At 59.9% G+C, this 55,373-nt stretch carries 57 protein-coding genes, 2 tRNA genes and 3 pseudogenes; 33 read left to right on the forward strand and 29 right to left on the reverse strand.

All coding sequences use genetic code 11. The annotated features are described in order from the left end of the window. Positions 1-127 precede the first annotated feature (127 nt). The 7 genes from BT125_RS18470 to BT125_RS18500 all read right to left on the reverse strand — a co-directional run bounded on the left by BT125_RS18470 (position 128) and on the right by BT125_RS18500 (position 5,937). Positions 128-874 (reverse strand): substrate-binding periplasmic protein, encoded by a 747-nt coding sequence (locus tag BT125_RS18470; RefSeq protein WP_072409087.1) that lies wholly within the window; start codon positions 872-874, stop codon positions 128-130. 63 nt (positions 875-937) lie between these two features. Beyond that, the gene (hisF, locus tag BT125_RS18475) at positions 938-1,708 is read right to left on the reverse strand and encodes an imidazole glycerol phosphate synthase subunit HisF (RefSeq protein ID WP_072409089.1); all 771 of its coding nucleotides are present in this window, start codon (positions 1,706-1,708) and stop codon (positions 938-940) included. Between the two features lie 9 nt (positions 1,709-1,717). After that, positions 1,718-2,455 carry a 1-(5-phosphoribosyl)-5-[(5-phosphoribosylamino)methylideneamino]imidazole-4-carboxamide isomerase gene (hisA, locus tag BT125_RS18480; RefSeq protein ID WP_025211342.1) on the reverse strand — a complete coding sequence of 246 codons (738 nt, stop codon included), beginning with the start codon at positions 2,453-2,455 and terminating at the stop codon, positions 1,718-1,720. Positions 2,456-2,497: 42 nt separating this feature from the next. Beyond that, positions 2,498-2,752 (reverse strand): DUF2164 domain-containing protein, encoded by a 255-nt coding sequence (locus BT125_RS18485; RefSeq protein WP_003186749.1) that lies wholly within the window; start codon positions 2,750-2,752, stop codon positions 2,498-2,500. Next, the gene (hisH, locus tag BT125_RS18490) at positions 2,752-3,390 is read right to left on the reverse strand and encodes an imidazole glycerol phosphate synthase subunit HisH (RefSeq protein ID WP_024619262.1); all 639 of its coding nucleotides are present in this window, start codon (positions 3,388-3,390) and stop codon (positions 2,752-2,754) included. Before hisH ends, BT125_RS18485 begins: the two co-directional genes overlap by 1 nt. Then, the gene (hisB, locus tag BT125_RS18495; RefSeq protein WP_003186751.1) at positions 3,390-3,983 is read right to left on the reverse strand and encodes an imidazoleglycerol-phosphate dehydratase HisB; all 594 of its coding nucleotides are present in this window, start codon (positions 3,981-3,983) and stop codon (positions 3,390-3,392) included. The genes hisH and hisB overlap by 1 nt, the downstream gene beginning before the upstream one ends. Positions 3,984-4,275: 292 nt before the next feature. Then, complete coding sequence (locus BT125_RS18500) at positions 4,276-5,937, reverse strand: OFA family MFS transporter (protein WP_072409091.1); 1,662 nt, start codon at positions 5,935-5,937, stop codon at positions 4,276-4,278. 418 nt (positions 5,938-6,355) lie between these two features. On the opposite strand from BT125_RS18500, the gene BT125_RS18505 reads away from it, so the two are divergent. The 10 genes and pseudogenes from BT125_RS18505 to BT125_RS18550 all read left to right on the forward strand — a co-directional run bounded on the left by BT125_RS18505 (position 6,356) and on the right by BT125_RS18550 (position 14,957). Beyond that, positions 6,356-8,581: an AsmA family protein gene (locus BT125_RS18505; RefSeq protein WP_072409093.1), complete on the forward strand. Its 2,226-nt coding sequence runs from the start codon at positions 6,356-6,358 to the stop codon at positions 8,579-8,581. Then, positions 8,578-9,645, forward strand: coding sequence for an A/G-specific adenine glycosylase (gene mutY, locus BT125_RS18510; RefSeq protein ID WP_072409095.1), 1,068 nt, complete (start codon positions 8,578-8,580; stop codon positions 9,643-9,645). Before BT125_RS18505 ends, mutY begins: the two co-directional genes overlap by 4 nt. Further along, positions 9,642-9,914: an oxidative damage protection protein gene (locus BT125_RS18515; RefSeq protein ID WP_060739617.1), complete on the forward strand. Its 273-nt coding sequence runs from the start codon at positions 9,642-9,644 to the stop codon at positions 9,912-9,914. Before mutY ends, BT125_RS18515 begins: the two co-directional genes overlap by 4 nt. Before the next feature lie 102 nt (positions 9,915-10,016). Continuing rightward, positions 10,017-10,092 (forward strand) — tRNA-Phe (locus BT125_RS18520). A 116-nt stretch (positions 10,093-10,208) separates the two neighbouring features. Beyond that, entirely contained in the window at positions 10,209-10,538 is a 330-nt protein-coding gene (locus BT125_RS18525) for a DHCW motif cupin fold protein (protein ID WP_072409097.1), read from the forward strand. Between the two features lie 61 nt (positions 10,539-10,599). Beyond that, positions 10,600-11,007, forward strand: a complete 408-nt coding sequence (locus BT125_RS18530; protein WP_072409099.1) for a hypothetical protein — start codon at positions 10,600-10,602, stop codon at positions 11,005-11,007. A gap of 255 nt (positions 11,008-11,262) precedes the next feature. After that, positions 11,263-11,535 (forward strand): annotated as a pseudogene (locus tag BT125_RS18535) (PDDEXK nuclease domain-containing protein); the annotation flags it as partial. Positions 11,536-11,634: 99 nt separating this feature from the next. Next, positions 11,635-12,240: a biliverdin-producing heme oxygenase gene (locus BT125_RS18540; RefSeq protein WP_072409101.1), complete on the forward strand. Its 606-nt coding sequence runs from the start codon at positions 11,635-11,637 to the stop codon at positions 12,238-12,240. Next, a complete protein-coding gene (locus tag BT125_RS18545) occupies positions 12,237-14,471 on the forward strand; it encodes an ATP-binding protein (RefSeq protein ID WP_072409103.1) in 2,235 nt (744 codons plus the stop codon). The genes BT125_RS18540 and BT125_RS18545 overlap by 4 nt, the downstream gene beginning before the upstream one ends. Positions 14,472-14,510: 39 nt before the next feature. Further along, positions 14,511-14,957 (forward strand): hypothetical protein, encoded by a 447-nt coding sequence (locus tag BT125_RS18550; protein ID WP_072409105.1) that lies wholly within the window; start codon positions 14,511-14,513, stop codon positions 14,955-14,957. A gap of 8 nt (positions 14,958-14,965) precedes the next feature. On the opposite strand, the gene BT125_RS18555 is transcribed toward BT125_RS18550, so the two are convergent. Beyond that, positions 14,966-15,415: a hypothetical protein gene (locus BT125_RS18555; RefSeq protein ID WP_072409107.1), complete on the reverse strand. Its 450-nt coding sequence runs from the start codon at positions 15,413-15,415 to the stop codon at positions 14,966-14,968. A gap of 397 nt (positions 15,416-15,812) precedes the next feature. Between BT125_RS18555 and BT125_RS18560 the strand changes: the two genes are divergently transcribed. From BT125_RS18560 to BT125_RS18590, 7 genes are all read left to right on the forward strand, one after another. Beyond that, positions 15,813-16,586 carry an ABC transporter ATP-binding protein gene (locus BT125_RS18560; protein ID WP_072409109.1) on the forward strand — a complete coding sequence of 258 codons (774 nt, stop codon included), beginning with the start codon at positions 15,813-15,815 and terminating at the stop codon, positions 16,584-16,586. A 13-nt stretch (positions 16,587-16,599) separates the two neighbouring features. Next, positions 16,600-17,355, forward strand: a complete 756-nt coding sequence (locus BT125_RS18565) for an ABC transporter substrate-binding protein (protein WP_072409111.1) — start codon at positions 16,600-16,602, stop codon at positions 17,353-17,355. A 78-nt stretch (positions 17,356-17,433) separates the two neighbouring features. After that, on the forward strand, positions 17,434-18,129 hold the full coding sequence (locus tag BT125_RS18570; protein ID WP_072409113.1) for an ABC transporter permease: 696 nt from the start codon (positions 17,434-17,436) through the stop codon (positions 18,127-18,129). Continuing rightward, positions 18,126-18,815: an ABC transporter permease gene (locus tag BT125_RS18575; protein ID WP_072409115.1), complete on the forward strand. Its 690-nt coding sequence runs from the start codon at positions 18,126-18,128 to the stop codon at positions 18,813-18,815. Before BT125_RS18570 ends, BT125_RS18575 begins: the two co-directional genes overlap by 4 nt. Beyond that, on the forward strand, positions 18,796-20,028 hold the full coding sequence (locus BT125_RS18580) for a methyltransferase (protein WP_072409117.1): 1,233 nt from the start codon (positions 18,796-18,798) through the stop codon (positions 20,026-20,028). The genes BT125_RS18575 and BT125_RS18580 overlap by 20 nt, the downstream gene beginning before the upstream one ends. A 331-nt stretch (positions 20,029-20,359) precedes the next feature. Further along, on the forward strand, positions 20,360-21,184 hold the full coding sequence (locus BT125_RS18585; RefSeq protein ID WP_072409119.1) for an FkbM family methyltransferase: 825 nt from the start codon (positions 20,360-20,362) through the stop codon (positions 21,182-21,184). A 75-nt stretch (positions 21,185-21,259) separates the two neighbouring features. Then, positions 21,260-21,335 (forward strand) — tRNA-Thr (locus BT125_RS18590). 157 nt (positions 21,336-21,492) lie between these two features. Here the strand turns inward: BT125_RS18590 and BT125_RS29710 are convergent. After that, positions 21,493-21,603, reverse strand: a pseudogene (locus BT125_RS29710) (NAD-dependent DNA ligase); the annotation flags it as partial. Here BT125_RS29710 and BT125_RS18595 point away from each other — a divergent pair. Beyond that, complete coding sequence (locus BT125_RS18595) at positions 21,604-21,834, forward strand: hypothetical protein (RefSeq protein WP_170866851.1); 231 nt, start codon at positions 21,604-21,606, stop codon at positions 21,832-21,834. A 9-nt stretch (positions 21,835-21,843) separates the two neighbouring features. On the opposite strand, the gene BT125_RS18600 is transcribed toward BT125_RS18595, so the two are convergent. Next, positions 21,844-22,317, reverse strand: a complete 474-nt coding sequence (locus BT125_RS18600; protein WP_072409121.1) for a MaoC family dehydratase — start codon at positions 22,315-22,317, stop codon at positions 21,844-21,846. 30 nt (positions 22,318-22,347) lie between these two features. Next, positions 22,348-22,572, reverse strand: a pseudogene (locus BT125_RS18605) (3-methyl-2-oxobutanoate hydroxymethyltransferase); the annotation flags it as partial. Positions 22,573-22,944: 372 nt separating this feature from the next. On the opposite strand from BT125_RS18605, the gene BT125_RS18610 reads away from it, so the two are divergent. Continuing rightward, positions 22,945-24,051, forward strand: coding sequence for a hypothetical protein (locus tag BT125_RS18610; RefSeq protein WP_072409124.1), 1,107 nt, complete (start codon positions 22,945-22,947; stop codon positions 24,049-24,051). 125 nt (positions 24,052-24,176) lie between these two features. On the opposite strand, the gene BT125_RS18615 is transcribed toward BT125_RS18610, so the two are convergent. From BT125_RS18615 to BT125_RS18625, 3 genes are all read right to left on the reverse strand, one after another. Beyond that, positions 24,177-24,464 carry a type II toxin-antitoxin system RelE family toxin gene (locus BT125_RS18615; RefSeq protein WP_072409126.1) on the reverse strand — a complete coding sequence of 96 codons (288 nt, stop codon included), beginning with the start codon at positions 24,462-24,464 and terminating at the stop codon, positions 24,177-24,179. Then, complete coding sequence (locus BT125_RS18620; protein WP_072409128.1) at positions 24,454-24,693, reverse strand: type II toxin-antitoxin system RelB/DinJ family antitoxin; 240 nt, start codon at positions 24,691-24,693, stop codon at positions 24,454-24,456. The genes BT125_RS18615 and BT125_RS18620 overlap by 11 nt, the downstream gene beginning before the upstream one ends. A gap of 203 nt (positions 24,694-24,896) precedes the next feature. Beyond that, the gene (locus tag BT125_RS18625) at positions 24,897-25,901 is read right to left on the reverse strand and encodes an alpha/beta fold hydrolase (protein WP_256573796.1); all 1,005 of its coding nucleotides are present in this window, start codon (positions 25,899-25,901) and stop codon (positions 24,897-24,899) included. A 578-nt stretch (positions 25,902-26,479) separates the two neighbouring features. Here BT125_RS18625 and BT125_RS18630 point away from each other — a divergent pair. Next, complete coding sequence (locus BT125_RS18630) at positions 26,480-26,758, forward strand: DUF3077 domain-containing protein (RefSeq protein WP_060739638.1); 279 nt, start codon at positions 26,480-26,482, stop codon at positions 26,756-26,758. 200 nt (positions 26,759-26,958) lie between these two features. Here the strand turns inward: BT125_RS18630 and BT125_RS18635 are convergent, their stop codons facing one another. Both BT125_RS18635 and BT125_RS18640 read right to left on the reverse strand, forming a co-directional pair. Further along, positions 26,959-27,291 carry a type II toxin-antitoxin system HicB family antitoxin gene (locus tag BT125_RS18635; protein ID WP_072409130.1) on the reverse strand — a complete coding sequence of 111 codons (333 nt, stop codon included), beginning with the start codon at positions 27,289-27,291 and terminating at the stop codon, positions 26,959-26,961. Beyond that, a complete protein-coding gene (locus tag BT125_RS18640; RefSeq protein ID WP_072409133.1) occupies positions 27,288-27,542 on the reverse strand; it encodes a type II toxin-antitoxin system HicA family toxin in 255 nt (84 codons plus the stop codon). Before BT125_RS18640 ends, BT125_RS18635 begins: the two co-directional genes overlap by 4 nt. Before the next feature lie 392 nt (positions 27,543-27,934). Between BT125_RS18640 and BT125_RS18645 the strand changes: the two genes are divergently transcribed. Then, a complete protein-coding gene (locus BT125_RS18645; protein ID WP_072409134.1) occupies positions 27,935-29,542 on the forward strand; it encodes a methyl-accepting chemotaxis protein in 1,608 nt (535 codons plus the stop codon). A 56-nt stretch (positions 29,543-29,598) separates the two neighbouring features. Here BT125_RS18645 and BT125_RS18650 read toward each other — a convergent pair whose 3' ends face one another. After that, entirely contained in the window at positions 29,599-30,276 is a 678-nt protein-coding gene (locus BT125_RS18650; protein WP_072409136.1) for an RES family NAD+ phosphorylase, read from the reverse strand. Beyond that, complete coding sequence (locus tag BT125_RS18655; protein WP_072409138.1) at positions 30,276-30,686, reverse strand: MbcA/ParS/Xre antitoxin family protein; 411 nt, start codon at positions 30,684-30,686, stop codon at positions 30,276-30,278. The genes BT125_RS18650 and BT125_RS18655 overlap by 1 nt, the downstream gene beginning before the upstream one ends. A gap of 343 nt (positions 30,687-31,029) precedes the next feature. Between BT125_RS18655 and BT125_RS18660 the strand changes: the two genes are divergently transcribed. Then, positions 31,030-31,956 (forward strand): LysR family transcriptional regulator, encoded by a 927-nt coding sequence (locus BT125_RS18660; protein WP_072409140.1) that lies wholly within the window; start codon positions 31,030-31,032, stop codon positions 31,954-31,956. Here BT125_RS18660 and BT125_RS18665 read toward each other — a convergent pair. From BT125_RS18665 to BT125_RS18700, 8 genes are all read right to left on the reverse strand, one after another. After that, on the reverse strand, positions 31,873-32,190 hold the full coding sequence (locus BT125_RS18665; RefSeq protein ID WP_072409143.1) for an AzlD domain-containing protein: 318 nt from the start codon (positions 32,188-32,190) through the stop codon (positions 31,873-31,875). The two genes, BT125_RS18660 and BT125_RS18665, sit on opposite strands and share 84 nt — an antisense overlap. After that, positions 32,169-32,882: an AzlC family ABC transporter permease gene (locus BT125_RS18670; RefSeq protein ID WP_072409145.1), complete on the reverse strand. Its 714-nt coding sequence runs from the start codon at positions 32,880-32,882 to the stop codon at positions 32,169-32,171. The genes BT125_RS18665 and BT125_RS18670 overlap by 22 nt, the downstream gene beginning before the upstream one ends. Then, positions 32,879-33,316 carry a GNAT family N-acetyltransferase gene (locus BT125_RS18675; protein WP_170866852.1) on the reverse strand — a complete coding sequence of 146 codons (438 nt, stop codon included), beginning with the start codon at positions 33,314-33,316 and terminating at the stop codon, positions 32,879-32,881. Before BT125_RS18675 ends, BT125_RS18670 begins: the two co-directional genes overlap by 4 nt. Positions 33,317-33,329: 13 nt before the next feature. Next, the gene (locus BT125_RS18680; RefSeq protein WP_072409147.1) at positions 33,330-34,076 is read right to left on the reverse strand and encodes a 2OG-Fe dioxygenase family protein; all 747 of its coding nucleotides are present in this window, start codon (positions 34,074-34,076) and stop codon (positions 33,330-33,332) included. Positions 34,077-34,368: 292 nt separating this feature from the next. After that, positions 34,369-35,655 (reverse strand): OprD family porin, encoded by a 1,287-nt coding sequence (locus BT125_RS18685; protein WP_072409149.1) that lies wholly within the window; start codon positions 35,653-35,655, stop codon positions 34,369-34,371. 531 nt (positions 35,656-36,186) lie between these two features. After that, a complete protein-coding gene (locus BT125_RS18690) occupies positions 36,187-36,387 on the reverse strand; it encodes a hypothetical protein (RefSeq protein WP_057449186.1) in 201 nt (66 codons plus the stop codon). Between the two features lie 244 nt (positions 36,388-36,631). Further along, the gene (aguA, locus tag BT125_RS18695) at positions 36,632-37,738 is read right to left on the reverse strand and encodes an agmatine deiminase (RefSeq protein WP_072409151.1); all 1,107 of its coding nucleotides are present in this window, start codon (positions 37,736-37,738) and stop codon (positions 36,632-36,634) included. Between the two features lie 254 nt (positions 37,739-37,992). Further along, positions 37,993-40,905 (reverse strand): aminotransferase, encoded by a 2,913-nt coding sequence (locus tag BT125_RS18700; protein WP_072409153.1) that lies wholly within the window; start codon positions 40,903-40,905, stop codon positions 37,993-37,995. A 208-nt stretch (positions 40,906-41,113) separates the two neighbouring features. Here BT125_RS18700 and rfbB point away from each other — a divergent pair, with 208 nt between their 5' ends. The 7 genes from rfbB (at position 41,114) to BT125_RS18735 (ending at position 48,249) form a co-directional block, all read left to right on the forward strand. After that, positions 41,114-42,196, forward strand: a complete 1,083-nt coding sequence (gene rfbB, locus BT125_RS18705) for a dTDP-glucose 4,6-dehydratase (RefSeq protein WP_072409155.1) — start codon at positions 41,114-41,116, stop codon at positions 42,194-42,196. Beyond that, the gene (gene rfbA / locus BT125_RS18710) at positions 42,193-43,068 is read left to right on the forward strand and encodes a glucose-1-phosphate thymidylyltransferase RfbA (RefSeq protein WP_072409157.1); all 876 of its coding nucleotides are present in this window, start codon (positions 42,193-42,195) and stop codon (positions 43,066-43,068) included. Before rfbB ends, rfbA begins: the two co-directional genes overlap by 4 nt. Beyond that, positions 43,065-43,610, forward strand: a complete 546-nt coding sequence (gene rfbC, locus BT125_RS18715; protein ID WP_072409159.1) for a dTDP-4-dehydrorhamnose 3,5-epimerase — start codon at positions 43,065-43,067, stop codon at positions 43,608-43,610. The genes rfbA and rfbC overlap by 4 nt, the downstream gene beginning before the upstream one ends. After that, the gene (gene rfbD, locus BT125_RS18720) at positions 43,607-44,491 is read left to right on the forward strand and encodes a dTDP-4-dehydrorhamnose reductase (RefSeq protein WP_072409161.1); all 885 of its coding nucleotides are present in this window, start codon (positions 43,607-43,609) and stop codon (positions 44,489-44,491) included. The genes rfbC and rfbD overlap by 4 nt, the downstream gene beginning before the upstream one ends. Positions 44,492-44,559: 68 nt before the next feature. After that, entirely contained in the window at positions 44,560-46,368 is a 1,809-nt protein-coding gene (locus tag BT125_RS18725) for a sensor histidine kinase (protein ID WP_072409322.1), read from the forward strand. After that, positions 46,365-47,756, forward strand: coding sequence for a sigma-54-dependent transcriptional regulator (locus tag BT125_RS18730; RefSeq protein ID WP_072409163.1), 1,392 nt, complete (start codon positions 46,365-46,367; stop codon positions 47,754-47,756). The genes BT125_RS18725 and BT125_RS18730 overlap by 4 nt, the downstream gene beginning before the upstream one ends. Positions 47,757-47,793: 37 nt before the next feature. Continuing rightward, positions 47,794-48,249 (forward strand): YiiD C-terminal domain-containing protein, encoded by a 456-nt coding sequence (locus tag BT125_RS18735; RefSeq protein ID WP_072409165.1) that lies wholly within the window; start codon positions 47,794-47,796, stop codon positions 48,247-48,249. 61 nt (positions 48,250-48,310) lie between these two features. Here the strand turns inward: BT125_RS18735 and cysQ are convergent, their stop codons facing one another. Further along, on the reverse strand, positions 48,311-49,138 hold the full coding sequence (gene cysQ / locus BT125_RS18740; protein ID WP_072409167.1) for a 3'(2'),5'-bisphosphate nucleotidase CysQ: 828 nt from the start codon (positions 49,136-49,138) through the stop codon (positions 48,311-48,313). Continuing rightward, the gene (gene nudE / locus BT125_RS18745) at positions 49,135-49,701 is read right to left on the reverse strand and encodes an ADP compounds hydrolase NudE (protein WP_060739656.1); all 567 of its coding nucleotides are present in this window, start codon (positions 49,699-49,701) and stop codon (positions 49,135-49,137) included. The genes cysQ and nudE overlap by 4 nt, the downstream gene beginning before the upstream one ends. Before the next feature lie 88 nt (positions 49,702-49,789). On the opposite strand from nudE, the gene yrfG reads away from it, so the two are divergent. Then, the gene (gene yrfG / locus BT125_RS18750) at positions 49,790-50,452 is read left to right on the forward strand and encodes a GMP/IMP nucleotidase (protein WP_072409169.1); all 663 of its coding nucleotides are present in this window, start codon (positions 49,790-49,792) and stop codon (positions 50,450-50,452) included. A 146-nt stretch (positions 50,453-50,598) separates the two neighbouring features. Here the strand turns inward: yrfG and lysM are convergent, their stop codons facing one another. Further along, positions 50,599-51,039 (reverse strand): peptidoglycan-binding protein LysM, encoded by a 441-nt coding sequence (gene lysM, locus BT125_RS18755; RefSeq protein ID WP_072409171.1) that lies wholly within the window; start codon positions 51,037-51,039, stop codon positions 50,599-50,601. A 133-nt stretch (positions 51,040-51,172) separates the two neighbouring features. Here lysM and BT125_RS18760 point away from each other — a divergent pair, with 133 nt between their 5' ends. From BT125_RS18760 to BT125_RS18770, 3 genes are all read left to right on the forward strand, one after another. Beyond that, positions 51,173-52,060 carry a LysR family transcriptional regulator gene (locus BT125_RS18760; protein ID WP_072409173.1) on the forward strand — a complete coding sequence of 296 codons (888 nt, stop codon included), beginning with the start codon at positions 51,173-51,175 and terminating at the stop codon, positions 52,058-52,060. Between the two features lie 93 nt (positions 52,061-52,153). Beyond that, positions 52,154-52,993 (forward strand): formate dehydrogenase accessory sulfurtransferase FdhD, encoded by an 840-nt coding sequence (gene fdhD / locus BT125_RS18765; protein WP_072409175.1) that lies wholly within the window; start codon positions 52,154-52,156, stop codon positions 52,991-52,993. Next, complete coding sequence (locus BT125_RS18770) at positions 52,990-55,338, forward strand: FdhF/YdeP family oxidoreductase (protein WP_072409177.1); 2,349 nt, start codon at positions 52,990-52,992, stop codon at positions 55,336-55,338. The genes fdhD and BT125_RS18770 overlap by 4 nt, the downstream gene beginning before the upstream one ends. Positions 55,339-55,373 lie beyond the last annotated feature (35 nt).

Here is a 55,373-nt window from a genome sequence, read left to right on the forward strand (position 1 = left end):
ATTGGCGTTCGCAGCAGATCCCCTGTGGGAGCGAGCTTGCTCGCGATGACGGCGACACATTCAACATCTCTACAAGCTGACCCACCGCTTTCGCGAGCAGCTCGCTCCCACAGGTTTGTTCCAGCGGTCAGAGATACCGCGCCATGATCGCGTCCACCGCCCCTTCCTTGCGTAGCTCATCCAAGGCAGCCTGAAGCCGGGCGACCACGTCGTCGGGCACGTCCTTGTTCAAGGCCAGGTACAGCTCGGCACTGTTGAAGCGCAGCACGGTCTTGAGATCGGTCACCCCTTCCTGACGTGCCAGGTAACGCCCGGCCGGGTCCCCGGTGGCCCACAGATCGATCTGGCCGTTGACCAGTTTCCTGGCGTTGTCCTGGTCGCGCAACACGACAATTGGCTTCAATCCCTGCTTGGCCAACGTCTCGGCAATTGCGTCGCCCTTGTAGGCACCGATCTTGTACTGACGCGCCTGCTCCAGCGAGTCGAGCGCGATCTTGCTGTCGGCCTTGGCGAGCATGATCCAATCGTCCGGACCGATGGGGCCAACCCATTTGAAAAGCTTTTCACGCTCCGGCAACCGCGCCATGACAAACACACCGTAACCCGGATTTTCCAGGGCGAGTTTGTAGATGCGCTCCCAAGGGAAACGTAGCGTCAGGCTGTAGGAGATATCGGCGCGCTTGAATATCTCGCGGACGATGTCCACGGCAATGCCATGGATATTCTCGTCCTGGGCGAAGTTCTTGCCGTTCTTGGCCATGTTGTACGGAGGAAAGTTTTCCGTCAGCAACACCAGCGATGTATCAGCGGCGCGGACCGAGCCTGCGAGCAGCAACGTGGCACCGGCAAAGGCAAGAACGAGGCGTTTGAGCATGTCGGGCTACCGCAATCCATGGTGTGCCCAAGAGTGCCTTGGGCCCGCCATGGTGTCCAGCAGTCAGCGAATGCAGATCCCGCGATGAGCCATATAGGCCTTGGCTTCCGGCACGGTGTATTCGCCAAAGTGGAAAATGCTCGCCGCCAGCACCGCACTGGCATGGCCTTCCAGGATGCCGTCGGCCAGGTGCTGCAAGTTGCCGACACCGCCGGAAGCGATCACCGGAATGCCCAGGGCATCGCTGATGGCGCGGGTGACCCCGAGGTCGAAGCCATTTTTCATGCCGTCCTGGTCCATGCTGGTCAGCAGGATTTCACCGGCGCCCAGGCTTTCCATCTTCTTCGCCCACTCGACGGCGTCCAGGCCCGTGGGTTTGCGCCCACCGTGGGTGAAGATTTCCCAGCGCGGGGTTTCGCCCGGGCCGGAGACTTTCTTGGCATCGATGGCCACGACAATGCACTGCGAGCCGAAGTGCTGGGCCGCTTCGCCGACGAACTCCGGGTTGAACACTGCCGCGGTGTTGATGGAGACCTTGTCCGCACCGGCATTGAGCAGGTTGCGGATGTCCTGCACGGTGCGCACGCCACCGCCCACGGTCAGCGGGATGAACACTTGGCTGGCCATGCGCTCAACGGTATGTAACGTGGTATCGCGCCCGTCGACGCTGGCCGTGATGTCGAGGAAGGTGATCTCGTCCGCGCCCTGCTCGTCGTAGCGCCGGGCGATTTCCACCGGGTCGCCGGCGTCACGGATGTTCTCGAACTTCACGCCCTTGACCACCCGGCCGTTGTCCACGTCCAGGCAAGGGATGATGCGTTTGGCCAGCGCCATGGTGAGTCCTCAGCCTTTGTAGGAATCGCAGAAGGCCTGGGCCTCGGCGACGTCCAGGGTGCCTTCGTAGATCGCGCGACCGGTGATCGCACCAATGATGCCCGGCGCCTTGGCGTCGAGCAGTGCCTTGATGTCACCCAGGTTGTGGATGCCACCAGAGGCGATGACCGGAATCTTGGTGGCGGCGGCCAGGGCGGCGGTGAACGGGACGTTGCAGCCCTGCATCATGCCGTCCTTGGCGATGTCGGTGTAGACGATGGCAGACACGCCGTCGGCTTCGAAACGCTTGGCCAGGTCGATCACCTGCACGGTGCTGACTTCAGCCCAGCCGTCGGTGGCGACAAAGCCGTCCTTGGCATCGAGGCCAACGATGACTTTGCCCGGGAACGCGCGGCAGGCTTCGGCGACGAATCCAGGGTCCTTGACGGCCTTGGTGCCAATGATCACGTAGCTCACACCGGCCTTGACGTAGTGCTCGATGGTTTCCAGCGAGCGAATGCCGCCGCCGATCTGGATCGGTAGGTTCGGGTAGCGCTTGGCAATGGCCGTGACCACCTCGCCATTGACCGGCTGCCCTTCGAAGGCGCCATTGAGGTCGACCAGATGCAGGCGACGGCAGCCGCCCTCCACCCACTTGGCGGCCATGCTCACCGGGTCATCGGAAAACACCGTGGAGTCTTCCATGCGGCCCTGACGCAGACGTACGCAAGCGCCGTCCTTGAGATCGATAGCGGGGATAATCAGCATCTGGCAAACCTTCAAATACGAATATTCAGCTTGGCTCGAAAATCAATTTTTCTCGAGCGCCCACAAGTCGCTTTCAATGCTTTCGAACCTTTCTTTAAGGTGCGTCTGCACATCGAAAATCGCCCTGTTGTAATAGTGCGGCGCAATTTCGCGGGTAAACAGGTCAAGAATTTCCGCCGCTTCGAACGAACCCAGGTCCAGTTCGAAACGCTCCTCCATGAACCGCTGGATCTTGCGGTTCGCTTCACTCTCCTGCTCGGGCGTGAGTGTGAGGATCGGCGGTTTCTTGCGGGCCATTACCAGCGCCCGTCCCACGCCGCGAAGTTCTGCAACAGTTGCAGGCCGTGGGTATGGCTCTTCTCCGGGTGGAACTGCACGGCGAAGCGCGAACCATCGGCCAGGGCCGCGGCGAAATCGACGCCATAGTGACCGCTGCCCACCACCTGCCGCGCATTGCCGGCGGCGATGTAGTAGCTGTGCACGAAGTAGAAGCGCGCCAGATCCGGAATGTTGTGCCACAGCGGATGATCCACCGTCTGCTTCACTTCGTTCCAGCCCATGTGCGGGACCTTCAAGTGCTCGCCGTCTTCATGCAGGCCCTTGCCGAAGAACTTCACCTGGCCCGGGAACAGCGAGATGCAGTCGACACCGTCGTTCTCTTCGCTGCGATCGAGCAAGGCCTGCATGCCCACGCAAATGCCGAGGAACGGACGATCCTGGCTGACTTCGTGCACCAGTTTGTCGAAGCCCAGACGACGAATCTCGGCCATGCAATCACGAATCGCGCCGACGCCGGGGAACACCACCCGGTCGGCTTCGCGAATCACGTCGGCATCGCTGGTGATCAGCACCTTGCCGGCACCCACATGTTCGAGGGCCTTGGCCACCGAGTGCAGGTTGCCCATGCCGTAGTCGATAACCGCGACCGTCTGCATTACAGGACGCCCTTGGTGGAAGGCATCTGGCCGGCCATGCGGTCATCGAGCTCCACGGCCATGCGCAGCGCGCGGCCGAAAGCCTTGAACACGGTTTCGATCTGGTGATGGGTGTTGTGCCCGCGCAGGTTGTCGATGTGCAGGGTCACGTTGGCGTGGTTGACGAAGCCCTGGAAGAATTCCTGGAACAGGTCGACGTCGAAACCGCCGACGGTGGCACGGGTGTACGGCACGTGCATCTGCAGGCCCGGGCGGCCGGAGAAGTCGATGACCACCCGCGACAGCGCTTCATCGAGCGGCACGTAGGCATGGCCGTAGCGACGGATGCCCTTCTTGTCGCCGATGGCCTTGGTAAAGGCCTGGCCCAAGGTGATACCCACGTCTTCCACCGTATGGTGGTCGTCGATATGCAGGTCGCCCTTGCTGACGATGTCCAGGTCGATCAGCCCGTGACGGGCGATCTGGTCCAGCATGTGCTCAAGAAAAGGTACACCGATATCAAACCGGGCCTTTCCGGTGCCATCCAGGTTGATCGAGGCTTTGATCTGGGTTTCCAGAGTGTCGCGCTCGACAGACGCCTTACGTTCGGCCATCACCAGCTCCGCAAAATCATTGGGCGAAAAAGGCAGCCATTATAGGGGCGCGAGCGGCAAACAGAAACACAAGAGGTGACATCACTGACGGGCTGAAACCCGGGCTGTCGGCGATAGACATGTCCATACAAGTCATGGACGCAAATTTTGCCATCACCCAAAAACAAATGTGGAGCGGGCTTGCCCGCGAAAGCGGTGTATCAGCCAACATCATCGTTAACTGACAGACCGCCTTCGCGAGCAAGCCCGCTCCCACAAGGGTTGCCCTCGCCGATGGGTCAGGGCAACGGTCTTAGCGGAACAACACCGCCGTCTTCTGCAGGGTCACCCACACACCCCACGCCAACGGAATGCCCACCACCAGCCAGGCGGCGATCGCCAGGGGCTTGGTGCCCGGCGCGGCTTTCCACTCCAGCGACGTGGTGCTGTCGGCACCCTTGTCGTGGCCCAGCGCCTGTTCGGCGGCCAGTTCGGCGTCGGTCATGAAGTACTTGTCGGCAACCGGACGGACCATCAGATTGCACAGGAAGCCCAGCACCAGCAGGCCGGCGAGGATGTACAAGGTGATGTCATAGGCTGCGGCGCGTTCAACGCCGATGCTCAGTTGATACTCACGCAGGTAGTTCACCAGCACCGGGCCCAGTACGCCCGCCGCAGCCCAGGCGGTCAGCAGGCGACCGTGGATTGCACCGACCATTTGCGTACCGAACAGGTCCGCCAGGTAGGCCGGCACGGTGGCGAAACCGCCGCCGTACATCGACAGGATGATGCAGAACGCCGCCACGAACAGCGCGACGCTGCCCAGGTGCCCCAGGTTCGGGATCAGCGCGTACAGGGCAAAGCCCAGGGCGAAGAACACGAAATAGGTATTTTTACGACCCAGGTAATCCGAGAAGGATGCCCAGAAGAATCGGCCACCAATGTTGAACAAGCTCAACAGACCGGTGAAGCCGGCCGCGATGGCCGCGATCTGGCCCAGTTGCACGGCGTCCAATTGACCGAACGGCAGGTCATTGCCGAGCAGCTTGCCACCGAACACTTCCTGCAACAGTGGCGAAGCCATGCCCAGGATGCCGATACCGGCGGATACGTTCAGGCACAGCACCAACCATACCAGGCGGAACTGCGGGGTTTTCCAGGCAACACTCACGTGAACGTGGCGATGGGTGATCATCGCGTTCGCGGCTTTCTTCGGTGCCGGGGTCCAGCCTTCAGGCTTCCAGCCGGTCGGCGGAACGCGGTACGACAAGGCGCCACCGATCATGAACACGAAGTAGATTGCAGCCATGACCAGGAAGCTCTGCCATACGCCCACGCCCGTCGGCGAAGCGAAATGGTTCATCAGCGCCGCGGCCAGTGGAGCACCGACCATCGCACCACCGCCGAAGCCCATGATCGCCATGCCGGTCGCCATGCCGCGCTTGTCCGGGAACCACTTGATCAGGGTCGACACCGGGGAGATATAGCCCAGGCCCAGGCCGATACCACCGATCACCCCGGAACCGACCCACATCAGCCAGATCTGGTGGGTATAGATACCCAACGCGGAAATCAGCAGGCCACCGCACCAGCACAAGGCCGATACAACGCCGGCCTTGCGTGGCCCGGCGTGTTCCAGCCAGCCACCCCAGATGGCTGCCGAGCAACCCAGGAAGATGAAGAACAGGGTGTAGATCCAGCCGAGCATCGAGATCGGCCAGTCACATTGGGACGAAAAGACTTGCGAGATGAAACTCATATCCGGCGCACAGGCCACAGGCTTGGTGACACCCAAGGCTTTGGACAGTGGCAACCAGAACACCGAGAAGCCGTAGGCCATGCCGATGCACAGGTGAATGGCCAGTGCGGCCGGTGGAACCAGCCACCGGTTGAAACCGGGCTTGGCGATGATGCGTTCCTTGGAGAGGAACGCAGGCTGGTCGGCGACGCCGCCCGCCGTGATGCTCGTGCTCATTGTGTATCCCCCAGTTATTGGAATGGTCCGTCAGCCACGCGTCACCCTCAGCCTTCATTGCACGCAGGCATGGCTGTATTTTCCGGTGAAGCTCCATAGTGTGCGACATCAAGTCGCAGAAGGGCGGACGAACGGATAAAGATTACCATTTGATCGCGACAGAAGAATCAAAGTGATATCACCTTTTTCGTGTCATCTGTCTTATCGCACTATTGTTCGCTTTCTGTAGGGGGCGAATGGTTTATTTTTCAGCAACGCCTGCACACCCGGCCCCAGCGTGCGCCTGCAAGCCAGAGCACCGGGACAGCCATCGCCTGGCTGGCGGCGAAGGATCGAAAAGCGATCGCCCAACGCACCGGCAATCCACAGCGTTATACTCCCAGGCTAAATTTTGAACTCAACCTACAAGGATTCGCCCATGAAAGCGTTCGGCAAAATCCTGGGTCTGGTACTTCTCGGGCTGTTGCTGATCATCGTGGCCCTGGGCTTTGCCCTGACCCACCTGTTCGATCCCAACGACTATAAGGAAGAGATCCGCCAGATAGCCCGCGACAAGGCCCACATCGAGCTGACCCTCAATGGCGATATCGGCTGGAGCCTGTTTCCATGGCTGGGTCTGGAATTGCACGATGCCAGCGTCGCGACCCTGGCCAGTCCGACCCAACCTTTCGCCGACCTGCAGATGCTCGGTCTTTCGGTCCGGGTGATACCGCTGCTGCGCCGGGAAGTGCAGATGAGCGATGTGCGCGTCGAAGGCCTGAACCTGCGGCTCAACCGTGACAAGAATGGTCACGGTAACTGGGAAGACATCGGCAAGGCGCCAGCCTCCGCGACGGCGGCGAACACCCCGGCACCAGCCGAGCAACCGGCACCGCCCGCCAACACCCCGACGGAAAAACCTGCCCAGCCGACCCGCCTGGACATCGACAGCCTGACCGTGAACAACGCCCGGGTCGAATACACCGACGAGCAGACCGGCAAGCTGTACACCGCCGAGAGCATCCAACTGAGCACCGGCCCGGTCCACGACTCCACCAACATCCCGGTCACCCTGACCGCTTTCCTGTCCAGCAACCAGCCGGCCGTACGGGTACGCACCGAAGTAACGGGTGAACTGCGCTTCGAGCGTGCCCTGCAACGCTACAAGTTCGAAGATCTGAAACTGTCCGGCGAAGCCACGGGCGACCCCTTGCAGGGCAAGTCACTGAACTTCGCGGCCCAAGGCCAGCTGTTCCTGGACAAGGCAGCCAATGTCGCCGAATGGACCGGCATCAAGCTGTCCCTCAACCAACTGCGCGCGTTGGGCGAACTGAAGGTCAACGACCTCGACAAGACCCCGCAATTGAACGGTGGCCTATCGATTGCCCAGTTCGACCTGGCGAAATTCGTCGACAGCGTCGGCCAGACACTGCCGGCCATGGCCGAAGGCAGCCTGAGCAAGGTCGAGCTGGCCAGCCGCATTGCCGGCACGCCGACCAGCGTCGAATTCAACAACATCAACCTGAAGCTCGACGATAGCAACTTCAGCGGTCGTATCGCCGTGGAAGACATTGCCAAACAGGCCCTGCGCGTGCAACTCAAGGCCGACACGTTCAACGTCGACCGCTATCTGCCGCCTAAATCCGCCGAGGCCGACAGTTCCAAGGCGGCCCGTGAGGCCGAAGTCAGCAACACCGAAGCCAGTGCCATGGCCGGTGTCGGCAACTCACCGCTGCCAAGCGCTCCGACCCAGGGCGCCTGGAGCAACGATCGGCTGTTTCCGGTGGAGCGCCTGAGGAAGCTGGACCTCGATGCCGACCTGACCTTCGGGCAACTGACCCTGGATAAACTGCCGATCCAGAATGCCGCGCTCAAGGCCACCGGCCTGGGCGGCCTGCTGACCCTGGAAAACCTGCGGGGCGATTTGTACAGCGGCAACTTCGAAACCAAGGGCACCCTGGATGTGCGCCAACCTACCCCACTGTTGAGCCTGCAAACCCGTATCAACCGGGTCCCTGCCGAGAAGATCATCGAAAGCCAGGGCAAGAATCCGCCGGTCAAAGGCCTGGTCACCGTCAACAGTGCGATCACCGCCACCGGTAATAGCCAGAAGGCCCTGATCGACAGCCTCAACGGCAACGCCGGGTTCGTCATCAACGATGGTGTGCTGCTCAATGCCAACCTCGAACAGCAATTGTGCAAAGGCATCGCCACCCTCAATCGCAAGTCCCTCAGCGGCGAACCCCGGGGCAAGGACACGCCGTTCCAGCAACTCAACGGCAACCTCACCTTCAACAACGGCGTTGCCCACAACCCGGACCTGAAAGTCCGCATCCCTGGCATGACCGTCAACGGCAACGGCGATATCGACCTGCGGGTGCTGGGTATGGATTACCGCGTCGGCGTCATCGTCGAAGGCGACAAGAGCGACATGCCCGACCCAGCCTGCCAGGTCAACGAACGCTACGTCGACGTCGAATGGCCATTGCGCTGCCGCGGTCCCCTGGAACTGGGAGCGAAGGCCTGCCGCCTGGACAACGACGGGCTGGGCAAGGTCGCGGCGAAACTGGCCGGTGACCGCCTCGGCGACAAGATCGATGAAAAGCTCGGTGACAAGGTCAGCCCCGAACTGAAAGATGCGCTCAAGGGGCTGTTCAAACGATGAGAGCCGAGCAGTTTTCCACCGCCGTATTGGACTGGTTCGACCGCCACGGGCGCCACGATTTGCCTTGGCAGCAAGACATCACTCCCTATCGGGTGTGGGTCTCGGAAATCATGTTGCAGCAGACCCAGGTCAGTACCGTGCTCAACTACTTCGACCGGTTCATGGCCTCGCTGCCCACCGTTCAAGCCCTGGCCGCCGCGCCGGAGGACGAAGTGCTGCATCTGTGGACCGGGCTGGGCTATTACACCCGTGCGCGCAACTTGCAGAAAACCGCGAAAATCGTCGTCGAGCAGTACGGCGGCGAATTCCCCCGAGACGTGGAAAAACTCACCGAGTTGCCGGGAATCGGCCTGTCCACCGCCGGCGCCATCGCCAGCATCAGCATGGGCCTGCGGGCGCCGATCCTCGATGGCAACGTCAAGCGAGTACTGGCGCGCTTCACCGCCCAGGAAGGCTACCCGGGCGAACCCAAGGTGGCGAAACAGCTATGGGCCACCGCCGAGCGCTTCACGCCGCAAGACCGGGTCAACGCCTACACCCAGGCGATGATGGACCTGGGCGCCACACTCTGTACCCGCAGCAAGCCCAGTTGCCTGCTCTGCCCACTGAAACAGGGCTGCGAGGCCCACATGCTGGGGCTGGAAACCCGCTACCCGATTCCCAAGCCTCGTAAAGAGGTGCCGAAAAAGCGCACCTTGATGCCGATGCTGGCCAACCACGAGGGCGCGATCCTGCTTTACCGTCGCCCTTCCACCGGGCTATGGGGCGGGCTATGGAGCCTGCCGGAACTCGACGACCTCGACGACCTGCAACACCTGGCCTTGCAACACTCGCTGGAACTGGGCAGCCAACACGAGATGCCAGGCCTGGTGCATACCTTCAGCCACTTCCAGTTGGCGATCGAACCCTGGCTGGTCCGGGTCCGGGAAACCGGCCATCACGTGGCCGAGGCCGACTGGCTCTGGTATAACCTCGCCACCCCGCCGCGCCTGGGCCTTGCCGCCCCGGTCAAAACCTTGCTCGAACGCGCGGCCGCCGTAATGAACGCAGGAGAGTTGCAATGACCCGCACCATCATGTGCCGCAAGTACAAAGAACAACTGGAAGGCCTGGAACGTGCACCGTTCCCGGGTGCCAAGGGCCAGGACATCTATGACAATGTTTCGGCCAAGGCCTGGGCCGACTGGCAGAAACACCAGACCCTGCTGATCAATGAAAAACGCCTGAACATGATGAACGCCGAAGATCGCAAATACCTTCAGGGCGAGATGGACAAGTACTTTTCCGGGGAAGATTACGCCAAGGCCGAAGGCTACGTACCGCCATCCGAATAAGCTGTTCAGCACGGGGGCGAATCGTAAGCGACGGTAATAGTTAAATATTTTTTGAAAACTTGCTTGACGCCCCCCTGAAAAACCCGTTTAATGCGCCCCGTTGCCCAGATAGCTCAGTCGGTAGAGCAGGGGATTGAAAATCCCCGTGTCGGCGGTTCGATTCCGTCTCTGGGCACCAAATACCGAAAACCCCGATCAAGCAATTGATCGGGGTTTTTTATTGCCCGGCATTTCCTTCCTCCGTCTTGTCGACTCAGCTACATTCGTCCGCTCCCCTCTGGCAAACGAGTCGACATGGACATCACCGGCATCCCCTTCGGCACGACCGATTGGTCAACCATCGAACCTACCGAGCACCAAGGCGTCACCGGAACCGCCTATTGGCGCACGCGGCAATTCGGGAATATTCGGGTACGGATGGTGGAATACACCGCCGGGTATCTGGCCGACCATTGGTGCACCAAGGGCCACATCCTGTTTTGCCTCAAGGGCGAGCTCAATACCGAACTCGAAGACGGTCGGCAATTTTTGCTCAAGCCCGGCATGAGCTATCAGGTGGCCGACCAGGCCGAGCCTCATCGATCCTCCACCACATCGGGGGCTACGCTCTTCGTCGTGGATTGAGATTCGAAGCGTCCGCGTTGAAGCTGTAGGATAGATGGCCTTATCCATCAGGAATCCGACCATGTCATCGGCGAACAAACAGCACAAGCGCAGCCAGCGCGCCAAGGCGAAAGCCAAGCAGAACCGTACTCGGCGTGCTGCTGCGCCGAACGATTTCCTGGACCCGAACGACGAGCGCATCGATCTGGAAACCGTGGACCTGACGGAGCTGTTCCAACTCATGAGCGCCGCCGAAAAGGTCAGCCAGAAGGCGATGTGCGAAGCGTTCCTGGCCCATCCCCTGCTGGCGCTGGTGCTGGAACAGGAAGGAGAGGAAGAAGCGACCGACTTCATCATTACCGCATTGATCGAATACCGCCGCCTGACCACGGGCGTGGATGAGCAGACCGCGCTGGACTGGGTGGAAAGCAAGCCATTCCAGGCCGATTATGTGGCTGCGTCCCAGGCGCTGGCCCAAGGCCAGGACTGACTATCAGACCGGGGCACGATGGATGACGCCCTGCGGGGATAGCTCCTACAAACCAAGGTCAACCAACATGGGGCGGCGTCATACCCGTCCTGCGTCAATCCACTATTTTTCCTCCCAAGCAATCAGCCCCGTCCGGCATCATCGAAACATCGCTTGATGCATCCTTGCAGTCCGCCCCTCTCAATGGTTGGACACTGCGATGACGCCACTGCTGCCCAAGATGACCCTCAGCTCGCCCCCTTGATCAACGAACTCGGCGAGCTGAGCCATCAGGACATCGGGCAGATGGACATGTATGTGCGCCTCTACGACGACCTTAAACGCGGGCCGGATGACAAACCCACCGTCGGCATCATTCTGTGCGCCCAGAAAGACGAATCGCTGGTGCGTTACTCCGTATTGCAGGGCAATGAGCAATTGTTCGCCAGTCAATACAAGCTGGTGCTCCCCTCGGAAGAAGAGCTGTGCAATGAGCTGAATCGCGAACGAGCGCGACTCGGCGAGCAGCTCGCAGGCGCAGCGACTTGAGGAAATGAGGGCCGATACCCGATGACTGCATCCCCAAAAACCCATGTAAGATTTATGCGTTTCTTTCAGCAACGCTCCAGTCAAAGAACTCTACCCTGCATGTCATCGGCCCCACCCTACCCTTCTCTGATCCAGGCATTGCGGACCGAAACCGCTGAACTGCACATCGCCTTGGAAAAACGCCTGCCGTTTTTCTCCGAACAGCTGGACTTCGATCTGTATCGGCGCCTGATGGCGGCCTACTACGGTTTCTATCAACCGTTGGAGCAACGTCTTCATGTACTTGCACTGACGCCGACCGGGCTGGACCAATCCCTACGGATCAAACTTCCGGTGCTGCGGGCGGATCTCACGGCACTGGGCCTGGAAGAAGCCGCTATCGAAGCGCTGCCCACCTGCCAGGCATTGCCGCTGATCGACTCCCGTGCCGCCGCACTCGGCGTGTCCTATGTGCTGGAAGGTGCAACACTCGGGGGGCAGATCCTGCGGCGCAGGGTGGCCGAGAAGCTGCGGCTTGACGCCTCTAGCGGAGCAGCCTTCCTCAACGTGTATGGCGAGCTCACTGGCCGACGCTGGAAGGATTTCCTCCAATACCTGGACGACAGGAACCTTGGCGAGGCCCAAGTGTTCGAAGTCACACGCGCCGCCAAGGCGACGTTCTCTCATTTTGAACACTGGCTGGACAGCCAAAAGGTATTGTTATGAACACGGAAAACCAGGAAGCCTTCGAAGAACTGCTGGCCAATTGCGCAGACGAACCGATTCGCTTTCCCGGGACCATCCAGCCTCATGGCGTATTGCTGATGCTGTCCGAGCCCGATTTCGTGATCCGTCAGGTCAGCGCCAACGTGTTGCAATTGATGGCGCAGGATCCCCACAGGCTGCTGGGCCAGACACTCGACACCCTGTTGGGGCTGGAACAGGCCGAGGCGATCCTCATCGCCTGCCGCGCCGCCCCGGAAAGCGACAACGTGCCCGTGGCGATTGTCGTGAACCAGCAACGCTTCGACGCCCTGGTGCATCGCCATCAGGGCGCCCTGATCGTCGAATTGGAACAGCACCTGAGCGACTATCGCCCCGAAGGGGTCAGCGGCGAGGCCAACATGGGCCGCATGCTGCAACGCCTGCAAAGTGCGAAAACCCTCCAGGCCCTGTACGAAATCAGTGTGAGGGAAATCCAGGCCATGACCGGTTACGACCGGGTGCTGATCTATCGCTTCGAGGAAGAAGGCCACGGCCAAGTGATTGCCGAGGCCAGCGCACCGTCGATGGAGCTCTACAAGGGCCTGTTTTTCCCGGCGTCGGATATTCCCGAACAGGCTCGCGAGCTGTATCGCATCAACTGGCTGCGGATCATCCCCAACGCCGACTACACGCCAGTGCCACTGGTTCCGCAATTGCGGCCTGACACCCAGGCGCCCCTGGACCTGAGTTTTGCCACACTGCGCAGCGTCTCGCCGATCCACCGCCAGTACATGAAAAACATGGGTGTGCTGTCGTCCATGAGCATCTCGTTGATGGAAGGCGAACGCTTGTGGGGGCTGATCAGTTGTGGCAACCGCCAGCCGCTGCTTGTCCCCCATGAAATGCGCATGGCCTGCCAGACCATCGGCCAGGTGCTGTCATTGCAGATCAGCGCCATGCAAGCCCTGGAGCTGACTCGGCAACGGGACGCCAAACTGGAAGACCTCAAGGTCCTCGCCGCGGTGATGGCCGAGTCCAGCGACAACGTCTTCGATGGCCTGTCCCAAGAGCCGCAACGCCTCATGGAGCTGACCGGCGCCAGTGGCGTCGCGATTCTCGAGGACAACAAGCTGCACCGCTACGGCCAGTGCCCGGAACCGGAGCAGATCCGCGAGCTGCACAAATGGATCCTGGAAACCGGCAAGCCGGTGTTCTCTCACCATAACCTGGGCAGCGTCTTCGCTCCTGCCCAGGCTTATCAGAACGTTGCGAGTGGCGTGCTGGCGATCCACTTGCCCAAGCCTGTGGAGAACGGCGTGCTGTGGTTCCGCCCCGAGGTCAAGCAAACCCTCCAATGGAGCGGCGACCCACAAAAACCCCTGGACCTGGAAAACAGCGAGACCGGTCTGCACCTACGGCCCCGGACGTCTTTCGAGATCTGGAAAGTCGAAATGGCCGGCATCAGTACCAAATGGACCCATGGCGATCTGTTCGCCGCCAACGACTTGCGGCGCTCGGCCTTGGAAAACGACCTGGCCCGCCAGGTGCACAAGGAACGCCTGGCCGTGCAGGCCCGCGATGAACTGGTGGCCGTGGTGTCTCATGACCTGCGCAGCCCGATGACGGTCATTTCCATGCTGTGCGGCATGATGCAAAAGGCCTTCAGTTCCGACGGTTCCCACAGCTCCAAGCGTATTGCCTCAGCCATCGACACCATGCAACAGGCTACCAGCCGCATGAATGCCCTGTTGGAGGACCTGCTGGACACCTCGCGCATCGACGCCGGGCGCTACACCATCAATCCCCAGCCGATGGACGTCAGCCAGATCTTCGAAGACGCCTGCTCGCTGCTGACGCCGCTGGCCGCGGCCAAGGCCATCGACATTTCCTTCAATGCCGAACCGAACCTGAGGATCAATGCCGACCCCGAGCGGCTGTTCCAGGTGTTATCCAATCTGATCGGCAACGCCATCAAGTTCACGCCACAGCAGGGCTCCGTGGGCATCAGTGCGATGTCCGTCGGTAACGAGATCGTGTTCAGCGTTCGCGACACCGGTGAAGGGATTTCGCCAGAGCAGTTGCCTCATGTTTTCGAGCGCTACTGGACGACCAAGGAGGGCAACCCGAACGGCACCGGACTGGGGTTGTACATTTCCAAGGGGATTGTCCAGGCCCATGGCGGTAAACTGCATGCCGAAAGCCAGCCAGGCCAGGGCAGCGAATTCCGCTTCACCGTGCCGAAAATCGACTGAGCCGGGCACCGCCCCTAACGAATTGGAAACCGAAGCCCAATGGCCTCACTGAACAAACAGCAAAAACGCGCCAAGCGCGCCAAAGACAAAGCCAAGCAAATCCGCATGAGCGGGCGCAAATCGATCCCGATGTATGGCGATCCGGCCCACGCCACCGCCCAGCCACCGGTCTACGTGCTGGAACTGTTCGCCAAGCTGCGCGAAGCCGAGGCCGTCAGCCGCAGTGAAATGCTCGACACGCTGCTTACGTCCCTGAGCGAGATGATCATCGAACGCCCAGGCCTGCTCGACCTGAAAAACGCTGAAAACGAAAGCATGGCGGCGACCAACCTGGCCGCCGACATGCTGGTGGACTACCGCATGTGGGTCGAAGACATGGACCGCGAGACCGCCCAGCGCTGGCTCAGCACTCCGGAGTTCATCAAGGACTTCAGCGAAGCGCTGGACCGCTATCGCCAGTCGATGGAAGCACCCGCCAGCGAATAAGCTGGTCGCTATTCGTCACTGTTCCAATGGAACACCAGGTTGCGCGCGGCCCCGCTGCCTACCTCAGCAGTGTCGCGTCGCGCCTCCCCGTTGCGCGTCGCCACCACGTTGTACTTGCCCGGCGGCAGCTGCACATAAACCAGCGGCCCCGCGTCGCTGAGCGTCAACAATGTTTGTCCCGATGCGTTCTGCACGGTCACGTCCACATCGGGGACGTATTTGTTTTCCGGGCCGATCGCGAATGTCATGTGCAGGTTGTAGCCATGGGCCTGCCCGATGGCCCGGGCTTCGTCCTCGCCGATACCGCCGGACAGATAAGTGACGCCGTTCTGTTGCTGTGGCTGGACTTGCACGCCAGCACTGTCTACCGGAGCCAGGTTCGTGGCGTTGAGCATGATCGGGAACAACAGCGCACCGAGCAGAAGGAAGGGCAGCAAGAAGTAATGGTTATGCTTCATGGCGAGGACTCCAAGTACTGGAAACAGCTCATGAGTTCTCTTTTTTTTTTTGAGTACGCAACAAGGTTTAGATCTATTGGCGATGAACGGAAACCGAGAACCCACTCAAAGCACAGCGACACGCTCATCCGGTTAACCCTTCCAACCCCCGCCCAAAGCTGGCACCATCGCGCCTTTTTTCACGCGACTCCCCGGGTTTTTCACCGGTAAACAGGGTTCAAACGGCCGTTCGGTTGTTGATGGCGCGACAGACTGCTGTGCCGATGCGACAACCTGCCACACATCCCCGGTTTACCAGGCGAAGCGCTGTTGGCTGTCATTCGGACGCATGCTAGCTTGGCCGCCTCGCCACGGAAGGCAGCCAACAGCAAGGGAGCACACACCATGAGGACCGCACATGGCCCAGGCCACGCCCGCGCTTGAAATCCGCAACCTGCACAAACGCTACGGACAGCTGGAGGTGCTCAAGGGCGTCTCGCTGACCGCCCGCGACGGCGATGTGATCTCAATCCTCGGATCCTCCGGGTCCGGCAAGTCCACGTTTCTGCGCTGCATCAACCTGCTGGAAAATCCCAACTTGGGCCAGATCTTGGTGGCCGGCGAAGAGCTCAAGCTCAAGGCCGCGAAAAACGGTGAACTGGTGGCCGCTGACGGCAAACAGATCAACCGCCTGCGCAGCGAGATCGGTTTTGTGTTTCAAAACTTTAACCTCTGGCCGCACATGAGCGTGCTCGACAACATCATCGAAGCGCCACGCCGGGTGCTTGGCCAAAGCAAAGCCGAAGCCATCGAAGTGGCCGAAGCGCTGCTGGCCAAGGTCGGCATCGCCGACAAGCGCCACGCCTACCCGGCCGAACTGTCGGGCGGCCAGCAGCAACGCGCGGCCATCGCCCGCACCCTGGCGATGCAGCCCAAGGTGATTCTGTTCGACGAACCCACCTCCGCCCTTGACCCGGAAATGGTCCAGGAAGTACTTAATGTGATCCGCGCCCTGGCCGAAGAAGGACGCACCATGCTGTTGGTCACCCATGAAATGGGGTTCGCCCGCCAGGTTTCCAGCGAAGTGGTGTTTCTCCACCAAGGCATGGTCGAAGAACAAGGATCGCCACAGCAGGTCTTCGAAAACCCGCTTTCGGCGCGCTGCAAACAATTCATGTCCAGCAACCGCTAACGGAGCAGTACACATGCAGACTTACAAGAAATTCCTCCTGGCCGCAGCGGCCAGCCTGGCCTTCTCGGCCAGCGCCATGGCGACCGAAAAGCTGAAGATGGGCATCGAAGCGGCCTACCCGCCATTCAATAACAAGGACGCCAGCGGCCAGGTCGTGGGGTTCGATAAAGACATCGGCGACGCCCTGTGCGCCAAGATGAAAGTCGAGTGCGAAGTCGTCACCTCCGATTGGGACGGTATCATCCCGGCCCTGAACGCCAAGAAATTCGACTTCCTGATTTCCTCGCTGTCGATCACCGAGGAACGCAAGCAGGCGGTGGACTTCACCGACCCGTACTACTCCAACAAACTGCAGTTCATCGCGCCGAAAAACGCCGAGTTCAAGACCGATAAGGACTCGCTCAAAGGCAAGGTCATCGGGGCACAACGGGCGACCCTGGCCGGCACCTGGCTGGAAGACGAACTGGGTAGCGACATCACCACCAAGCTCTACGACACGCAGGAAAACGCTTATCTGGACCTGACCTCCGGCCGCGTCGATGCGATCCTGGCGGACAAATACGTCAACTATGACTGGCTGAAAACCGAGGCCGGCCGCGCCTACGAATTCAAGGGCGACCCGGTGGTGGAAAGCGACAAGATCGGCATCGCCGTACGCAAGGGTGACAACGAGTTGCGCAACAAACTGAACGCCGCGCTCAAGGAAATCGTCGCCGACGGCACCTACAAGAAAATCAACGACAAGTACTTTCCGTTCAACATCTATTGATGCTGACGTACCCGGCCGACGCTGCCACACCGCAGCGCCGGCCCTTAGCAAAGCCTGCCGCGATATGAACACACACCCATGATGATCGATCTCCACGGATTCGGGCCGGCGCTCGCCGCTGGCGCACTGATGACCGTCAAACTGGCACTCTCGGCCCTGTGCCTAGGGCTGGTGCTCGGCCTGCTCGGCGCCTTGGCCAAGACCTCGCCATACAAGCCATTGCAATGGCTTGGCGGCACTTACTCGACGCTGGTTCGTGGCATTCCGGAATTGCTCTGGGTGCTGTTGATCTACTTCGGTACCGTCAACCTGATGCGAGCGCTGGGCGAGTACCTGGGCATGCCTGACCTTGCCCTCAACGCCTTCGCCGCCGGTGTCATTGCCCTGGGCCTGTGCTTTGGCGCCTACGCCACGGAAGTGTTTCGCGGCGCGATCCTGGCAATTCCCAAGGGCCACCGTGAGGCCGGCGTCGCCTTGGGCCTGTCGAAGTGGCGGATCTTCACCCGACTGATCATGCCGCAGATGTGGCGCATCGCCCTGCCGGGCCTGGGTAACCTATTCATGATCCTGATGAAGGACACCGCGCTGGTCTCGGTGATCGGCCTGGAAGAAATCATGCGCCACGCACAGATTGGCGTGACCGTGTCCAAGCAACCGTTCACCTTCTATATGGTCGCAGCGTTCATGTACCTGGGGCTGACGGTGCTCGCCATGATCGGCATGCACCTGCTGGAACGACGCGCCGCCCGTGGATTTGCCAGGAGCACCCAATGAACTGGGACGTCATCATCAAGTGGCTGCCGAAGCTGGCCCAGGGCGCGACACTGACCCTGGAGCTGGTGGCCATCGCCGTGATCGCCGGGCTGCTGCTGGCGATTCCGCTGGGCATCGCCCGCTCTTCGCGCCTGTGGCAGGTGCGGGCATTGCCCTACGCCTACATCTTCTTTTTCCGTGGCACACCGCTGTTGGTCCAGCTGTTTTTGGTCTACTACGGCCTGGCTCAGTTCGAGGCCGTGCGCAGCAGCGCGCTATGGCCGTACCTGCGGGACCCGTTCTGGTGCGCCACGGTCACCATGACCTTGCACACCGCCGCCTACATCGCCGAGATCCTGCGCGGCGCGATCCAGGCCATCCCAAAGGGCGAGATCGAAGCCGCACGGGCCCTGGGCATGTCTCGGCCCAAGGCATTGTTCTACATCATGCTGCCCCGTGCTGCGCGCATCGGCCTGCCGGCCTACAGCAACGAAGTGATCCTGATGCTCAAGGCCAGCGCCCTGGCGAGCACCGTGACCCTGCTGGAACTCACCGGCATGGCCCGCACCATCATTGCCCGGACCTACCTGCCGGTGGAGATTTTCTTCGCGGCCGGCATGTTCTACCTGCTGATGTCCTTCCTGTTGGTGCAAGGCTTCAAGCAGTTGGAGCGCTGGTTGCGCGTCGATGCCTGCCAAGGGCGCTGACAGCGGCGTGTTGACGGGCGAGGCATTGCTCGCCCGCTTCACCGCACTGGACGTTTTTCTCACCGCGCACCAGGCACTGTGGAAACCACGTCCGTTCACCCACCTCCAGCTGCTTTGGGAAACGTCCCACCCGGAATTGGCCAAATGGCTACGCCAGCGTTCGCTGGAAGCGGCGGAAAATGATCATCATCAGCCGTGGTTGATGGAAGACGCACCCGCGCCGTTCCCGGAATTGGCCGCTATCTCCCGCGCATTGAGCGCTGTCGCAGAATTGCCTGCCAGCACACTCGAAGCGCCAAGCCATCGCCTGAACGTCGACGTACCCGGGCGCAAATGGCAGCAGATCGAAGCCTTCGCCAGCCGCCTGCACTTCACCACCCAGCCGACCCACTGGCTGGATTGGTGTGCCGGCAAAGGTCACCTCGGTCGACGTCTGCTGCACGGTGAACAGCAACTGACTTGCCTGGAATACGACCCCGCACTGGTCGCCAGCGGCCAACAACTGAGCCAGCGCCATCACCTGGCCGCCACGCACCAGCAACAAGACGTGCTAGCGGCGGACGCCGCCCAGGCGCTCCACCCCGAACACACCCCCGTGGCCCTGCACGCCTGTGGTGACCTGCATGTGCGCTTGATGCAACTGGCCAGCGCCGCTGGCTGTGCACAACTGGCTATCGCACCTTGCTGTTACAACCGCATCAACACCGAGCGCTATCAAGCGCCGTCCGACGCCGCCAAGGGCTCCGCCCTACAGCTGTCGCTCGACGATCTCAGCCTGCCGCTGACCGAAACCGTCACCGCTGGCGCACGCGTCAGAAGACAACGGGACCACTCCATGGCCTGGCGCCTGGGCTTCGACTTGCTGCAACGACAAATCAGAGGGTGCAACGACTACTTGCCCACGCCGTCACTCCCCAGCGCTTGGCTGGAGAAATCCTTCGCCCAGTACTGCACCGATCTGGCAGCCCTGAAAGACTTATCCACAGTCGGCACGCCTGATTGGGTCGCATTGGAAGCAGCGGGCCATCAGCGCCTGGCCGAGGTACGCAACCTGGAGTTACTGCGAGGTCTTTTCCGACGACCGCTGGAGCTTTGGCTGGTGCTGGACCGGGCGCTTTTCCTCACGCAAAAAGGCTACGACGTTCGCCTCGGCACCTTCTGCGAAACCCCGCTGACGCCGCGCAATCTGCTGTTGCTGGCAGAGCGTTACTGAGGCGAAACAGCCTGTGGATAACTCTGTTGATGAAATAAACCCGGATCCAAGAAATCCGTGATTTCCTGACCCAATCAGCATTGGTCATTTTTTGTTCATATGGATAAAAAACCATGAAAACAGGCATTTGCGACGAAACGCGAAAGCGGTCACAAAATCGCAAGATGCCCCACGCCTGATCCTGCCCGTTGTGCATAAGCGTCTAAGCAAAACGACATAACCGCCGAATTCAGTGCTGCCCCGCGCCAACAATTGCGTCCGCCACGCCCGTGCTATACAACAGCCCCACGTATCGTGATTGACACAATGCCGACACACTCAAGGACTGGCCGTGACGTTCATTTCCTACGCACAAAACTTCGAAGACATACGCCTCTGGCGCGCCCTTCAATCGGTGGAAAACGGCTTTTACCTCGACGTGGGCGCCAACCATCCGACAGATGATTCAGTCACCCGAGCGTTCTACGACCGCGACTGGCGTGGCATCAACATCGAACCCGTGCCGGCCTACTACGACGCCCTCTGTCAGCAACGCCCCCGCGACACCAACCTGCAATGCGTGGCCGGCGAAAACGCCGAAAACCTGACCTTCTACACCATCGCCGACACGGGACTGTCCACGGTCGAAGCCAGCGTCGCCCAACAGCACCGCGACGCCGGCATGGACGTGCGCAACCAGACCGTCCAATCCCGCACCCTGGCCTCCATCTGTGAACAATACGCCCAGGACCGTCCCATCCACTTCCTGAAAATCGACGTCGAAGGCCACGAAGAAACCGTGCTGCGCGGCATGGACTTCAGCCGCTGGCGCCCCTGGATCATCCTCATCGAAACCCCGTGGGCCCGCGACCAGACCTGGGAGCACCTGATCACCGACGCCGGCTACCAATCCATCCTGTTCGACGGCATCAACACCTACTACCTCGCCGAAGAACACCTGGCCCTCAAACCCGCCTTCGACATCCCACCGTGCAACCTCGACGGCTTCCAACTCTGCAAAGGCCACAAATTCAGCCACCCCATCGACGACACCGACCAACAACTCAGCGCCGCCCTGCAACGCGCCGAACAGGCCGAAGCCCAACTCCACGCCATCCAAAACAGCCGCACCTGGCGAGCCCTGAACAAACTGCGCAACCTGCTGCACCGTCCCTAAGCCGGACCTGCGCAAAAATAGTCAGAATTCAGGGGTTTACAGAACGCACCCAATCGCTATAATCGTCGCCCACACGCCGGTATAGCTCAGTTGGTAGAGCAACTGACTTGTAATCAGTAGGTCCCGGGTTCGACTCCTGGTGCCGGCACCATACAAAACGAAGCCCTCGCAGAAATGCGAGGGCTTTGTTGTTTCTGGGTGTTCACTTTTCCTCTACCCCCTGAAAAACCTGTGGGAGCGAGCTTGCTCGCGATGAAGCCATCAAACCCACCGACAATCTTTCAGCCAAGACAACGGCCAGGACCGGCTCAACCAAACAGCATCTTTTGCCAGTGATCCTCACCCAAAATGGCAATCGAAGCCCCCGCCTCCCGCCGTTCCACTGCCTTCATGATCTTCGTTCCGTAGGTGCTGTGGACTTGGCAGAAAAAACACCTCGCGAGGTTTTTGAATCACCACCTAAACCAGCACACCGAATCGACACGCTATTACTATTTGCCGACCATGCCATTACTCACTCATCGCTTAGAAAAACCCTGGCCGTTCAACCACCAAACAAAGATCAGAAAACAGCCGTCGCCGTTAGCCAGCAGCGATTGAGTGCCGGTATCGGGATCAACGAGAATCATCGTACTGGGATGGATGTTTGACTCTCATCCTCACCGCGCACAGTTGGTAGGATCTCCCTCAGCAAGCATACGCTTCAAGCATTCACGCTCCTGGGCACCGGGTAACACGCCCGTTGTCATCGCCTGCAGCACAGTGACGCCCTCTTCGTTGAGTACCCTGACCTCGGCTTTCGCATGACCGCGTTCATCGATGTCAACGATGAGCCAATGGCAGGTGATCTGTTCCTCTGGGTACACGGGACGTTTGAACTCCAAACTCATGCCGGTGGCCAACCAACCGATCTGCCCGCCGATCTCGGTAATCAGACTTGCCGTTAGCAGGCCATGAGCAATAGGTGCCTTGAACCTGCGCAACTGCGCGTAATGCGCATCGCTGTGGACCGGGTTGTAGTCCCGAGAGATCTGCGCGAATTGATGGATATCGTCTCGCGAAAAACAGCGGACAACGGTGAAGCGGTCACCTACCTTGAGTCCTTCGGCGGCACGTTCGCTCGGGCTTTTCATAAAGGCTTCCTGGTAGCGGCGGGGCGGTCGTTAAAAAGTGTGCTCGGGACCAGGAAATGTCCCGGCCTCAACCTCCAGTGCAAAATCTCTTGCCGCTGTTTGAAGTACGGAACGGAGGTCGGCGTACTGTTTGACGAATCGCGGCAGGCGACCCTGACGCAAACCGGCCATATCCTGCCAAACCAGTACCTGAGCATCACATTGGTTTCCGGCACCGATCCCGATGGTAGGTATGGAAATAGCGTTGGTGATCGCAACTCAAAGGGGACAGATTGATTTTTTCTTACGCTCGCTGATGAAACGTAAATTTTGGGCCTGTCCCGCGTCAAAACGCGATACTCGAATCGTTCTCTTGAGGGTTGTAATGTTCACTCGAGCCTACGGTAAAAATAGATCTGCCCTCTTTTTACAGCACAGGTCGGCTGCCCCGTGCTGACTTGATCGAATAATCCTTAGGTATTGTTGTGCCAACGGGCCAAACGCGACTACATCCCCATGCTGGCGACACACTAGGTTTGGTAGAGGGTTGAAAGTTAAAATAATAGTCTTGACCTGGCGGAGCGGGTGCGCTAAATAAATACTTCACTCGACGTGCGACTCTCAAACATTGCAAACTCAAGGTTAGGCATGGATATATACGATCGGCTTTTCGGCGATAGTAATGAATATTACAATGATACCGGGAAGCCAAAATACATGGATGATAATTACTTTAAAAACTTCCACTATAGCTTCATCGGCGAGAGAGAACAAGCAAGAAAGAAAAAGGGGAAGTGCATTATTCCCGATTGCACCGACAGGTGCGTATCCTCCCATACGATACCTGAATCAGCAGTATTAAAGCGCGTCGCTCATGCAAATGAAGTACTCTACCCCGAATACAATGCGCAACTAAAGGTTTACGAATGCAAGCCTATTAATATAAAGAAAGCATCTGCATTTCCTGGGTTCTGCGTGCAACATGAATCGATTTTTAGCGGTTTTGAAGTCAATGGGGATTTTGAGGATCCATCGATTGCATTGCAAAATCTGAGGATCGTCTATCGATACCTATTCGGATTATCCAGCCTCACCAAGGTCTTTAAACGAAAGCTGGCGGCATATAAAAAAGAGATCACCGATTATAAACTGCAAAGATTTTCAGAGGTTAAGCGTTTATTGAAGAAAGGCTTGACACTTATCAACATTGAAGATGAAATAACTCTTCACCTCAAAAGTCAAATAGAAAAACTTGAAAATCAATATGCTTATATTCATAATGAGGACTTGGTTCCTTTAGTTAATACTTTGTCAGGAGAGGGCTCATCTATTTCGATGATCGCCGTCCATTTAGACTGTGAAGTTCCTATGTGCCTCGCTGGCAAAAGTGAATTCAAGTCTGACGACAAAAAATATACTGTTCACCTATCAATATTTCCGCGACCAGGAAAAACATTTTGCTGCTTTTCTCTTCCAAAACTTCACGAAGAGGATTTTACTAAAATCCTAATAAAGCATAGCACTGACATCGGGTTTTTGAATGTTATTGAGTCTTGGATGGTCTACGGAACTGACTTCTGGTACATCAACCCAACAGAGTGGAATAGTTACTCAAAAGAAAAGCAAAATAAAATTATGACCCTACTAAAAAGTACGGATCACTTCCCTGACGAAGAGCTTGACTTCACAATATTTGACAACTTGCGCGCAACCATTCTAGCAAAAGCGGAAGAGGATCTTACTCAAAAGCAATAACCTAATAAAAGCATACTGAATCTCATGTTTACGCGGGGCCATTTATTAGGTTTTCACCCCCAGAGAGCAATGGTGCATCCTTCCCCCCCAGGACTAGGATGCATCACTTATACGTTGCGTACTCGCTAACTTAACCGCTCAGCCGCTGTGCGATAAACCTGCTCACGCTCGCGCTTATCGACGGTCACCACGAACACCATGACCTCCTGGTCGATCACTTGATAAACCAACCGGTAGCCGCTGCTGCGCAGCTTGATCTTGTAGCAGTCGGGCAAGGCATGCAGACGGTTGGCCTCAATACGCGGATTGAGCAGAATCGTGGCTGGCTTCTTCTTGAGCTGCTGGCGCACGGTATCCCCCAATTTGTGCCACTCCTTTAACGCCCGCGCATCGAATTCGAGGCTATAGGTCATCCGGTGAAACCTTAACCCGCTGGGGATTAGCAAGCCGCTCGCGAACCGTTGCGATCAAGGCTTCATCGTCCTCGGTCATCAGAACTGGCTTGAAGGGCAACTGACCGCGCTCTGCTACGTATTGCAAGGCTTGGCGCATCAGCTCTGAAGGGGTAACGCCGAGCCTCTCCAACTCGCGGTAAGCCCGCGCCTTGAGGTCGTCGTCGATACGGACATTGATGGACGCCATGGAATAGCCCTCGCTGTAATGACATCAGTCTTTACAGTGAGGCAAAAAACTCATTTGGGCAAGTCTGAAAACGACGAGCTCTTCGCGGGCTCCTGGCCATGTGGCCCTTTGCACCTCTACGTACCGAGCACACCACATGCTCAACGTTGTCATTAGCACAGCCTATTCGTCTAACACCCCAAAACTGAGTAATTCGCCAAGACCTATGTATTTCGCAAGAAATCCAGAATAGCTTGACTGGTAGCTTCCGCTTTTTCCTCAAGCACCCAATGCCCAGTATTTTGCAAGATCAAGGAATGGGGTTGCGAGGTAATGTGCTGCACTTGCTCGGCCAACGTCTTGCCTCTTGAGTGATCTCCGCCAATGGTGAGCACCGGGAGGGTCAGTTTATTTTCAGCGAACGCTTGGTTGTCATTTGCGTCATGCTCTATCCAGGCCGAATAAAGCTTGAAAGCCGCGCCCATGCGCCCTGACCGGGAATAGTCGTTCAACAAGGCCTCACGCACCTCTTGCGTTACCTTGGAATTTCCTGGGTAAACGAACTCATCGAAAAACATGTCCAGGTAAATCTTTTCTTTACCCTTGATCATTTTTTCGGCTGCGCTGCCAAAGAAGCGAAAATGCCACTTGCTCGAAATACCGGTTGCGGGATTGCCATTAAAAGGAATCTCCCACCCTGGAATACCCGGGATAAAGCCGTCCATCAAGACGATGTGTTTGGTTTCGTATGGATAAAGTGCGCCGTAGGCATAGGCGACAATCAAACCCATGTCGTGACCCACAACATCAACTCGATTCATCTGCAGTTTTTTAATCAGCTCATGCAGATCCAGCGCCATGTTCTTCTTGTCATAACCACTGGCTGAAATATCCGTTTCTCCGGCGCCACGATAATCAGGAACGACAGGGGTGTAGCCAGCGCGCACCAAGCGCCCCATCACGGCCTCCCAGTTCCTCCAGCTTCCCGGAAAGCCATGGATCAGAAGCACCGGTCTTTCACCGTTACCGCTCACCAGATAGTGCATGCGAATGCCGTTCACATCCGCGTATTCACTTCTAAATACTTCACCATCAATGACCATGCCAGGCCCTTCCATTAATGGAATCGTTGCATGCGACTGAGCGGAAGAGGCTGGAAAAGCCAAGATGTCGGAAAGAATAAATTGCCTCATCCTGAAGACCACCTTGAGCCAAATGACTTCTTCCACACTGCGTCCAGACTGGACAAACCTAGCTTGGATGTATCCACGATAAATTCGCCACTGTCAGGACTGACAGTGGCGACGAGTGGATATCGACGATTTTCCGTAATCGCTTTGCCAGTGCCCCATGAAAAGAAGGTTTCAGATCACTGGACTCCAGCCAGTTAGAAGCTACAAGCCAGGTAAAATCTGGATACGCAATATTGGATTCGCCAGCATCGCGCCACGATTGCCCCTCCTCCAATCGCCCACTACTCTTCAGCAGTCGTTGCTAATTCAGCGACCGGGCCTGAGAACCCGAGTAAGATGCAGGCGCTACAGCGCCCGAACCACGTTTTGCGGCGCTTTTTTATGTCCGCATTCCGTGCAATGGCGGCTGTGCGTGGGAGACCTTCGGGTCTGCCGGGTTCCTGTATCTCCGGTTTCTCAGCCTGCGCACAGCTGCCACCCATTCGCCTGAGAACGAACGTGGCAGCTCTCATCTGATATGGGAGTTTATCGATGTATGCCATGGATCTGCTGCAGTCTCGCTTTATCGCTTTGCTAGTCATCGTCCGCCGCCAATTGGCAAATGGAGGTGCGCAATGACCCATCCCAAAGACCTCAAAACCCCAGGCCTAACCCCCTTCTGCTACCATTCCGACCGCCCGCTCTTCCGCGTCAACAGCGGCATACCCATCGGCGAAGCCCTGTCCCACGCCTCCGATCTGCTCCACGTTGCCAAGGTCCTGGCCGAGGACGCAGCGATGATTCGCGGTACGGATCGGTATGCCTGGGCGTCGTGTTATTTGCAGGATATGAGCAAGGCCGTCATCGACGACGTGGTGAAGGTGCTGGAGGCGCCCGGGAGTAATCCTGCTTAAGAGCCGCAGGCCCAATGCTGCCCGCTGGGTCGAGCAGCATTGGGTTTCTTCTGTATGACGGGAAGGATTGAAGGAGGGCTGCTTCGCAGCCAGCGGGAGCAAGCTCCCTCGCCACGGGTTTGGGGGCAGAACAATTACTGACTGCAATGAATTAGGCAGACACAAAATCAATCATGGTCTGTACCGTTTTCCTGGAAGAGTCAGGCGTGGACTTCGCGATCCAGCACGTCGGAAACCCACTGATTGATGCTCTTGTGAGCCAATTCTGCTTTGACGGCCACCGTGGCATGAAGAGCTGGCGCCAGTCGTAGGCTCAGTTTTCCAGAGTAGGGTTTCTGTGGAGGACGACCGAGCTTGGCGCACGTGTCGAGGTAATCAACGACAGCGTCTTCAAACGCGGCTCGCAACTCCTGTACCGATTCACCATGGAATCCAACGACATCTTTAATGCCTGCGATATGGCCTACAAAAAGGCCGTCCTCTTCGCTGTACTCGATTCGGGCGGCATAGCCCTGATAATTCATCACGTTCATGGGGTAACGCCTGCTAGTTCAAGGAAAGCCCGAGCATCACGAACCTGATAAGGCTTTGCTTCTTTATCGGGGTGTGGCCGGTGAAAGGTACCGACTACACCATTCAGTTCAAACCGTACTCGCGACCCGTTGCCTTCAATGGTCTTGGCGCCTGCGGCGCCAAACAGCGATTCGATGCGAGCCCATTCCAATGTAGCCGGAGTGGGCTTCGAGAAGACGGCCTTTAGGGTGCTGAGCTGCTTGCTATTCATGGTATTACACTATGATACCGTTCGCGACAGGCTAACCAATACTGATTGAGTAGAGCCAAGCTTGGCACGGCCTATCTGAGGTTTTGGATCGGACCACGATAGCGCTCAACAAACGTCGTTACCTGAGGATATTATTTTCTACTCATTTCTGAATGGGCCCAAAACTGTTGGACCGCCTTACCGGTCTCATTGCCTTCCTGCGCGACCTCGTTGGGCAGCTGAACCGCTGAAGCGCGCGATTTATCGGTGTCGCCGCTCGCCAAGGTTTGCGACATATTCATCTAATCAAATCCCCCGCCGATAGCCTCAGATAAGAGCCTGGAATACCGCAAGGCTCTGCTCGCGCTCGACTACACTTTCCCAGCATTCCCCCGCTCCAGGAGCAGTAAGCGATGAAGATCCGCACCAAGGTCATAGGCTCGGGGTTGGTCAGTCTTTCCTTTGCGTTGCTGCTCGGCGGTATCGGACTGTGGGGTTATCACTCCATGACCGAGGCCCTGGTGCAGAACGAGACCAGTATCTCCGCCATGCGCAAGCACATGGAGGCGGACATGATGCACGACGCCATTCGTGCCGATGTGCTCGCCGCTCTGCTGGTCAAGCCGGGGGATGCCCAGGGGGCGAAGGAGGTGCTGGAGGCGTTCGATGAGCACACGCAGCGGATGCGCAAGGTCATCGCCGAAAATGCCGAGGCGAAGTTGCCGCAGGATGTCGCCAAGGCGATTGGCGAGCTCAAGCCACAGGTGGAGACCTACATTGATAAAGCCAAGCAAATTATCAGCAAGGCACTGAGTGGCGACCAGGATGGCCAGGCGTTGCGGACGGAGTTCGACGGGGCGTTTTCGGCGCTGGAGGAGCGCAACGAGGCGGTGAGTGAGCTGATCGAAAACCAGGCCCAATCTTCGCGCGAACATCAGGACCACAGCATTCACGCTTCGGAGCGCTGGCTGATCGCGACACTACTGGCCACTTGCGTGGCGCTGGCGCTGTTGTCGTGGAGCCTGCTCAAAGCGGTGCTTACGCCGCTGAACAAGATCATCCTCAATACCCAGGCGATTTCCCAAGGAGATTTGCAGCGCTCCATGGGCACGCAAAGCAAGGATGAGCTGGGCCAGCTACAAGGCGTGATCGAGCAGATGCAGACCAATCTGCGGCAGATGATCGCCACGATCCGCGGCCAGAGCGATGAGTTGCATGGCACGTCCCGGAACCTGGGCGATACGGCGCGGCAGATTGTCTCCAGTGCCGATCAACAGGCCCAGAGCGCGACCAGCATGGCGGCGAGCATGGAGCAGATGATGGCGAACATCAGCCAGATCCATCAGCACGCCGACAGCGCCCGGACGATTTCGGCGCAGTCCGAACAATTGGCGAGCAGCGGCGGCCAGGTGATTCTCGGGGTGGTGGAAGGCATGAACCGGATCGCCGAGGTGGTCAACCAGTCCTCCAGCAAGATCACCGCGCTGGATGCCTCGTCCGAGGACATCCATTCCATCATTCAGGTGATCAAGAGCATCGCCGAGCAAACCAACCTGCTGGCGCTCAACGCCGCTATCGAAGCCGCCCGCGCCGGCGAGGCGGGCCGTGGTTTTGCGGTGGTGGCCGACGAAGTGCGCAACCTGGCGGCGCGCACCACCCAGTCCACCCAGGAAATCACCGCGATGATCGAGCGCATCCAGTCCAGCGCACGGGATGCGGTGGCAAACATGCAGGCTTGCGTCAGCCGTGTGGACGAGGGTGTCAACCTGGCCCAGCAGGCCGGGGTGTCCATCAGCGAAATCCGCACCGGCGCCCGGCATGCGGCCGAAGTGGTGGAGGAAATTTCCCAGACCATTGCCGAGCAGTCGAAGGCCAGTGATGAGATGGCTCAGCGGGTGGAGTCGATTGCTGCCCAATCGCGGGAAAACACGCTTTCCATCCACAATTTGCAACACACCGCCGACCAGTTGAATGATGCGGCGGGATCGATGCAGTCGTCGGTGCAGCGGTTCAAGATTTGATCCGACCCGGCCAGGGGGCTGTTGCAGCCCCTTGTCACAGCCGGGTCAATGGCAACTCACACCTGACTCACCTCAAACACAAACGAAATCTCCCGCTTCTGGGCACTCCAGACGTAGCGAATATGCTTGCCTTGCACCGGAATCGAAACCGCCGGCGGGCGAAACGCGGCCACGCATTCGTGACCGGGCAGGCGGACGCTGTTGTACAGCAGCCCCCATGACAAGGTTTCACGCAGTTGCCGGGCGAACACCTGGGACGGGCCGTAGGCCGTAGGGTCCGGGTTGTGGAGGTTTGGGTAGTCGTGACGGATGTCGTGCAGGGGTTTGACGACCTTGTTGACGTAGGTGCGCATGGTCAACTCCAGGTCTGGCTCGTTGGTCGCCCCGAGGAATCGCGCCTGGTGGTAACAGGTCTCCGCGATGGCGGCTTCCTGGCTGCTGGCGGCGTAGTAGACACCGAAGGTGCCGTCGCTGAAGCGGCTGCTTTTGCCAATGTGGGTAAACGCCGCCATCACCGGCGAGGAGCCGGGCCCGGAAACGCGGTCCTCGGGGCGGACACGGGACAGCACGCCGGCCTGTTCCATCAGCCGATCGTTGGTCAGCGCTTCCAGGGCGTAGGCCGTGGGCAGGTCTTCAGGGTCGAGTACATCTTCAAACAGCGAAATCGGTGGGAAGCTGCTGTTGACGATCCGATAGGCCCGTTTCCATTGCGGGTCCGCCAGTGGTGGCATCATTAACCGCGCACTCCATCGAGGTATCGCCGCACATCGGCGATGTCCACCACCCGCCCGGTCAACATGTAGGACAGCGCCGACTGGCCGTTGAACGGTGCCGCGGTATTCGGGCTGCTGACCCACTGATAGGCACGGTCCCGGTTATTGCTGAAGATGATGCTCAGCGCCTTGTGGATCCCCATGAGGTAGGAAATGCGCTCCAGCGTATCGCGAGGCAGCCTCACGTTCTCCGGCAACTGCTTGTATTTGTAGAAGGTCGTGTTTCCCACCTTGCCCAACAAAGTGCGCTGCTGCTCGACGCTGCAGCCCCAGAGCGCCATGAGGTTGAAAAAAAACTTCAACGCGACTCGACCCGCATCCGGGGAATCCAATTGTTGCTGCGCGTTGAGGGTGATGGAGGACGTCGCCATGGGTTTGGGCTCCTTTTTAACGGGTGGCACTTAGAGGATAGTACACATACGGATTGTTTTTAAGTTTTTATTCGCAAATGGACTCTATCGACACTCTATTTGAACCATTCGGCATGGGTTGCCAGGTCGCCAAACGCAATCAACTTCCCGCCAACGGGTCTTGGCCAGCATCTGCTGGGCAAAATCCCCAAATCCCGCATAAGCTCCAACCATCGCCTCCTGGCGCTTTTCGGCACAAAATCGCGACAAGCGTGGCAAGGTGCATGATGATAGCCAGCATGCCCACCTGGCCGGCCCAGGTGCACAACAATAGCGAGCCCACTTAAGCAGAGGGCATTACCTCATGGATAGCAGAACCCTACGCAACCTCATGCGTATCGTGCAGACCGGCTCGTTGTCGGCAGCGGCCGAGCATTCGTGCCTCACGGTGCAGGCGTTGGCGGCGCAGTTGAACAAAGTCGAGGAACAGTTCGGTTTCCGGTTGTTCCGGCGCTCGAACAAGGGCCTGACGTTGACGAGCCAAGGCTCGGAACTGACCCCCTTCATGGATCAGGTGCTGATTGCCACCCGGCAATTGGAAGAAAAAGTCGCGGCACTCAAGACACCGCGACAGCGCACGCTCAGAGTGGCGCTCAATACCACCCTTCCGGCGGAGTTCAACCGGCGGATGATCGATCGTTTGATCGCCGTGTTCCCCCAATATCAATTGGAATTCAGCTACGCCGAGTCGATGGAGAACCTGAGTAAACTCAGGAACGAAGATTTTGACCTGGCAATCCTGATTGGGCAGCAACAGGGCGGCTTTACCAGCATCGCCATGCCGGATGTACAGGTGCAGGTGGTCGGTGCCCATTGTGGCGACGCAGACGACTCCCTGGGCCTGCTCGGTGACAAGTTTCAGGTGCGTCCGGCAGAAGAATGTCCGTATTCCCACAGCTTCCTGCGCTTTCTCGACGCAGGCCTGGGTGAATACGGGTCGAGCCAGCGCATGGTGTATTCCTGCAGTGAGACGCTGACATTGTCGTTGATCACGCAGCTCGACGGCCTGGGGCTGGTGTCCCGGGAGGCGGCGCTGCGCAACGGCCTGGCGATTTTCCCCGACTTCGAGGATTTCCTTGAGGTCCGCCTGGCGGTGAACAATCCGGAGTTGTCTGGCCAGGCGCTGCATGATGTGGTGGACCTGACGCTACAGGAACGAACCGAGCGCGATGTACGCCGCCGTGCCCAGCGCCACACTGAGAAACAGGTTGCGACTGAAATACGCACATAACAGCGTCGGAATCGCGGCATAAAACTCAGGGCGGTCGAGTTGTATCTGCTGGTCCTTGATCAATAACGGGGTCAGGCTGATGGCAGCGACGATCGCCACTGGCAGGTATTCCAGGGCACGGGCGACGAAGGGCGGCCAATGTTCGGTATTGACCTGCAACGGCAGGGCACGTGGCAGGAAGGTCACGGCCATCATCAGGACCACGACCAAGATCAGGAACGTTTGGTCAGGCATACGCCCACCCCGCAGCCAACGAACGTGGCAATGAAGACATTGAATGGCGAGCTGCCCAGCAGGCTCAGCCCGCCCATGCAAACGACAGCCGCCAAGGCCGCGATCAGTTTGTTGCGGGTGTCGCACAACGAAACCAGCACATAGAGCATCATCGCGGTCAGCGCATAGTCGAGCTGGTATTTGATGAGATGCGCCGCGTATTGCGCGCATACCGCGCCCAGCAAGCCACCAAGCACCCAGGACGTATGGCAGAACAGGTTGAAACCGACCAGGTAGCGCACGCTCACCGGCGCCCCGGTGCCGAGCTTGACGCTGTGGAAAGCGAATGACTCGTCGGTCAACCCTGCCGCGTAGCACCAGCGTTCGAAACGACTGAGCCCCAGCGCACGCAGGGCCTTGGCCATGTAGACCGACATCAGCATGTGCCGGGCATTGATCAGGAACGTGGTGAGCACGATGGTGGTCAGTGACGCACCGCTGGAAATCAACGCCAGCGCCGCAAATTGCGAAGCACCCGCGTAGACGAACAGGCACATCGCCACCGGCAACCACAAGGGCAGCCCGGCGTTGACCGCCATCAGACCGAACACAAACGAAACCGTGAAATAACCCGCTACCACCGGACTGGCTTCAGCAAAGGTACGCGAGGCTTGTGGTTCGACCGCCAGCGGCTGGCTGGAAGTCTTGTTCATAAATCCCTCTCGAAGGTGATTTCACCCTGGGGCTCACAGAACCCCTGGGCGGCCCAGAAACGCTTGCCGGCCAGATTAGCATCGTCGACGAAAAGGAACATGCGCAGCACGCCTACCCGCTTCATGTCAGCCGATGCGGCCTCGACCAGGCGCTGGCCCAGGCCTTTGGTGCGATGCTGCGGGCTGACCGCCAAGTGATTGATCGTGCCACGGGTACCGAGCATGCCGCCGATCACCGCGCCCACCACCTCACCACTCGCATCGATGGCCAGGTACGCGGTGGTGGTGTCCTGCAACAACACACCGCGCAAGAATCGAGCGTCCTGCCATTCGCAGAACGACACTTCGTCGAAACCGCGAAAGAACCGCTCCAGTCGCTCGGCGTCCCGGACCATGGCCCGACGCAACAGGACTTGCTGGGTCGGGTCGTCCATGGGTTCGAGCCGTTCAGCGAACAATGTCGAAAGCGGTCCCGGGCCGCGAGAAGGAAATGGCCAGGATCTGCCGGTAGGCCATGTCGTGGCTATGGGTGTTGCGCGCCGGGGTCACGTAATGGCGCATGTCGCGGTCCAGAAAGAACGTGGTGTCGAGGATGTCTTCGTAGGTCGTCGCCGCCAGCTGTTCTTCCTGGGCGCTGTACAAACGGCTCTCCGCACCCGCCACATTCTGGCGACCCCAGAAGTGCACGCCGCTGAACGGATAGCCGTCGCAGTGAATCCCTTCGGGGGTGATTTCCAGTTGTTTGCCCGGCTTGATCTCGATGCGGATCTGATGGATCTGGCACTGCCAGATTTCATCGTGCAACTCCTGCGGCAGGACGTTCTTGTACACCTCGAAGTCCGTGTCGATCAGGCTGCGCATCACCGGCGAATTGATCACTTCGTTGGAGAAGTCCTGGAAGTGACGCTCCAGTCCGCCGACATAGCTGTTGTTGGCCTTGGACTGAACGTAGGCCCGGTGTTCGAGCTGCTTGAGCTCTCGGGTCGTAGGGTTGTATTCGAAGTCGCTGTAGCGGCGAAAACGCATGCCTGACTCGGCCTGGCCGTAGTAACTGTCGGGTTCCATGTTTTCCCAGCTTTTGGTCAGCCGGACAAAATCGCCGAAATGACCGTAGAGGTTGAAGTCCCCACCGCGAACGTTGACGTATTTGTCACGTCTCAGCGCTTCGCCCACTTCCCTGTTCAGAACGATCATTTTTCATAGGTCTCCACTGCATTGAGCGGCCTAATCTAGTAGGTGCAGGATTTACGTCCATGAGAAAGTATTTGAGGCATTTCAAGCGACGCTTGAAACGGAGGGCAAAGTTGCATTAGTACGACTTTTTCTCGGGAAAACAGGCTGTTTCAGTGGCTTTTCTTGCGCTAAAAGCCAAAAGAACCCGAGTTTGGCGTCGCAACGCTATTCACTTCAGGCAGGTATGAATCAGTTGTGGCGAGGGAGCTTACTCCCTCGCCACGGTTTTATACGCTCGTAACCCGTTCAGGCATCAGAAGACGCTGATCGGGTAATCCACGAACACCCGCAACTCATTGCCGCTGACGTTGTACTCGCTGGACTTCTGTGACACCCGCAACACGGAGCTGCGCAACCTGACGCTCAAGTCCTTGGCCGGGCCGTTCTGGACCACGTACTTGAACTGGTTGAAGATCTCACGCTCGGTACCGCCTTCGCTGGTGGACGTGGTGATGTTGTCGCCACGCACATAAGCGACGTTGTAGGTCAGGCCCGGAACGCCGAAGGTGGTGAAGTCCAGGCCATAGCCCAACTGCCAGCTGCGCTCATCCTCAGCGTTGAAGTCGGACCAGTAGGAGTTGGCCAGGTAGATCGTGTTGCCGCCGTCACCCACACGATTCTGCCCGCGCTGATAGCCGCCGTAGGCGTAGCCCAGGTTGCTGTCGCCGGTGCTGCGCTGGTGGGCGAGGGTGAAGCTGTGCGGGCCGGTGGCGAAGGTGGCGGCCAGGCTCCAGATCTTGTTGTCGTCGCCGGTGACGTTGTTTTCGCGAACGTAGCTGTTGTCCAGTTTGGTGCGATAACCGTTGAAGTCCAGGGTCAGGGACTGATCCTTGGCCAGCGGGAACACGTAGTTGGCGTTCACGTACTGCTTCTTCAATACGTCCTCGACATCCGAGGCGTAGAGCGAAGCCTTGAACTGCTCGGTGAACTGGTAGCTGCCGCCCAATACGTTGATCGACTTCAGGCCACCGCTGTCACGGCCTTCGGCGCTCTTGCGCGATTCGGCGGTGAAACGGCCGGCATTCAGTTCCAGGCCCTTGATCTCCTTGGAAGTGATGAGCGTGCCGGTATAGCTTTCCGGCAGCAGGCGCGAGTTGTCATAGCTCAGCACCGGCAGGGCCGGCATCTGGTCACCATAGGCCAGTACGGTATTGGAAACGCGGAACTTGACCGCGGCACCGAACTTGGACAAGTCATCGGCCGCGTTGCCGCTGTCACCTTGCTTGAAGAAATCGATGCCTTGCGCACCGCTACGACCCTTGCCGCCGTCCAGACGCAACGCATACAGGCCGAAGGCATCTACACCCACGCCCACCGTGCCTTGGGTGAAACCGGACGAGAACGTACCGATGGCCGCCTGGCCCCATTCGGCCTTATCCTCGTTGCCGTCTTTGTAGTCGCGGTTGATATAAGCGTTGCGCAACAGCACTTTCAAGCTGCTGTCTTCAACGAACCCCTTTGACTCCGCCTGGTCGTTGGCCATGGCGTGTGTCGTGCTCAAGATCCCCAGTGCGATCAAACTAATGCGCTTGTTCAACATGATTATTTTCCTTGTACGGGTTGATACGCACCGCGGCGAGCAGCCGAAATGGCGCTTTTGCGCTCTTTTTCGGACTCTTGCTCCTGAAAATAATGAAAAGGCCCGCCCACGAGCGAGCGTGTCGGGCCTTTTTATTATTTAAGAGTCATGGCTGTCAGCCACAGGCGTAAGGCGAATCCTAGTCGCGCCCTCAACAGTGTGTCAATTTCGTGAATCGTCTGTAATTAGGCGAAAAACATCTAAGAATCGATCAGAACGAACAGCCATCCAAACCGCAAGTCGCCAAGGGTACAGAGGCCAGCTCCGGCAGGGACTGCTTGAGCCATTGGGCGGAGGCCTCGGGCTTGCCCAGCCCCCTGTGGAAGCGAGCTTGCTCACGATGGCAGTGTGTCGGTCAACAGCCGTGTTATTGATCCACCGCTATCGCGAGCAAGCTCGCTCCCACAGGGATTTTGTGTGAACTCGAAAACCTGCGGGCACAAAAAAAAGCGCTGCCATCCCGGCCAGCGCTTTTTATCAATCCGTCGAATTCTATCCTTGCATCACATCCCACAACGCTTCCAGCTCAGCCTCGCTGAACAGGCCAGCGGGGTAACGCTCAACGATCATCCGGCGCGGATCAGGTTCTCTGATCTGACGCGTTCCGTTGGACTTCAACCACTGCGCCAAGGCTTGAAGCGACTCACCATTAACGGCCAAGGGATGGCATGTGCGCTCGCTTGTCATATTCATTCCAGCGCCCTCTCCTGGTTGATGAGCGGCTAATTTATCCAAGGTTTATGACAAAACAACTCAGCTCCATTCCCCGGAACTGCCGCTGATCCGATACAAGAGCTATGCCAATGTATCCGCGACCACCCATGAACAGACACAAAAAAACCCACGACCCAATCGGGCCGCGGGCTTGCCGGGATGGATCCAAAATCGCCGACTCAGGGACGGCGCAGGCGCTATCGGCGGGCTGTTACATCGCCACTCATTTTACGTACGGCGCGGGTTGCTGTTGGGTAAGGCAATGAATATTTCCGCCGCCCAGTAACAGTTCGCGCCCGGGCACCATGACCACTTCGTGCTGCGGGAACAGGTTCTGCAGGATGTCCCTGGCCGGTGCATCCAGCGGGTCGTCAAAGCTGGGTGCGATGACGCCGCCGTTGACGATCAGGAAGTTCACGTAGGAACCGGCCAGTCGCACGGTTGGGTTGCGCTCCTGGGAACCTTCCACCGCATCCACGCCCGCGCATTCCTCTTCGGTGGCATACATCGGCCCCGGAATCGGCATTTTGTGCACTGTGAACGAGCGCCCCTTGGCGTCAGTGCTGTTTTGCAGCACATCCATCGCCGCATGGCAGCGGGTGTAGTTCGGGTTTTGCGGGTCGTCGGTCCAGGCAAGCAGGACTTCGCCCGGACGCACGTAGCAGCAGAAGTTATCCACATGGCCGTCGGTTTCGTCATTGAACAGACCGTCCGGCAGCCAAATGATCTTGTCCACCGCCAATTGCGCGCTGAGCACCGCCTCGATCTGCTCACGACTCATGTGTGGGTTGCGATTGCGGTTGAGCAGGCACTCTTCGGTGGTGATCACAGTCCCTTCGCCATCCACATGGATCGACCCGCCCTCGAGCACAAAACCTTCGGTGCGATAACGCGGGCTGCGTTCGATCTCGAGGATCTTGCTGGCCACTTGCGAATCACGGTTCCAGGGCGCGTACAGGCCGCCGTCAAAACCGCCCCAGGCGTTGAAATCCCAATCGACACCGCGCACTTCCCCGCTGTCATTGATCACGAACGTAGGGCCGGTATCGCGGACCCAGGCGTCGTCGCTGGACATTTCCACCAGGCGGATATTCGGCACGTCGAGGCGCGCCCGGGCATTTTCGTATTGGGCCGCGGACACCGCCACGGTCACCGGTTCAAAACGGGCGATGGCCTTGGCGAGCGCCACATGGGCGGCCTGCGCGGGCTTGCCGCCCAGGCGCCAGTTGTCCGGACGCTCGGGCCAGATCATCCAGACCTGGGTCTGGGTCGCCCATTCGGCAGGCATGTGGAAACCATCCGCGCGCGGAGTGCTGTGCAACGTTGTCATGGGGTCATCTCCTGGGCGATGGGCTGTAGCAACTTTATAAACGATAAATATCGACTAATAAAGCCACAAAAACTAAACACCATCAAAAAATAGCGGAAAATACCGACAAAAATCGATTTTTAAAGCAACCCTAAACCCTGTGGGAGCGAGCTCGCTCGCGATAGCGGTCGTTCAGCCACATTAATACTGGCTTGGACACCCTCATCGCGAGCAAGCTCGCTCCCACAGGGAAACAGCTTGACGCTCCAGTTCGATTACAGCCCCTCGTCCAATACCTTCGCCAGCATATCGACAAAGAAATCCACACTCTGACGCGTGGTCACCATCGGCGGTTTGATCTTGAGGATGTTCAGATAATCGCCAGTCGGTTGCATGAAGATCCCCAACTCTCGCAGGCGATTGCACAGCGCCATGGTTTCTTCAGTGGCCGGTTCCAGGGTCTCGCGATCACGGATCAGTTCCACACCCAGGTAGAAGCCGGAACCATGCACCGCACCGACCAATGGATACTGGTCGATCAAGGCTTCCAGTCGAGCCTTGAAATGCCCGCCAACCACCCGGGCGTTCTCCCAGAGATTGTCTTCTTCCATGACATCCAGCACCGCCATGCCGATCTGGCAACTGACCGGGCTGCCACCGGCCGACGAGAAGAAGTACCCCTCGGCTTCCAGCGCCTCGGCGATTTCCCGGCGGGTGATGACCGCACCCAGCGGCTGGCCGTTGCCCATGCCCTTGGCCATGGTGATGATGTCCGGCACCACGCCTTGCTCTTCGAAGCCCCAGAAAAACTCGCCCATGCGCCCGTAACCGACCTGCACCTCATCGGCGATACAGACCCCACCGCGCTCGCGCACCATCGCGTAGACCTGCTTCAGGTAACCGGGCGGCAGTGCGATCCCACCGGCGTTGCCGTACACCGGTTCGCAGATGAAGCCGGCGAGCTGACGCTTGCTCTCGGCAATTTTAGCCAGGTTGTGCTCGACGCTGCGCACGTAGTCCGGCGCACTGTCGGGACCGCGGAACTCGCCGCGATAGGTGTTCGGGGCGGTCACCGGGTGCACCCAGTCCGGGCGGCTGCTCAGGGCCTGGGGGTTATCGGCGATGGACGTCGACACCGCATCGGCGGCCACCGACCAGCCGTGATAGGCCTCCAGCACACTGAGCATGTCCCGTCCGCCGCTGTAGGCCCAGGCCAGGCGGATCGCCAGGTCATTGGCCTCGGTGCCGCTGTTGACCAGGAACACCCGGTCCATGTTGGACGGCGACAGCGCCAGCAGGCGTTCGGAAAACTCGGCGATCGCCGCATAGTGGAAACGCGAGTTGGTATTGAGCAGCGACCATTGCCGGGCAGCCACCGCCGCCATGCGTGGATGGCCATGGCCCAGCACGGCGACGTTGTTGAGCATGTCCAGATACGAGCGACCCTGCATGTCGATCAGGTGGTTGCGCCAGCCACGCTCGATGCGCGGCGGATCGACGTAATAGTGTTTCTGCGAGCGGGCGAAGCTCGCATCGCGGCGGGCCAGCAGTGCCTCGGGATCAACCTCCGGCTCGGCATCGCAGGCCAGCCCCAGCAGCACCGCCGGCGAAGGGCAAAGCGCCTGCCAGGCCAGAGCCCTGGAGGGGGTGCAGAACAACGGCGGATTCACTTGGGCGCCCCGGCACAACTGGACCTGCAACGGCCCCGTCACTTCACCCAGCACCTGCCCCTTGACCAGTGCCGCCCCGGAATGCAGCGGCGACGTCACGCCCCACAAGCGCACGCTCAGCTGTGCGCTGTCCAATTGCAACATGCCATCGGCGGCCTTGTGCACAACCCCGGCGAACGGTGATTCGAGCGGCGTGCCCTGGGGCACACTCAACGCCACGTGCAATGGATAAGTATCGGGTTCGACGGCGCTGTCCGGCCGGGTGCGAGATAAACGGTATTGCCCATAGCGGCTGGCGGCCAGGCCGTGAAGCCCGGCAGCTTCGTCCAGCAGACGCTGGTCGATCCCCGACTGCTCCCAATTGCCGGCCTCGAAATGCGGGCTCAGCACACCCAGGTCGATCAGGGCGAACTCACGCCCAACCAGGGTCGGCAACAGCGGCGCAAAGCCCTCGCTGGCAATGGCCGGCAGGCTGTGGCCGACGGCGGTGAGAATCGCCGCTTCCATCAGTTCGAAGGGCACCGAGTGAGCCACTCGGAAAATCTCCCACTCATGGGCCAGGTTATCGCGGCTGTATTGGTTGTCTGGGTCGATGGAAACCTGCTGTTCACCGCTGAGCACCAGCACCGCGGCGCGCGCCACGATCAGTGGCCACAGCGCCAACAGTTCCTGGCGCTGCAAGGGGTTGACCGCGTGGTAGGCCTTGATCGCCGGCAAGATGAAAAACGGATCGCCATCGGCGTGATGCAGCAGGGCCGCGCACGTTACCGACAAGTCAGTGATGCGCCAGGTACGGACCAGGTCGCCGAAATCGATGACGCCCTGCAATTGCCACTGGCGCTGGGCATCGCGCTGCCAGACCACGTTGTCATCGGTGATGTCCATGTGAATCGCCTGCACCGGCAGGCTGGCCTTGAGCGGTTGCAAGCGCCGCTCGGCCTGTTGCGCGACCTCGGCGACCAGATGGCGCCGTTGTTCATCCGCGATGACAGGCAACAAGTACTCGACCAGGGCCGGGGCGTGGCGCGCGTCCCACTGCAGGGTGCGCTCCAGGCCAGGGTGGTCGAATGACGCCAGGGCCAGGTCCATTTCCGCGCACAGGCGGCCCAGGCCCGTTACAAGCTCGGGTGTCAGATGCTTGAGCTGCGTGAGGGACTGGCCGTCGATGTACTCCAGCAGGCGCATGTGAATCGCTTGGCCGTTGACGTCCAGTGTCAGCAGGTCCTGCCCATTGCTGGCGCAAATCACCTGCGGGACTTTCACCGCGTCGTGTCCGGCCAACTGCTTGAGGGCAGCGTGTTGGGCCTGTATTTCTGGGACAGCGTAGTCACCGTGGCAAATTTTCAACACAAAGCGCCCGCGTTCGCTGTCGACGCGGTAGTTGAGGTCCTGGTTACTGCCAAGGGGTCGCAGGTCGCCGCTGAGTCCGTAATTCGAGCGCAACAGCACCAGCGCTTGCTCGGCGCTGATCTGTGGGCTTGGCAAACTGGCACGGTGAACCAACGTAGCGAATGGCATACAAGGACCCCTGAGGTGGTTTTGTTCGGATGCCTATCTCGCCACTGAGTCTGAGGATAAGCAACCCCTCTGTTCAAAAATATGCACAGCCCTCCTGAGACGCCGTGTGGGGAGGGTGTGTCCAAGGGATATTCGCTTGCGCCGCTCCCGCCATGCCGACAAGCTATGCTCCTATGCTTTGTCGTCCCACGGAAAAAGGCTTAACCGGATGCGCATTCTCATCACTGGCGGTGCTGGCTTCATCGGCTCGGCGCTCATACGGCACTTGATTCTCGATACCGAGCACCAGGTCCTGAACCTCGACAAGCTGACGTACGCTGGCAATCTCGAATCGCTGAGCAGCATCGATCACGACAGCCGCTACGAATTCGTCCAGGCCGACATTGTCGATCAAGCGACCGTCAGTGCGGTGCTTGCGCGATTCAAGCCTGAGGCCGTCATGCACCTGGCGGCCGAATCCCATGTAGACCGCTCCATCGATGGCCCGGCAGACTTCATCCAGACCAACATCGTGGGCACCTACAGCCTGCTGGAAGCCACCCGCGCGTATTGGCAGGCCCTGGCCGAGCCGCAGAAACGCGCATTTCGCTTCCATCACATCTCCACCGACGAAGTGTATGGCGACTTGCACGGCGTGGATGACCTGTTCACCGAAACCACCGCCTACGCCCCAAGCTCACCGTATTCGGCGAGCAAGGCGGCGTCCGACCACCTGGTCCGCGCCTGGCAGCGCACCTACGGCTTGCCTGTGCTGTTGACCAACTGCTCGAACAACTACGGGCCGTTTCACTTCCCCGAGAAGTTGATTCCCCTGGTGATTCTCAACGCGCTGGCCGGTAAACCGCTGCCGGTCTATGGCAATGGCCAGCAAGTGCGCGACTGGCTGTTCGTCGAAGACCATGCCCGGGCGCTACTCAAAGTCGTCACCCAGGGTGAGGTCGGCGAGACGTACAACATTGGCGGGCACAACGAGCAGAAAAACATCGACGTGGTGCGCAGCATCTGCGCGCTGCTGGAAGAGCTGGCGCCACGCAAACCCGAAGGCGTCGAGCACTATGCCGACCTGATCAGCTTCGTCCAGGATCGCCCCGGCCACGACCTGCGCTACGCCATCGACGCCAGCAAGATCGAACGGGAGCTGGGTTGGACACCTCGGGAAACCTTCGAGACCGGGTTGCGCAAGACTGTGCAGTGGTACCTCGAAAACCTGGTGTGGTGCCAACGTGTCCAGGACGGCAGCTATCAAGGCGAGCGCCTGGGCTCGCTCGACAATAAGGATGCAATTGCATGATGAAAGGCATTGTCCTGGCCGGCGGCTCCGGCACCCGCCTGCACCCGATTACCCTCGGGGTTTCAAAGCAGCTCTTGCCGATTTATGACAAACCGATGATTTATTATCCGATCTCGGTGCTGATGCTCGCGGGCATCAAGGACATCCTGATCATTTCCACCCCTCAGGATCTGCCGCAATACCGCAACCTGTTGGGCGAAGGCCAGCAGTTTGGCGTGCAATTCAGCTATGCCGAGCAGCCGTCGCCCGATGGCTTGGCCCAAGCGTTCCTGATCGGCGAACAGTTCATTGGCAGCGACTCGGTGTGCCTGATCCTGGGCGACAACATTTTCCATGGTCAGTATTTCGGCGAGCAATTGCAGACGGCCATCAACCGGCCAAGTGGCGCGACAGTGTTCGGCTACTGGGTCAAGGACCCCGAGCGATTTGGCGTGATCGACTTCGACTCGGAAGGGCGGGCGATGTCCATCGAAGAAAAACCCACCGCGCCTAAATCCAGCTACGCGGTGACCGGCCTGTACTTCTACGACAACGACGTGATCGAGATCGCCAAGGGCATCAAGCCATCCAAACGCGGCGAACTGGAAATCACCGACGTCAACAATGCCTACCTGCAACGCGGCGACCTGCACGTCGAGCGCTTCGGCCGCGGTTTCGCCTGGCTGGACACCGGCACCCACGACAGCCTGCTGGAAGCCTCGCAGTACGTGCAGACCATCGAACATCGCCAAGGCCTGAAAGTGGCGTGCCTGGAAGAAATTGCCTACCAGCAAGGTTGGGTCAGCCGCGAGCATATCCTTGAGCGCGCCCAATATTTTGGCAAGACCGGCTACGGCCAGTACTTGTTCAAGATCGCCGGAGAAACACGTTGAACGTCATCGCCACCCGTCTGCCGGACATCCTGATCATCGAACCGAAAGTCTTCGGTGACGATCGGGGGTTTTTCTATGAAAGCTTCAATGCCCGGGCGTTTGCCGAGGCGACCGGCTGCACCTTGCCATTCGTCCAGGACAACCACTCACGCTCCACCCGGGGCGTGTTGCGGGGCCTGCACTATCAGATCGAACAGGCCCAAGGGAAACTCGTACGCGTCACTGCCGGGGAGGTGCTGGATATCGCGGTGGACATTCGCCGCAGCTCGCCGACCTTCGGCCAATGGGTCAGCGTTCGCCTGACGGCGCAGAACCATCGACAACTGTGGGTGCCACCAGGGTTTGCCCACGGCTTCGTCGTGCTGAGCGAATCGGCAGACTTCCTCTACAAGACCACCGATTACTACGCCCCCTCGGCCGAGCGCTGCATTCGCTGGGACGACCCGCAACTGGCCATCGATTGGGAGCTGGAAGGCGCGCCGATCCTCTCGGCCAAGGACCAGAACGGCAAGGCCTTGCACGAGGCAGACCTGTTCCCATGAATACCCCCCTGCGCATCCTGATCGTCGGCCGCAATGGCCAGGTTTCCCGGGCACTCCAGTCGCGCCTGAGCGGCATGGGTGAGTTGCTCGTACGCGGCAGCGAGCAGCTCGATCTGGCGCAGCCGGACTCCCTGCTCGCGCCCATCGAGGCCCTGACGCCGGGCCTGATCATCAATGCCGCCGCTCACACGGCCGTCGACCAGGCCGAGAGCGAACCGGAGCGGGCGTTTGCCATCAATGCCACGGCCCCGGGCATTCTGGCGCAGGCAGCGCTCGACCTGGGTATCCCGTTGATTCACTACTCCACCGACTACGTCTTCGATGGCCTCAAGCCCGCCCCCTACACAGAGGACGACACGCCCAACCCGCTGAGTGTCTACGGGCGCAGCAAACTGGCCGGCGAAAATGCCATCCGCCAGGCTGGCGGCCAGCACCTGATCCTGCGCACGAGTTGGGTGTACTCCACCGAGGGACGTAATTTCCTGCTGACCATGCAACGCCTGTTGCAGGAAAAACCGCAGCTGCGGGTGGTGGCCGATCAGATTGGCGCACCGACCTGGGCGGGCACCATTGCCGACAGCACCGCCCAACTGATCGAGCGCTGGCAGGCCGGTCAACTCGGAGCGTGGGGCACCTATCACCTCACGGCACGGGGCGAGACATCCTGGTTCGGTTTCGCCCAGGCCATCGGCGAAAACCTGCTCGAACGACACAAGCCCTGTGCAGTGCTGGAGCCCATTGCGTCCAGCGCTTACCCGACGCCGGCCCCTCGACCGCTGAACTCGCGCCTGAACTGCAGCCGCCTGCTCAAGGAATGGGCAGTGAGCCAACCCGACTGGCGAGACGCGTTGCAGCAGTGTCTTGCCGGACAAGCTTGGTAAGGCCTTACAAATAGTATTTGCGAGGCAACTAGGCATAATACGCCTGTCACCACAGGCGCCCGATGCTCATGAATTCCACCCTTCCCCGCAGACCCCGTTGGCGCAGCCTGGCTTTGCTCGCGCTGTGCCTGGCGCCGTTGCTGTGGCCGTTGGAGCATCTGGCCGAACGTTATTACCGCAGTGAACTGGCTGGGCAGAACCGCCAGACCCTGGACCTTTACGTCGCCAACCTGTTGGGCACGCTGCACCGCTATGAGGTGCTGCCACAGATTCTCGGCGACCTGCCGGCCTTGCGCGCCGCCTTGTCGGCCCCGGACGACGGCGTGACCCAAGGCAACGCCAACCGGCTGTTGAAAAACATCAGCGCCCAGACCGGCGCCGAAGTCATGTACCTGATGGACCCCACCGGCAAGACCCTGGCGGCGTCGAACTGGGACAAGCACGACAGTTTCGTCGGACGCAACTTCGCCTTCCGTCCGTACTTCATCGAAGCCATGGCCGGGCGCCTGGGGCGCTTCTTCGGCTTGGGCACCACGTCGGCCAAGCGCGGTTATTTCTTCGCCGCCGCCGTGCACGACCGCGAAAAAGTCATCGGCGTGCTGGTGGTCAAGGTCGACCTCGACCACACCGAAAGCCTGTGGGGCAAGACCCCGGAACAGTTGCTGGTGACCGACCACAATGGCGTGGTCATCCTCACGTCGCGCCAGGAATGGCGATTTCGCGCGACCCGGCCGCTGGGTGACGACGAGCGCAAGGCCATCAGCGCGGTACAGCCTTATCCGACCCGCGACCCCAAGCCACTGAACCTGGACGCCAACGCCTGGCTGACCCAGACCCAATCCATCGAAGAAACCGGCTGGAGCGTGAGCATCCTCGCCCCGCGTACGCTGATCGACCGTCCGGTGCGCACCGTGGTCGCCATCGGTGGCGCGGCATTGCTGGTCTTGATGCTGTTGCTCGGCTTGATGATGCAACGCCGGCGCCATTATCTGGATCGGATCGCCTTCGAAGCCAAGGCCCGTCACGAGCTGGAAGGCCGGGTGGCCGAACGAACCAGCGACCTGGAAGGCCTGAATCGGCGACTGCGCCAGGAGGTGCTGGAGCGCGAACAGGCCCAGCAGGAGTTGGTCCGTGCCCAGGACGACCTGGTGCAAGCCGGCAAGCTGTCGGCCCTGGGCACCATGTCGGCGAGCATCAGCCACGAACTCAACCAGCCGCTGGCGGCGATTCGCAGCTACGCGGAAAACGCCGAGATATTGCTCGACCACCAACGCACCGAGGATGCCCGCGGCAACCTCAAGCTGATCAGCGAACTGACCGGGCGCATGGCATCGATAATTGCCCACTTGCGCGCCTTTGCCCGCCGCGATCGCCATGCCCCGGAAAGCGTCGCCCTGCAACCGGCGCTGGACGATGCCCTGGCGCTGCTCGCCAAACGCCGGCGCAGCATGGAAGTGGAACTGATCCGCGACTTGCCGGCCGCCACGCTGTGGGTCGAAGCCGGTGAAACCCGCCTGCGCCAGGTGCTCGGCAACTTGCTGGCCAACGCCCTCGATGCGCTCACCGAGAAAGGCCCGCCACGCAAACTCTGGCTCAGTGCCCAAGCCACCGACACCGGCGTCAACCTGTACATCCGCGATAACGGCCCGGGGTTTTGCATGGAAGCCCTGGGCCGCGCCGGCGAGCCCTTCTACACCACCAAGACGCGCACCCAGGGCCTTGGCCTGGGGCTGGCGATCTGCGACACCCTGATGCGCGCCTTCGGCGGCGAACTGTCGTTCGCCAACCACAAGGAAGGCGGCGCCCTGATCACCCTGAAGCTGCGCGCCGGCGCGCCCGGGGTGAGCCTGCAACCGTCCGAGGACCGAAGTGTATGACCATCGATAACCGGATTGAGGTGGTGCTGATTGATGACGATCCCCACCTGCGTCAGGCCTTGAGCCAGACCCTCGACCTGGCCGGCCTGAAAATCCTGCCCCTGGCCGAAGCCAAGGGCGTGGCCGGGCAACTGTCCCGTGACTGGCCGGGCGTGGTAGTCAGTGATATTCGCATGCCGGGCATGGACGGCCTCGAACTGCTGGGCGAGCTCCACGCCCAGGATCCGGAACTGCCGGTGCTGCTGATCACCGGCCACGGCGACGTGCCCCTGGCGGTGCAAGCAATGCGCGCCGGGGCCTACGACTTCCTGGAAAAACCTTTCGCCAGCGATCATCTGCTCGACAGCGTACGCCGCGCCCTGGCCTTGCGCCGCCTGGTGCTGGACAACCGCAGCCTGCGCCTGGCCCTGAGCGATCGCCATGAACTCAGCGCCCGCCTGGTCGGCCAATCGACACCCATTCTGCGCCTGCGCGAGCAGATCGGCGCACTGGCCGCCACCCGCGCCGACGTGTTGATCCTCGGTGAAACCGGCGCGGGCAAGGAAGTGGTCGCCCGTGCCTTGCACGACCTCTCTAGCCGACGCAATGGCCCCTTCGTGGCGATCAACGCCGGAGCCCTGGCTGAGTCGGTGGTGGAAAGCGAGCTGTTCGGCCACGAGCCCGGTGCTTTTACCGGCGCGCAGAAACGCCGTATCGGCAAGTTCGAGTTCGCCAACGGTGGCACGCTGTTTCTGGATGAAATCGAAAGCATGAGCCTGGATGTCCAGGTCAAGCTGCTGCGCCTGCTGCAAGAGCGCATGGTGGAACGACTGGGAGGCAATCAACAGATCCCGCTGGATATCCGCGTCATCGCCGCGACCAAGGAAGACCTGCGCCAGGCCGCCGACCAGGGGCGTTTTCGCGCCGACCTGTATTACCGCCTGAACGTCGCGCCGCTGCGCATACCGCCGTTGCGCGAACGGGGCGAGGATGCGCTCATGTTGTTCCAGCATTTCGCCAACGAAGCCAGTGCTCGCCATGGCCTGCCACCCCACGAATTGCAGCCGGCGCAACGGGCGTTGCTGCTGCGCCACAGCTGGCCCGGCAATGTCCGGGAACTGCAGAACGCCGCCGAACGTTTTGCCCTGGGACTGGAACTGGCCCTGGACAACAGCGCGCCAGACGGCAGCCCCGGCGCACCGGTGGAACTGGTCAGTGGCGGCTTGAGCGAGCAGGTGGAAAATTTCGAGAAAACCCTGATCGCCGCCGAACTGGCGCGCCCCCACAGCTCGGTGCGCAGCCTGGCCGAAGCCCTGGGCATTCCCCGCAAGACCCTGCACGACAAGTTGCGCAAGCATGGCCTGACCTTCGGCGACAGCAGCCAGGGTTCGGCCGATGAGTCCGATTGAATTATCGTCATTTCCCCGTCAAGCAAGAGGCCCCGCAATGAACCGCGACAGCCGTTACCTGGAATCGATCCTGCACCACGACATCCCCTTGACCCGGGACATGGGCCTCAAGGTGCTCGATTGGCAGGCCCGGCGACTGCGTCTGTCCTTGCCGCTGGCGGCCAACGTCAACCACAAGAGCACCATGTTCGGTGGCAGCCTGTATTGCGGCGCCGTACTGGGTGGCTGGGGCTGGCTGCATCTGGCCCTGCGTGAGGAAGGCATCGAAGACGGGCATATCGTGATTCAGGAAGGGCAGATCAGCTATCCGCTGCCAGTGACCCGCGATGCGACAGTCGTTTGCGATGCGCCCGAGGAAAAACTGTGGAAACGCTTCCTGGCCACGTATCGGCGCTATGGCCGGGCGCGGCTGGCGTTGCAGACGCAAGTGTTGAACAGCGGGAGCGAGGACGTGGCAGTGCAGTTTGAGGGGCAGTACGTATTGCACCGCTAAAGCAACGCAGCCCCCTGTGGCGAGGGAGCTTGCTCCCTCGCCACAGGAAAGCAGGTACGGTTCAGGAACGGGCCAGTTCCAGTAACTTGCCCCGCCACGGCGCTTTCGCCGGCAACGCCAGGAACGACGCATTCAACAGCGATTCACGCGGCGGATAGCAGAACGGCTCGCCGCTCAAGTCCAACACCTCGCCACCCGCGCCCTCCAGCACACCCTGGGCGGCGGCGGTGTCCCACTGGGAGGTCGGCGCCAGCCGGGGATAACAATCCGCCGCGCCTTCGGCCACCAGGCAAAACTTCAACGAACTGCCAATACTGGTCAGTTGCAGTTCGCCCAGGCTCTCGCTCAAGCCCTCCAGCAGGCGTTCCTGCGCCGGGCTGGTATGCCGGCGACTGGCGACCACGGTGAACGTTTCGCCCGGCGCCAATGCATCACGAACCGCGATAGGCAAAGGCACACCGCCCTTGTCGCCACGCCAGGCACCCAACCCTACGCCGCCGACGTAAAAGCGTCCATTGGTCGGCATCGACACCACACCGAACACCACGCGGCCCTGTTCCACCAAGGCGATATTGACGGTGAACTCCTCGCTGCCGGAGATGAACTCCTTGGTGCCGTCCAACGGGTCCACCAGCCACCAGCGTTGCCAGCCGGCGCGTACGCTTTGGGCGATATTGGCGTCCTCTTCGGAGAGGATCGGAATATCCGGGGCCAGCGCCGTCAATCCAGCCACGATCACATCATGAGCCGCCATGTCCGCGGCAGTCACCGGCGACTCGTCGGCCTTATGGTTGACCTGAACGTTGGCGCGCCAGAAAGGCAGGATCGCTTCACCGGCCTGGAGCGCCAGCTCCACTACGGGAGCCATCAACGAATGAGGGAAAGTCATGACAGAAACGCTCCACGCTGGGCCAGCAGGTCACGGGCCAGGTACAGCGCCGCCAAGGCCCGGCCCTCGGTGAATTGCGGGTTCTGCGCCAGGGCCGAGAGCTCACGCAGGTTGACCTTGTCCACACCCATCGGCTCAGGCTCGTCGCCCTCCAGCCTTTCTTCATACAGATCGGTAGCCAGCACCACCTGGATCTTCTGGCTCATGTAGCCAGGGGACAGCGACAACTCGGTCAGATGTTCCAACTGTCGCGCACCGAAACCGGCTTCTTCCTTGAGCTCCCGCTCAGCCGCCGCCAGCACGTCTTCCCCTGGCTCGATCAAGCCCTTGGGCAGGGACAGTTCGTAGGCATCGGTGCCACCGCAATACTCTTCCACCAGCACCGCGTGGTCGGCGTCGAGCATCGCCACGATCATCACCGCGCCGTAGCCCGCACCGTTACTCGCCAGCCGTTCATAGGTACGCTCCACACCGTTGGAAAACCGCAATTTCAGTTCTTCCACACAGAACAGGCGGCTGGTAGCGACGATCCGGCGATCAAGTATGGTGGGTTTCTGGCGCATAAACGGCTCCCTTGGCGATAGCAGGCTACTATACCCGGCCTATTCTGATTGTTTGTGTCGGATATCCGATTACCGCTGGAGAAGTTTTATGGCCTCGCTGCCCTGGCATGAGATCGATACGGTTCTGCTGGACATGGACGGCACCCTGCTGGACCTGCATTACGACAACCATTTCTGGCTCGAACACCTGCCCCAGCGCTACGCCGAACTGCATGGCGTGAGCCGGGCGATGGCCGAGATGGAACTACAACCCCTGTTCGAGCGCAACGCTGGCCAGTTGCAGTGGTATTGCCTGGATTTCTGGAGTACTGAGCTGAAGTTGCCGGTACGCGAACTGAAGTTGGAAACCGCCCACTTGATCGCCTTGCGCCCGGACGCCGATACGTTCCTGGCGGCTATCCAGCGAGCCGGCAAACGCGTGGTGATGATCACCAATGCCCACCGCGACTCGTTGTCCCTGAAGCTGGAACGCATCGAACTGGCCCCCTACTTCGAGCGTTTGATCAGTTCCCACGACTACGGTTTCCCCAAGGAAAATCCGCAATTCTGGGACGCGCTGCAAGCCGACCTGAATTTCGACCCGGCCCGCAGCCTGTTCATCGACGACACCCTGCCGGTGCTGCGCAGCGCCCGGGACTTCGGCGTGGCGCACCTGTTGGCGGTCAGCGAGCCGGACAGTCGCAAGGGGCCGAAAGATACGGGGGAGTTCGAGGCGTTGGGGGATTACCGAGACCTACTTGTCGGACTATGAAGCCGTTGTGGCGAGGGGATTTATCCCCGTTGGGCCGCGAAGAGGCCCCAAACCAACCAACTTAATCTGTCTGGCACACCGAGTTGCTTGGTTTTAGGGCTGTCGCACAGCCCAACGGGGATAAATCCCCTCTCCACAGCCGGATATCACTCAGGGATACGCAACACCTGCCCCGGATAGATCTTGTCCGGATGCGACAACATTGGCTTGTTGGCCTCAAAGATTTTGTTGTACTTGTTCGCGTCGCCGTATTCGGCTTTGGCGATGGCGCTGAGGGTGTCGCCCTTCTTCACCGTCACGAAACGCGCCGCCTTGGCCACCGGGCCAGTCACGGTAATCTGGTCGTCGACACTGCCGACGCCGGCGATGTTGCCCACCGCCAGCAGGATCTTTTCCTTCTCTTCCTGGCTCGCGACTTCACCGGTGACGATGACTTTGTCGCCCTCGACGGTGGCCTGAACGTTCGGATTGCCCAGGCCGACCTTTTCAATGTGCTCTTTCAGTTGTTCGCTGGCATTGGCATTGCCGGGGGTCAGCAGGTCGATCAGCTTTTCACCGGCTTCCTTCACAAAGCTAAAGATACTCATGGCACACGCTCCTTGATTTAAGTGTCCAGACGCAAAGACTAGACCAGGCGGGACGAACCCGGTTCCCAGCCGACCAATGACCCCGCCACGCGCAAGCGCTAGAATCCGGATCTTCCCGCGCCCTGGAGCGAAGATGGACATCAAGCAGCTGAAATTTCTCATCGCGCTGGACGAAACCCGTCACTTCGGCCAGGCCGCCGCACGCTGCCATATCACCCAGCCGACCCTGTCGATGCGCCTGCGCAGCCTGGAAGAAGAACTCGACCTGCCGCTGGTCAACCGCGGCCAGCGCTTTGAAGGTTTCACCGCGCCAGGAGAACGGGTGCTGGCCTGGGCGCGCACGGTGCTGGCGGCCTATGACGGGCTGCAGGCCGAAGCGGCGGCCTGTCGGGGCAACCTGGTGGGTACGCTGCGCCTGGGCGTGGTGCCGTTGTCGGACTTCGACCCGCTGGCGATGATGCAGCGCTTGCACACCGAGCACCCCAGCCTGCGTTTCGAATTGTCGTCCCTGAGCTCCGAACGCATCCTCGAACAGTTGGCGAACAACCGCATCGACCTTGGCGTTTCCTACCTGGAACGCCTGGACAACGAACGTTTCGAGGCCCTGCCCTTCAGCCCCACCCGCATGGGCCTGCTTTACGACCAGCGTTATTTCTTTTTCGGTGAACAACCGCTGACTTGGGAAGCCCTGATCGAACTGCCCCTGGGCATGCTCACCAGCGGCATGCATTTTCGCCAGTCCATCGACCATAACTTCCACAGCCGGGGCCTGACCCCCCAGCCACTGTTGCAAACCGACGCGGTGCACCAATTGTTACAAGCTGTGCACGGCGGCCTGTGTTGCGCGGTGATGCCCCTGGACAGCGGCCTGGACGTGCTGACCGAAGACTTGCGCATCCAGCCCATTGAAAGCGCGCAAACACTGGTCTCGCTGGGCCTGATCATGCGACGCGGCGCCCCTCGCTCGGCGTTGGCCGAGGCCTGTTTCGCCCTTTATCAGAAATCAGCGACGACTTCTTGATCGACGTCATCTATTGGAAGATCAGTAATAGCGATTAGACGTGGCAGATTGCCGCATTTAGTCTTAACACTATTCCTACTTTCAGTGATGCCCATGAACGACAAGTCTCCGGTCAGTCCAGCGCCAGCGATGGAAACATCCACGCCGGTCGCCAGCCAGAGCTATGGCTACTGCAATCTGGACCACTCCCAATCGGACAGCACCGCGCTGGCCGAGGAAGTGGCGCTGGCGATTGCCTATAACGGCATCAGCCAGGCAGTCATGCTGGTCACTCCCACCGACCTGGAAGACTTCATCGTCGGTTTCAGCCTCGGCAGCGGCATCATTGAAGATTCATCGGACATCTATGACCTGCAACTGAGCGGCACCGGTGCCGCGCACTATGCCCAGGTGACCATCGCCAACCGCGCCTTCTGGAACCTCAAGCAGCAACGCCGGCAGTTGGCGGGCACCAGTGGCTGCGGATTGTGCGGCGTGGAAGCGGTGGAACAGGCCTTGCCAAACCTCAAGGTGCTGCCCGGCGCACCACTGCCTGCGGCGCAATGGCTCGATGGCCTGCGTGACCGTATCAGCCAGTTCCAGCCCCTGGGACAACATTGCGGCGCGGTACATGCGGCGTTGTTCATGAACGCCCGGGGTGAATTGCTGCTGGGCCGCGAAGACATTGGCCGGCACAACGCCCTCGACAAGCTGATCGGCGCGTTGATCCGGCAACAGGTCCCGTTGGCCGGTGGCGTGGCGATCGTCACCAGCCGTTGCAGCCTCGAACTGATCCAGAAAGTACTGCGCGCCGGCATCCAGACCCTGGTCAGCCTGTCGTCGCCCACGGGCCTCGCCGTGCAGTGGGCCCGCCAACACAACCTCAACCTCATCCACCTGCCGCAAAAAAGTGCGCCGCGGGTCTACAGCCCTGCGATGGAGAAACAAGCGTGAGCAATCATCAACAAGCCGACCAGAAACCCGTACCGCGCTACAAACCCTACAAGGGCCCGGCCGGTGGTTGGGGTGCGCTGATCAGTGTCGCTCAGGCCTGGTTGACCAGCGACAACGCGCTGAAAAACATCCGCATGATGCTCAAGACCAACCAGAATGGCGGTTTTGACTGCCCTGGCTGCGCCTGGGGCGACTCTCCCGAAAGCGGTATGGTCAAGTTCTGCGAGAACGGCGCCAAGGCCGTCAACTGGGAAGCCACCAAGCGCCGCGTCGACGGTGCATTTTTCGCCAAGCACAGCGTGACCTCGCTGCTGGAGCAGAGCGATTACTGGCTCGAGTATCAGGGCCGCCTGACCGAACCCATGCGCTACGACGCCGAGACCGACCGCTACAAGCCCATCAGTTGGGAAGCGGCGTTCGCCCTGGTCGGCAAACACCTGCAAGGGCTGTCCAGCCCCAGCCAGGCCGAGTTCTATACGTCGGGCCGGGCCAGCAACGAAGCGGCCTATCTGTATCAACTGTTCGTGCGCGCCTACGGCACCAACAACTTCCCCGACTGCTCGAACATGTGCCACGAAGCCAGTGGCGTAGCCTTGGCCCAGAGCGTGGGCGTGGGCAAGGGCACGGTGACGTTCGATGACTTCGAGCACGCCGACGCGATTTTCGTCTGGGGCCAGAACCCTGGCACCAACCATCCAAGGATGCTCGAACCGCTGCGTGAAGCAGTGAAGCGCGGCGCCCAAGTGGTGTGCATCAATCCGCTCAAGGAGCGTGGCCTGGAGCGTTTCCAGCATCCGCAACATCCGCTCGAAATGCTCACCAACGGTGATAAGCCAACCAATACCGCGTATTTCCGCCCGGCCCTGGGTGGCGACATGGCGATCTTGCGCGGCATGGCCAAGTTCCTGCTGCAATGGGAGCGAGAGGCGCAGAACAGCGGCGCGGCGGCGGTGTTCGACCATGCGTTCCTCAATGAACACAGTACCAACGTGCTGGATTACCTGGCGGCGGTCGACGATACGCCATGGGAACAGATCGTCGAGCAATCGGGCTTGACCCTGGTCGAAATCGAGCAGGCGGCGCGCATGTACGCCAAAAGCGAGAACGTGATCATGTGCTGGGCGATGGGCATCACCCAGCACCGTCATTCGGTGGCGACCATCCAGGAAATCGCCAACGTGATGATGCTGCGCGGCAACATTGGCCGGCCAGGCGCAGGCCTGTGCCCGGTTCGCGGCCACAGCAACGTGCAGGGCGACCGGACCATGGGCATCAACGAACGTCCACCGGCGGCATTCCTCGACGCGCTGGAGCGGCGCTTCCAGTTCAAGGTACCGCGGGAAAACGGCCACAACGTGGTCGAGGCGATCCACGCCATGGCCGACGGCCAGGCGAAGGTATTCATCGCCCTGGGCGGCAACTTCGCCCAAGCCACGCCGGACAGCCATCGGACCTTCCAAGCCTTGGCCAATTGCGACCTGACGGTGCAGATCAGCACCAAGCTCAACCGCAGCCACCTGGCTCACGGCAAGGACGCGCTGATCCTGCCGTGCCTGGGCCGCACCGACATCGACCTGCAAACCGAAGGCGCGCAAGCAGTGACCGTGGAAGACTCCTTCAGCATGGTGCATGCCTCATACGGCCAGTTGCAGCCGCTATCGAACCAGATGCGTTCCGAACCGTGGATCATCGCCGGCATCGCCGCCGCCACGCTGGGTAGCCGTCCGGTGGACTGGAACTGGCTGGTGGCCGACTACAGTCGCATCCGCGACCTGATCGCCGATACCATCCCCGGCTTCAAGGACTTCAACGAAAAGCTGAAAAATCCTGGTGGATTCTATCTGGGCAACAGCGCTGGCGCGCGACGCTGGAACACCCCGTCGGGCCGCGCCAACTTCAAGCCCAATCTGCTGCCGAGCGACCTTGTGCATGAACGCACCCGCGCCACCGGCCAGTTGCCCGACCTGATCATGCAGTCCATGCGCTCCCACGATCAGTACAACACCACCATCTATGGCCTCGATGACCGCTATCGCGGCGTGAAGGGCCAGCGTGACGTGTTGTTCGCCAACGAAGCGGACATCATTCGCCTGGGCTTCAAGCCAGGGCAGAAAGCCGACATCGTCTCGCTCTGGGATGACGGTCGCGAACGTCGGGTCAAGGGCTTTACCCTGCTGGCCTTCGACATTCCGGCCGGGCAGGCTGCAGCCTACTACCCTGAAGTGAATCCGCTGGTTCCGCTGGAAAGCACGGGCGACGGCAGCCACACTCCGACGTCGAAATTCGTCGCGATCCGCCTGGAAGCGGCGAGCGAGAATGGACTGATCCTGGCCAAGTCGGCCTGACACAGTCTTGTGGCGAGGGAGCTTGCTCCCGCTTG

Source organism: Pseudomonas sp. NFACC04-2 (genome assembly GCF_900119265.1).
GTDB classification, from domain to species: Bacteria; Pseudomonadota; Gammaproteobacteria; order Pseudomonadales; family Pseudomonadaceae; genus Aquipseudomonas; species Aquipseudomonas fluorescens_AA.

What these genes read in the sequence shown, in the direction of transcription:
- BT125_RS18470 (WP_072409087.1), bottom strand. Translation starts at nt 874, where the DNA reads ATGCTCAAACGCCTCGTTCTTGCCTTTGCCGGTGCCACGTTGCTGCTC.
- hisF (WP_072409089.1), bottom strand. Translation starts at nt 1,708, where the DNA reads ATGGCGCTGGCCAAACGCATCATCCCTTGCCTGGACGTGGACAACGGC.
- hisA (WP_025211342.1), bottom strand. Translation starts at nt 2,455, where the DNA reads ATGCTGATTATCCCCGCTATCGATCTCAAGGACGGCGCTTGCGTACGT.
- BT125_RS18485 (WP_003186749.1), bottom strand. Translation starts at nt 2,752, where the DNA reads ATGGCCCGCAAGAAACCGCCGATCCTCACACTCACGCCCGAGCAGGAG.
- hisH (WP_024619262.1), bottom strand. Translation starts at nt 3,390, where the DNA reads ATGCAGACGGTCGCGGTTATCGACTACGGCATGGGCAACCTGCACTCG.
- hisB (WP_003186751.1), bottom strand. Translation starts at nt 3,983, where the DNA reads ATGGCCGAACGTAAGGCGTCTGTCGAGCGCGACACTCTGGAAACCCAG.
- BT125_RS18500 (WP_072409091.1), bottom strand. Translation starts at nt 5,937, where the DNA reads ATGAGCACGAGCATCACGGCGGGCGGCGTCGCCGACCAGCCTGCGTTC.
- BT125_RS18505 (WP_072409093.1), top strand. Translation starts at nt 6,356, where the DNA reads ATGAAAGCGTTCGGCAAAATCCTGGGTCTGGTACTTCTCGGGCTGTTG.
- mutY (WP_072409095.1), top strand. Translation starts at nt 8,578, where the DNA reads ATGAGAGCCGAGCAGTTTTCCACCGCCGTATTGGACTGGTTCGACCGC.
- BT125_RS18515 (WP_060739617.1), top strand. Translation starts at nt 9,642, where the DNA reads ATGACCCGCACCATCATGTGCCGCAAGTACAAAGAACAACTGGAAGGC.
- BT125_RS18525 (WP_072409097.1), top strand. Translation starts at nt 10,209, where the DNA reads ATGGACATCACCGGCATCCCCTTCGGCACGACCGATTGGTCAACCATC.
- BT125_RS18530 (WP_072409099.1), top strand. Translation starts at nt 10,600, where the DNA reads ATGTCATCGGCGAACAAACAGCACAAGCGCAGCCAGCGCGCCAAGGCG.
- BT125_RS18540 (WP_072409101.1), top strand. Translation starts at nt 11,635, where the DNA reads ATGTCATCGGCCCCACCCTACCCTTCTCTGATCCAGGCATTGCGGACC.
- BT125_RS18545 (WP_072409103.1), top strand. Translation starts at nt 12,237, where the DNA reads ATGAACACGGAAAACCAGGAAGCCTTCGAAGAACTGCTGGCCAATTGC.
- BT125_RS18550 (WP_072409105.1), top strand. Translation starts at nt 14,511, where the DNA reads ATGGCCTCACTGAACAAACAGCAAAAACGCGCCAAGCGCGCCAAAGAC.
- BT125_RS18555 (WP_072409107.1), bottom strand. Translation starts at nt 15,415, where the DNA reads ATGAAGCATAACCATTACTTCTTGCTGCCCTTCCTTCTGCTCGGTGCG.
- BT125_RS18560 (WP_072409109.1), top strand. Translation starts at nt 15,813, where the DNA reads ATGGCCCAGGCCACGCCCGCGCTTGAAATCCGCAACCTGCACAAACGC.
- BT125_RS18565 (WP_072409111.1), top strand. Translation starts at nt 16,600, where the DNA reads ATGCAGACTTACAAGAAATTCCTCCTGGCCGCAGCGGCCAGCCTGGCC.
- BT125_RS18570 (WP_072409113.1), top strand. Translation starts at nt 17,434, where the DNA reads ATGATGATCGATCTCCACGGATTCGGGCCGGCGCTCGCCGCTGGCGCA.
- BT125_RS18575 (WP_072409115.1), top strand. Translation starts at nt 18,126, where the DNA reads ATGAACTGGGACGTCATCATCAAGTGGCTGCCGAAGCTGGCCCAGGGC.
- BT125_RS18580 (WP_072409117.1), top strand. Translation starts at nt 18,796, where the DNA reads ATGCCTGCCAAGGGCGCTGACAGCGGCGTGTTGACGGGCGAGGCATTG.
- BT125_RS18600 (WP_072409121.1), bottom strand. Translation starts at nt 22,317, where the DNA reads ATGAAAAGCCCGAGCGAACGTGCCGCCGAAGGACTCAAGGTAGGTGAC.
- BT125_RS18610 (WP_072409124.1), top strand. Translation starts at nt 22,945, where the DNA reads ATGGATATATACGATCGGCTTTTCGGCGATAGTAATGAATATTACAAT.
- BT125_RS18615 (WP_072409126.1), bottom strand. Translation starts at nt 24,464, where the DNA reads ATGACCTATAGCCTCGAATTCGATGCGCGGGCGTTAAAGGAGTGGCAC.
- BT125_RS18620 (WP_072409128.1), bottom strand. Translation starts at nt 24,693, where the DNA reads ATGGCGTCCATCAATGTCCGTATCGACGACGACCTCAAGGCGCGGGCT.
- BT125_RS18630 (WP_060739638.1), top strand. Translation starts at nt 26,480, where the DNA reads ATGACCCATCCCAAAGACCTCAAAACCCCAGGCCTAACCCCCTTCTGC.
- BT125_RS18635 (WP_072409130.1), bottom strand. Translation starts at nt 27,291, where the DNA reads ATGAACGTGATGAATTATCAGGGCTATGCCGCCCGAATCGAGTACAGC.
- BT125_RS18640 (WP_072409133.1), bottom strand. Translation starts at nt 27,542, where the DNA reads ATGAATAGCAAGCAGCTCAGCACCCTAAAGGCCGTCTTCTCGAAGCCC.
- BT125_RS18645 (WP_072409134.1), top strand. Translation starts at nt 27,935, where the DNA reads ATGAAGATCCGCACCAAGGTCATAGGCTCGGGGTTGGTCAGTCTTTCC.
- BT125_RS18650 (WP_072409136.1), bottom strand. Translation starts at nt 30,276, where the DNA reads ATGATGCCACCACTGGCGGACCCGCAATGGAAACGGGCCTATCGGATC.
- BT125_RS18655 (WP_072409138.1), bottom strand. Translation starts at nt 30,686, where the DNA reads ATGGCGACGTCCTCCATCACCCTCAACGCGCAGCAACAATTGGATTCC.
- BT125_RS18660 (WP_072409140.1), top strand. Translation starts at nt 31,030, where the DNA reads ATGGATAGCAGAACCCTACGCAACCTCATGCGTATCGTGCAGACCGGC.
- BT125_RS18665 (WP_072409143.1), bottom strand. Translation starts at nt 32,190, where the DNA reads ATGCCTGACCAAACGTTCCTGATCTTGGTCGTGGTCCTGATGATGGCC.
- BT125_RS18670 (WP_072409145.1), bottom strand. Translation starts at nt 32,882, where the DNA reads ATGAACAAGACTTCCAGCCAGCCGCTGGCGGTCGAACCACAAGCCTCG.
- BT125_RS18675 (WP_170866852.1), bottom strand. Translation starts at nt 33,316, where the DNA reads ATGGACGACCCGACCCAGCAAGTCCTGTTGCGTCGGGCCATGGTCCGG.
- BT125_RS18680 (WP_072409147.1), bottom strand. Translation starts at nt 34,076, where the DNA reads ATGATCGTTCTGAACAGGGAAGTGGGCGAAGCGCTGAGACGTGACAAA.
- BT125_RS18685 (WP_072409149.1), bottom strand. Translation starts at nt 35,655, where the DNA reads ATGTTGAACAAGCGCATTAGTTTGATCGCACTGGGGATCTTGAGCACG.
- BT125_RS18690 (WP_057449186.1), bottom strand. Translation starts at nt 36,387, where the DNA reads ATGAATATGACAAGCGAGCGCACATGCCATCCCTTGGCCGTTAATGGT.
- aguA (WP_072409151.1), bottom strand. Translation starts at nt 37,738, where the DNA reads ATGACAACGTTGCACAGCACTCCGCGCGCGGATGGTTTCCACATGCCT.
- BT125_RS18700 (WP_072409153.1), bottom strand. Translation starts at nt 40,905, where the DNA reads ATGCCATTCGCTACGTTGGTTCACCGTGCCAGTTTGCCAAGCCCACAG.
- rfbB (WP_072409155.1), top strand. Translation starts at nt 41,114, where the DNA reads ATGCGCATTCTCATCACTGGCGGTGCTGGCTTCATCGGCTCGGCGCTC.
- rfbA (WP_072409157.1), top strand. Translation starts at nt 42,193, where the DNA reads ATGATGAAAGGCATTGTCCTGGCCGGCGGCTCCGGCACCCGCCTGCAC.
- rfbD (WP_072409161.1), top strand. Translation starts at nt 43,607, where the DNA reads ATGAATACCCCCCTGCGCATCCTGATCGTCGGCCGCAATGGCCAGGTT.
- BT125_RS18725 (WP_072409322.1), top strand. Translation starts at nt 44,560, where the DNA reads ATGAATTCCACCCTTCCCCGCAGACCCCGTTGGCGCAGCCTGGCTTTG.
- BT125_RS18730 (WP_072409163.1), top strand. Translation starts at nt 46,365, where the DNA reads ATGACCATCGATAACCGGATTGAGGTGGTGCTGATTGATGACGATCCC.
- BT125_RS18735 (WP_072409165.1), top strand. Translation starts at nt 47,794, where the DNA reads ATGAACCGCGACAGCCGTTACCTGGAATCGATCCTGCACCACGACATC.
- cysQ (WP_072409167.1), bottom strand. Translation starts at nt 49,138, where the DNA reads ATGACTTTCCCTCATTCGTTGATGGCTCCCGTAGTGGAGCTGGCGCTC.
- nudE (WP_060739656.1), bottom strand. Translation starts at nt 49,701, where the DNA reads ATGCGCCAGAAACCCACCATACTTGATCGCCGGATCGTCGCTACCAGC.
- yrfG (WP_072409169.1), top strand. Translation starts at nt 49,790, where the DNA reads ATGGCCTCGCTGCCCTGGCATGAGATCGATACGGTTCTGCTGGACATG.
- lysM (WP_072409171.1), bottom strand. Translation starts at nt 51,039, where the DNA reads ATGAGTATCTTTAGCTTTGTGAAGGAAGCCGGTGAAAAGCTGATCGAC.
- BT125_RS18760 (WP_072409173.1), top strand. Translation starts at nt 51,173, where the DNA reads ATGGACATCAAGCAGCTGAAATTTCTCATCGCGCTGGACGAAACCCGT.
- fdhD (WP_072409175.1), top strand. Translation starts at nt 52,154, where the DNA reads ATGAACGACAAGTCTCCGGTCAGTCCAGCGCCAGCGATGGAAACATCC.